Annotated in this window: 32 protein-coding genes and 1 pseudogene; 9 read left to right on the top strand and 24 right to left on the bottom strand. The window is 71.8% G+C overall.

Features of this window, described 5'->3' with window-relative positions; all coding sequences use genetic code 11:
* Positions 1–78: 78 nt before the first annotated feature.
* Positions 79–2577 (bottom strand): aminopeptidase N, encoded by a 2499-nt coding sequence (gene pepN, locus JAO81_RS13780; protein WP_199548118.1) that lies wholly within the window; start codon positions 2575–2577, stop codon positions 79–81.
* Between the two features lie 212 nt (positions 2578–2789).
* Here pepN and JAO81_RS13775 point away from each other — a divergent pair, with 212 nt between their 5' ends.
* Positions 2790–3113: a chorismate mutase gene (locus JAO81_RS13775; RefSeq protein WP_165334321.1), complete on the top strand. Its 324-nt coding sequence runs from the start codon at positions 2790–2792 to the stop codon at positions 3111–3113.
* 21 nt (positions 3114–3134) lie between these two features.
* On the opposite strand, the gene JAO81_RS13770 is transcribed toward JAO81_RS13775, so the two are convergent.
* Entirely contained in the window at positions 3135–4055 is a 921-nt protein-coding gene (locus JAO81_RS13770; protein WP_199548117.1) for an AraC family transcriptional regulator, read from the bottom strand.
* Positions 4056–4187: 132 nt separating this feature from the next.
* Between JAO81_RS13770 and JAO81_RS13765 the strand changes: the two genes are divergently transcribed.
* Positions 4188–5948 (top strand): beta-galactosidase family protein, encoded by a 1761-nt coding sequence (locus tag JAO81_RS13765; RefSeq protein ID WP_199548116.1) that lies wholly within the window; start codon positions 4188–4190, stop codon positions 5946–5948.
* Between the two features lie 58 nt (positions 5949–6006).
* Here JAO81_RS13765 and JAO81_RS13760 read toward each other — a convergent pair whose 3' ends face one another.
* The 3 genes from JAO81_RS13760 to JAO81_RS13750 form a co-directional block, all read right to left on the bottom strand.
* The gene (locus JAO81_RS13760; RefSeq protein ID WP_199548134.1) at positions 6007–9084 is read right to left on the bottom strand and encodes an endo-alpha-N-acetylgalactosaminidase family protein; all 3078 of its coding nucleotides are present in this window, start codon (positions 9082–9084) and stop codon (positions 6007–6009) included.
* Between the two features lie 126 nt (positions 9085–9210).
* Positions 9211–10377 (bottom strand): sensor histidine kinase, encoded by a 1167-nt coding sequence (locus tag JAO81_RS13755; protein ID WP_199548115.1) that lies wholly within the window; start codon positions 10375–10377, stop codon positions 9211–9213.
* A complete protein-coding gene (locus JAO81_RS13750) occupies positions 10374–11033 on the bottom strand; it encodes a response regulator transcription factor (protein WP_199548114.1) in 660 nt (219 codons plus the stop codon). Before JAO81_RS13750 ends, JAO81_RS13755 begins: the two co-directional genes overlap by 4 nt.
* A 434-nt stretch (positions 11034–11467) precedes the next feature.
* Between JAO81_RS13750 and JAO81_RS13745 the strand changes: the two genes are divergently transcribed.
* Together JAO81_RS13745 and JAO81_RS13740 are read left to right on the top strand one after the other, a co-directional pair.
* Entirely contained in the window at positions 11468–12355 is an 888-nt protein-coding gene (locus JAO81_RS13745) for a hypothetical protein (RefSeq protein WP_199548113.1), read from the top strand.
* A 93-nt stretch (positions 12356–12448) separates the two neighbouring features.
* Positions 12449–14005, top strand: a complete 1557-nt coding sequence (locus tag JAO81_RS13740; protein WP_199548112.1) for an ankyrin repeat domain-containing protein — start codon at positions 12449–12451, stop codon at positions 14003–14005.
* Positions 14006–14261: 256 nt separating this feature from the next.
* Here JAO81_RS13740 and JAO81_RS13735 read toward each other — a convergent pair whose 3' ends face one another.
* From JAO81_RS13735 to JAO81_RS13705, 7 genes are all read right to left on the bottom strand, one after another.
* Entirely contained in the window at positions 14262–15425 is a 1164-nt protein-coding gene (locus JAO81_RS13735; RefSeq protein WP_199548111.1) for an FHA domain-containing protein, read from the bottom strand.
* Between the two features lie 152 nt (positions 15426–15577).
* The gene (locus JAO81_RS13730; protein WP_199548110.1) at positions 15578–16915 is read right to left on the bottom strand and encodes a VWA domain-containing protein; all 1338 of its coding nucleotides are present in this window, start codon (positions 16913–16915) and stop codon (positions 15578–15580) included.
* A 124-nt stretch (positions 16916–17039) separates the two neighbouring features.
* On the bottom strand, positions 17040–18347 hold the full coding sequence (locus JAO81_RS13725; protein WP_199548133.1) for a PP2C family serine/threonine-protein phosphatase: 1308 nt from the start codon (positions 18345–18347) through the stop codon (positions 17040–17042).
* 13 nt (positions 18348–18360) lie between these two features.
* Positions 18361–21072, bottom strand: a complete 2712-nt coding sequence (locus tag JAO81_RS13720; RefSeq protein ID WP_199548109.1) for a serine/threonine-protein kinase — start codon at positions 21070–21072, stop codon at positions 18361–18363.
* A gap of 2 nt (positions 21073–21074) precedes the next feature.
* On the bottom strand, positions 21075–22469 hold the full coding sequence (locus JAO81_RS13715) for a hypothetical protein (RefSeq protein ID WP_233415325.1): 1395 nt from the start codon (positions 22467–22469) through the stop codon (positions 21075–21077).
* A 79-nt stretch (positions 22470–22548) separates the two neighbouring features.
* Positions 22549–23640, bottom strand: a complete 1092-nt coding sequence (locus tag JAO81_RS13710) for a glutamate ABC transporter substrate-binding protein (protein ID WP_374194288.1) — start codon at positions 23638–23640, stop codon at positions 22549–22551.
* Positions 23641–23657: 17 nt separating this feature from the next.
* Entirely contained in the window at positions 23658–25112 is a 1455-nt protein-coding gene (locus tag JAO81_RS13705) for a hypothetical protein (protein WP_199548108.1), read from the bottom strand.
* 401 nt (positions 25113–25513) lie between these two features.
* On the opposite strand from JAO81_RS13705, the gene JAO81_RS13700 reads away from it, so the two are divergent.
* On the top strand, positions 25514–29227 hold the full coding sequence (locus JAO81_RS13700) for a S8 family peptidase (protein WP_199548107.1): 3714 nt from the start codon (positions 25514–25516) through the stop codon (positions 29225–29227).
* Between the two features lie 162 nt (positions 29228–29389).
* On the opposite strand, the gene JAO81_RS13695 is transcribed toward JAO81_RS13700, so the two are convergent.
* From JAO81_RS13695 to JAO81_RS13660, 8 genes are all read right to left on the bottom strand, one after another.
* On the bottom strand, positions 29390–30211 hold the full coding sequence (locus JAO81_RS13695; RefSeq protein ID WP_199548106.1) for an NAD(P)H-binding protein: 822 nt from the start codon (positions 30209–30211) through the stop codon (positions 29390–29392).
* Positions 30212–30416: 205 nt separating this feature from the next.
* A complete protein-coding gene (locus JAO81_RS13690; RefSeq protein WP_199548105.1) occupies positions 30417–31442 on the bottom strand; it encodes an N-acetylglucosamine kinase in 1026 nt (341 codons plus the stop codon).
* Entirely contained in the window at positions 31433–32698 is a 1266-nt protein-coding gene (locus JAO81_RS13685; RefSeq protein WP_199548104.1) for a 6-phospho-beta-glucosidase, read from the bottom strand. Before JAO81_RS13685 ends, JAO81_RS13690 begins: the two co-directional genes overlap by 10 nt.
* A 5-nt stretch (positions 32699–32703) precedes the next feature.
* Entirely contained in the window at positions 32704–33609 is a 906-nt protein-coding gene (locus JAO81_RS13680; RefSeq protein WP_199548103.1) for a carbohydrate ABC transporter permease, read from the bottom strand.
* Between the two features lies 1 nt (position 33610).
* Positions 33611–34558, bottom strand: coding sequence for a carbohydrate ABC transporter permease (locus JAO81_RS13675; RefSeq protein WP_199548102.1), 948 nt, complete (start codon positions 34556–34558; stop codon positions 33611–33613).
* Between the two features lie 5 nt (positions 34559–34563).
* Positions 34564–35895 (bottom strand): ABC transporter substrate-binding protein, encoded by a 1332-nt coding sequence (locus tag JAO81_RS13670; RefSeq protein ID WP_199548101.1) that lies wholly within the window; start codon positions 35893–35895, stop codon positions 34564–34566.
* Positions 35896–36015: 120 nt separating this feature from the next.
* Entirely contained in the window at positions 36016–37236 is a 1221-nt protein-coding gene (locus tag JAO81_RS13665; protein ID WP_199548100.1) for an ROK family transcriptional regulator, read from the bottom strand.
* 270 nt (positions 37237–37506) lie between these two features.
* Entirely contained in the window at positions 37507–38568 is a 1062-nt protein-coding gene (locus JAO81_RS13660) for a mechanosensitive ion channel family protein (protein WP_199548099.1), read from the bottom strand.
* A 268-nt stretch (positions 38569–38836) separates the two neighbouring features.
* Here JAO81_RS13660 and JAO81_RS13655 point away from each other — a divergent pair, with 268 nt between their 5' ends.
* Complete coding sequence (locus JAO81_RS13655) at positions 38837–39373, top strand: HNH endonuclease (RefSeq protein ID WP_199548098.1); 537 nt, start codon at positions 38837–38839, stop codon at positions 39371–39373.
* 232 nt (positions 39374–39605) lie between these two features.
* Here JAO81_RS13655 and JAO81_RS13650 read toward each other — a convergent pair whose 3' ends face one another.
* The 4 genes from JAO81_RS13650 to JAO81_RS13635 all read right to left on the bottom strand — a co-directional run bounded on the left by JAO81_RS13650 (position 39606) and on the right by JAO81_RS13635 (position 45427).
* Positions 39606–41045 carry an FtsX-like permease family protein gene (locus JAO81_RS13650; RefSeq protein WP_233415324.1) on the bottom strand — a complete coding sequence of 480 codons (1440 nt, stop codon included), beginning with the start codon at positions 41043–41045 and terminating at the stop codon, positions 39606–39608.
* Positions 41038–41766: an ABC transporter ATP-binding protein gene (locus JAO81_RS13645; RefSeq protein ID WP_199548097.1), complete on the bottom strand. Its 729-nt coding sequence runs from the start codon at positions 41764–41766 to the stop codon at positions 41038–41040. The genes JAO81_RS13650 and JAO81_RS13645 overlap by 8 nt, the downstream gene beginning before the upstream one ends.
* Positions 41763–42311 (bottom strand): PadR family transcriptional regulator, encoded by a 549-nt coding sequence (locus tag JAO81_RS13640; protein WP_165331881.1) that lies wholly within the window; start codon positions 42309–42311, stop codon positions 41763–41765. Before JAO81_RS13640 ends, JAO81_RS13645 begins: the two co-directional genes overlap by 4 nt.
* A gap of 122 nt (positions 42312–42433) precedes the next feature.
* Positions 42434–45427 (bottom strand): beta-N-acetylglucosaminidase domain-containing protein, encoded by a 2994-nt coding sequence (locus JAO81_RS13635; protein WP_199548096.1) that lies wholly within the window; start codon positions 45425–45427, stop codon positions 42434–42436.
* A gap of 424 nt (positions 45428–45851) precedes the next feature.
* Here JAO81_RS13635 and JAO81_RS13630 point away from each other — a divergent pair, with 424 nt between their 5' ends.
* The 3 genes and pseudogenes from JAO81_RS13630 to JAO81_RS13620 all read left to right on the top strand — a co-directional run bounded on the left by JAO81_RS13630 (position 45852) and on the right by JAO81_RS13620 (position 48560).
* Complete coding sequence (locus JAO81_RS13630; protein WP_307813349.1) at positions 45852–46091, top strand: hypothetical protein; 240 nt, start codon at positions 45852–45854, stop codon at positions 46089–46091.
* 48 nt (positions 46092–46139) lie between these two features.
* A pseudogene (gene malQ / locus JAO81_RS13625) lies at positions 46140–48228 on the top strand (4-alpha-glucanotransferase).
* A gap of 98 nt (positions 48229–48326) precedes the next feature.
* Positions 48327–48560, top strand: coding sequence for a hypothetical protein (locus tag JAO81_RS13620; RefSeq protein WP_199548095.1), 234 nt, complete (start codon positions 48327–48329; stop codon positions 48558–48560).
* The last annotated feature ends 89 nt before the right edge of the window (positions 48561–48649 follow it).

The raw sequence follows: 48649 nt of genomic DNA, 5'->3' as shown, positions 1-48649 counted from the left end.
AGAAGGGCGGGTGGAGGGGTGGGGGGGGGTACGGGAGGGGGGCCCCGGTCCGTGCCCGGTCCCCCCTTCGCGTACGGCTCAGACCCCGCGCACCCGCAGCGCCCGGGCCAGATCGTCCATGTGGTCGGCCAGGCGGCGGCGCAGGGGCGGCGGTACGTCGCCGCCCTCGGCGAGGCACCGCTCCCCCAGCTCCAGCGTGGCCGGCTCGACCACGGCGATCGGTACGGCGTGCCGGCCGATGCCGTCGGCGAGGGCCGGGCCCCTGCGCTTGGCGGTGGCGACCGCGTCCGTGAAGAAGCGGGTCACGTACGGGCGGACGAGGTCGTACTGTTCGGGCTGCCAGAAGCCCTGGGCCGTGGCCACGAACAGGTAGTTGGACAGCGCGTCGGCGCCGCCGAACATCGCCTCCCAGGCGGCCTCCTTCGCGACCGGGTCGGGCAGCGCGGCGCGGCAGCGGGCGGCGCCTTCCTGGCCGGTGGCGCTGGGGTCGTGCAGGAGCTCGGCCTCGATCACGTCGTCGTCGATCGCGCCGAGCACCGCGAGCCGGGTGAGCAGCCGCCAGCGCAGCTCCGGGTCGAGTTCCGGACCGCCGGGGACGGTGCCCTCGTCGAACCAGGCGCGGATGACGTCGGCGCGCTGGGCATGGTCGATGAAGTGGCGTACGGCGGTCAGGCGCGCACCCGGCGAGGAACCGTCCTCGGTGAGCCGGATGATGTCCTCGCACAGGTCGGACAGGAGGGTCAGTCCGGCCGGACGGTCCTCGGGGGCGAGGTAGCGGTCGGCGATCTGGCTGCCGGCGAACGCGAGGACGCCCTGCACGATCGCGAGGTCGCGCTCCTTGGGGAGGTGGGCGCGGGCGGCCTCCAGGTAGGCGGCCGGGGCGAGTTCGCCGTCGCGGACCATGTCGCGCAGGGCGTTCCACAGCACCGTGCGGTTGAGCGTCTCGGGGATGCCCGAGAGCTGGCTCAGGGCGGTCCGCCGCGACTGCTCGTCGAGGCGGATCTTCGTGTACGTGAGGTCCTGGTCGTTGAGGACGAGGAGCGCGGGCCTGCGGCCGGGGCGGGTGGTCTCCGTCCGCTCGGCGGCGATGTCGAGCTCGAAGCGTTCGCGCAGCACGAGGGCGCCGTCGTCCTGCAGATCGGGTTCGTAGGCGGCGACCTGGATGCGGTGCGGGCGGCTGCCTTCGCGGGTGACGGTGAGCTGCCAGGAGTTGCCGGTCTCGCTGACCGCCGGGGTCAGCTTGTCGACGCCCGTCGTGCCGAGCCAGACGCGGGCCCACGCGTGGACGTCGCGGTCCGTGACGGAGGCGAGGTTGTCGATGAAGTCGGCGAGAGTGGCGTTGTCGAACTTGTGGCGGGCGAAGTGCGCGTTGATGCCCGCGGAGAAGTCCTTGTCGCCGAGCCAGGCGACGAGTTGGCGCAGCGCGGAGGCGCCCTTCGCGTAGGAGATGCCGTCGAAGTTGGCCTGCGCGGCGCCGGTGTCGGGGACGAGCTCGGGCTTCGGGGCGACGGGATGGGTGCTGCCGCGCTGGTCGGAGTCGTAGCCCCAGGTCTTGCGGGCGATCCCGAAGTCCGTCCAGGTGTCCGGGAAGCGGGTGACCTCGGCGGTGGTCTGGTAGCCCATGTACTCGGCGAAGGACTCGTTCAGCCAGATGTCGTCCCACCAGCGCAGCGTGACCAGGTCGCCGAACCACATGTGGGCCATCTCGTGGGCGATGACCATGATGCGGGTCTGGCGCTCGGTGTCGGTGACGGCGGAGCGGTAGATGAACTCGTCGCGGAATGTGACCAGGCCCGGGTTCTCCATCGCGCCGGCGTTGAACTCGGGCACGAAGGCCTGGTCGTACGAGTCGAACGGGTAGGGCTCGTCGAACTTCTCGTGGTAGCGGTCGAAGAGCGCCTTGGTGGCGTCGAGGATTTCGTCGGCGTCGACGTCCAGGTGGGGCGCGAGCGAGCGGCGGCAGTGGATGCCGAAGGGCAGGCCGCGGTGCTCGGTGCGCACCGAGTGGTACGGGCCTGCGGCGAGCGCGGCGAGGTAGGTGGAGATCCGCGGGGTCTCCGCGACGGTCCAGCGGCCCTGGCCCTCGTCCTTGGCGATGCCGTTGCCGAGGACGGTCCAGCCCTCGGGCACGGTGACGGTGAACGCGAAGACGGCCTTGAGGTCGGGCTGGTCGAAGGCCGCGAAGACCCGCTGGGCGTCGTCCATGCACAGCTGCGTGTAGAGGTACGTCTCGCCGTCGGCGGGGTCGGTGAAGCGGTGCATGCCCTCGCCGGTGCGCGAGTAGCGCATCTCGGCGTCGACGGTCAGCTCGTGCTCGCCCGCGGTGAGGTGCTTCAGGGGCAGCCGGCCGTCGGCGTACGACTCGGGGTCGAGCGGCTGTCCGTCCAGGGCGGCCTCGCGCAGCGCGGCGGCCTTGAGGTCGACGAAGCTGTCACCGGCCTCACGGACGGTGAAACGGATCACGGTACGGGAGTCGAACGTCTCCTCGCCGCGCGTGAGGTCCAGGGTGACCTCGTAACGCTGCACTTCGAGGAGTCGGGCACGGGTCTGCGCTTCGTCGCGCGTCAGTACGGACATGGGGACATGCTGCCTGATGTGCCGATCCGAGCACAGAGGGGGCCGACGGAGGGGTCTCCGGGGCGGGCGGTCGGGCATCGTCGAGGGCGTGCGGGGCGGACCGGCGCGACGGGGACGGCCGGGAAGAACTCCGGGGTGCGGACGGCCGGGAAGATCGCCAGGGTGCGGACGGCCGGGCGGCCCGGTGCCCCTTCGACGTAGGCTCCCGTGCCATGACCACGCGTGACACCTCCCCGATCGACCCCGCCGTACAGGCCGAGCTGGCCCGGCTGCGCGACAGCATCGACAATATCGACGCGGCCGTCGTGCACATGCTCGCCGAGCGCTTCAAGTGCACCCAGCAGGTCGGCCACCTCAAGGCCGCCCACCAGCTCCCGCCGGCCGACCCGGCCCGCGAGTCGCACCAGATCGCCCGCCTGCGCGCGCTCGCCGAGAACGCCAAGCTCGACCCGGCGTTCGCGGAGAAGCTCCTCAACTTCATCATCAGCGAGGTGATCCGCCACCACGAGCAGATCGCGGGCGCCGCGGAGAACTGATCACGGGCCCGCCGCGCAGCGCTACCGCACCCCCGCCTCCTCGGCATCCCCCTCGCACGCGCCCAGCATCGGCGGGTCCGACGGATCCGGGATCTGCTGGGACCAGCCGCCGGGGACCGTGCGGGCCTGCTGTTCGCGGAAGCGGATCGGGGCCAGGCCGGCGCGGCGGGTGAACAGGCGGGAGAAGTAGGCGGGGTCGTCGTAGCCGACACGGCGGGCGACCGCGGCGACCGGGAGTTCGGTCGCGGCGAGGAGTTCCTTGGCGCGGCCCAGGCGTATGGAGAGCAGGTAGTCCTTGGGGCTGCAGCCCGAGCCCCGGCGTACGGCGGTGCGCAGTTCGGTGGGTGTCATGCCCAGGCGCGCCGCGTGCTCGGCGACGGACAGCGGCAGATACGCGTCGCGGGCGAGCGCCTGGAGCACCGGGTCGCCGTCGGGCGCGAGGTCGGCGCGGGAGCGGCGCAGCGCGACCAGGAGTTCATGGACGGCGGCGCCCGTCTCGACCTCGAGCAGCGGATTGCCGACGCGGGCGGCGCGCGCGATCCGGGTGACGACCGCGCGGGCGGGTCCGCTGTCGCCGAGGGGGACGACGGGCCGGTCCGGTTCGATGTAGCCGAGTTCGGTGTACGTGGCGGTCGCCGGGCCCGTGAAGTCGACGAAGGCCTCGTCCCAGCCGGTGTCGGGATCGGCTCCGTACTGGTGGGGCACTCCCGGCAGCAGCCACACAAGCGCGGGCGCGGTGACGGTGTGGCGGCGCCCGTCGGGCAGCTGGTACCAGCCGCCCCCGGAGCAGATGACCATCGCGACATGGTGGTCGAGGGTGCGCGGCCCGACGGGCGGCAGCGCCCCGTACTGGAGCCCCACGCCGAGGCAGACCAGGCCGAGGCGGTGGTGGACGGGACCGGGCGTGAAGTACCGCATCCACGTGTGATACGTGTGGTTCATGGGGGGTTGCCCCTTCTAGGCCGCTTTCGTTCGCGCCTGCAGTGCAAGCACACCCGATCTTTGTCCATGGACCGGCGCCCCGCCAGGGGGCGAATCTGGCGCTGTACCAGCACAAACCAAGGGGCGGGCGGCATGACTACTTCCCAGGCAGCCGAATTCAGGGTCGGCGACGAGCACTTCGAGCTGGACGGCCGGCCGGTCCGGCTCCTGTCCGGTGCGCTGCACTATTTCCGGGTCCACGAGGAGCAGTGGGACCACCGGCTCGGGATGCTGCGGGCCATGGGCCTCAACTGCGTGGAGACGTACGTCCCGTGGAATCTGCACGAGCCGTCCCCCGGCACGTACCACGACGTCGAGGCACTCGGCCGCTTCCTGGACGCGGCGGCCCGCGCCGGCCTGTGGGCGATCGTCCGCCCGGGCCCGTACATCTGCGCCGAGTGGGAGAACGGCGGGCTTCCGCACTGGGTGACCGGCCCGCTCGGCGCCCGGGCACGCACCTGTGACCCCGCGTATCTGCGTCTGGTGGACCGCTGGTTCGAGGCCCTCATGCCGCAGGTCGTGGCCCGTGAGATCCACCGCGGCGGTCCGGTCGTGATGGTGCAGGTCGAGAACGAGTACGGGTCCTACGGGAGCGACGCGACGTATCTGCGCCACGTCACCGACGTGCTGCGCGATCTGGGCGTGGAGGTTCCGCTGTTCACCTCGGACGGCCCCGAGGACCATATGCTCACGGGCGGCTCGGTCCCGGGCGTGCTCGCCACCGTCAACTTCGGCTCCGGCGCCCGCACCGCCTTCGAGACGCTGCGCCGCCATCAGCCGGCCGGGCCGCTGATGTGCATGGAGTACTGGTGCGGCTGGTTCTCGCACTGGGGCGGCAAGGAGGCCGCGCGCACCCCGCAGGACGCGGCGGCGGTGCTGCGGGAGATCCTCGAATGCGGCGCCTCGGTGAACATCTACATGGCGCACGGCGGCACCAACTTCGCCGGCTGGGCGGGCGCGAACCGCAGCGGGCACCTCCACGACGGCGAGCTGCAGCCTGACGTCACCTCGTACGACTACGACGCCCCGATCGACGAGCAGGGCCGGCCGACCGCGAAGTTCTGGGCGTTCCGCGAGATCCTCGCCGAGTACGCACAGGGCCCGCTGCCCGAACTCCCGGTCCAGCCCGCCGAGTTGGGTGCTCCGGTGAGTGCTTCCTTGGACTCGTGGGCGCCGCTCGACGACGTCGTGTCCGCGCTCGGCGGCCCGGAGACGGTCACCGGGGCGCCGCCCGCCTTCGAGGACCTGGACATCGACCGGGGCCTGGTCCGCTACCGCTTCGAGGTGCCGGGTCCGCGCAAGGCGTATCCGCTGAGCGTGCGCGGGCTGCGGGACCGCGCGGTCGTGTACGTCGACGGGAAGCGGGCCGGTGTCCTGACCGAGGCGGCCCCGGTCCTGGAGACCGAGGTCCCGGGCCCCGCGGTGGTCGAGCTGTGGGTGGAGTCACTCGGCCGGGTCAACTACGGCCCGCTGGTGGGCGAATCGAAGGGCATCACGCAGGGAGTGCTGCACGAGCGGCAGTACCTGCACGGCGTACGGGCCCAGGGCCTGCGGCTCGACGCGTTCGACGACGGGATCGGCGCCGTGGCGCTGCGCCCCGCCGGGGAGCCGGGTGCGTGCGGCCTGTACGCCGGCACGTTCGAGGTGGCCGGCCCGGGCGACGCCCGCATCGAACTCCCCGGCTGGACAAGGGGGTTCGTCTGGGTGAACGGGTTCAACCTGGGCCGCTACTGGTCGGCGGGCCCGCAGCATGAGCTGTACGTGCCCGGCCCTGTGCTGCGCGAGGGCGCCAATGAGGTGTGGGTGCTCGAGCTGGAGGGGGCGGCGGACGAGCGGGCCGTACGGCTGAGCTGAGCCGCAAGCGACAAGGGGGGCGAGCCCGTTGCGGGCCCGCCCCCCTTGTCACCCGCCCCTACACCTCCCGCACCTCGAACGAATCCAGCACGAACTCCGCGACCCCGTCGCTCCCGACCTTGCGCAGGCCGACCCAGGCCTCGCCGTCGGACGGGGCGGTGAACTCGTAGGTGAACTCCGTGGGTCCGGTGGCGACCGGGAGGTCGGCGCGGGTCAGTTCACGGGCCGCCGGGGCGTCCACCGCGGTGATCCAGGCGTACTGGCCGGCCTTCTCGTTCTCGTATCGGAACGTCACCCGGTAGCGCTTGCCGGGGGCGAAGCGGACCGTGTGCGGGACGGTCCGGTAGACCAGGCCGTCGTTCTCGCCGCGGGACTTGAGCGACTCGGTGCCGTCGATGACGTCGTCGATCGCCTTGCCGTTCCAGCCGCGCTGGGTGAACGGGGCGTGCCGCTGCGCGATATGGGTGCGCGGGTCGGTGGCGCCGCCCGAGTCGCCCTTCACGAACGGGCCCCAGCCCTGCGGCACATGCTCGAAGTCCTCGAAGGCCAGGGTCCCTTCGCGTGCGGAGCGGGTGCCGCGCACGATCCGTACGTTGTCGAACCGCACCCGCGCCTTGCCGGCCTCCGCCCGCAGCCTCAGGTCGACGGGACCGCCGCCCTCCGGGACCGTGAACCAGGTGAACATCCGCTGGAAGCGGGTGCCGTGCTTGCGGTCGGCGGCCACGTAGTTGCCGGCGGTGGAGGTGCTGGTCCAGTTGGCGGCGGTGACGCCGTCGGCGGTGCGTACCTCCAGCGTGGCCTTACGGGTTTCGCCGGCCTTCTCCCCCACCTCGACCTGTACGGACGCGGCGTATGTGCCGGGCGCGAGGCGCCGGACCCGCTGGCCCACGGCCGCCGCGCCGCCCGCGCCGATCACCAGCTCGTAGTCGCCGAGCGTGCTGAGCTCGACGGATGCGGGTCCGGAGACGGTCCAGCCGCGCAGGGAACCGGAGTTGAAGCCGGGGTCGTGCAGCGGGGTCGCCTGGCCCCAGGCGGGGTCCGACTGTGCACGGACGCGCTCGCGGTAGATCACGTACGGCTGTCCGGCGGCGGCCCGCAGGGTGACCTTGCCGGCGCGGACCGGTACGTCCTCCACGTACACGCGTCCCTGATCCGTGAGCCGGTACACGCTGACCTTGCCGAGGCCCGCCCAGCCGCGCGGCAGCTGCCAGGTGCTGGAGCCGGCCTTCGGCGCGTAGTGGTAGAGCTTCGCCGGGTCGGTGGCCCTGCGCGGCTCCCACGGCAGCAGATAGCGCCCGCCGTCGTACACCACGCGCCCGTCCGTCGTGATGACCCGCTTGCCGCCCTCGTCGCCCACGCGGGTCCCGGTCGGCCCGAAGAAGGTGATCTCGTGCTCGCCCCAGGTCTTGATCGGGTACGCCTGGAGGTACTTGGCGGGCAGCGACTCGGTCCAGATCAGCTCGTAGAACGTCTTCCAGTCGGTCTTGCCGACCCAGCCCTCGAAGTTGCCGGTGCGCGGAATGCCAAGGAGGGTCGGCCACTTGTCGGCGAAGACGTCCTTGTGGTGGTTGCGGACGAAGCGGATCAGCTGGGAGTTGATGCCGCGCGAGGTGTCAGGACCGTAGTCGGTCTCGGTGGCCCAGTGCGCCCACAGCGCGGACCGCTCGAGGCCGTGCCCCCACTCGGTGGTCACGAGCCAGCCCTGGTCGCGCAGCGCGCGCTGGAGGCGGTCGGAGGTCCAGCCGGACTCGCGGAAGACGTCGATGTAGAGCATGTTCAGGGCCGGGTCGGCGTCGGCCCGCAGGTCGGCGAAGCGCTTGATGATGTCCCCGGACACGAGGTCGCGCCGCTGGTCGATCCGGTAGCTCTGGTCCAGCCAGTCCCACTGCTCGTTGGCCTTGTCGACGAGCGTCTCGGAGAAGGCGTCGGCGACGGGGTACGACTCGGTGGCGTTCACGTGCACACCGAAGTCGGAGTGCCACCTCTTGCCCTCTCTGACCAGGGTGTTGAGGTCGTCGAGACCGCCGGCGCGCTTGTTGTAGTTCCCGGCGTAGTCGGGGTGCGCGGAGTCGTGTCCCTCGGACTGGTAGCCCTTGAGCAGCGTGTACTGGCGCAGCCCGTCCGTGGCGAGAGAGATCCGCTTGACCTGGTCGAGGGTCGCGAGGAACGGATTGGTGGCCTGCGAGGCGAAGTTGAACGGGATATGCGGCACCACCCGCAGATGCTGCTGGTCCGCGCCGAGCGGGGTGACCATGACGTCCCGGAACGCGATCGCCGCGTCCTGCCAGTCGACCTTGCCGTCACCGTTGCGGTCCCGGGTGATGATCACGGTGGCGTACGGCAGCGGCTCGGTGGCGTCCACCGGCGCGGTCGCGGCCCGGTGCGTCCACTGCCCGCACGCGAGGCGCGCCTCCGCATACCCGTCCTTGCGTACGGTGCTGCGCCACAGCCGCCCGTTCTCCCACGTGGTCCCGGCGGCCGAATCGGGCTTGTCGTAGACGGTGTTGGTCTCCACCGCCCCGCCGAGCCGGTCGTGCGCGACGACCGCGTACGCGCAGCCGGCGGGCGCCTCGGCGGGTGTGTCCGCGGTGGGCCGCACGAGCGTGTCACCGCTCTTCGCCTTGTCCAGCTGGATCTTCGCGCCGAGCAGCGCGGCGCCCGGCTGGTCACTGCGTACGGCGAGGAAGGCAAGCCCCGGGATCTCGAGCGTGCCCACGCGCAGCGCTTCGGTGTCCCGTACGGCCGTGACCCGCCAGTCCACCTGCCACCCGTCGACCTCGATCCGGAGGTCGATCTCGGTGCCGCCGTCGAAGGCGAGGGTGTACGTGATCCGGTCGGCCCCGGGTGTGGACGTGACCTTCGGGGTGCGCGCGGTCCCGTCGATCCGCACCTCGGTGACGGGGTCGGACTGGCCGTGGAGCACGGCGCCGGTGCCGCGGTCCTCGTACCGCACGATCCGGGGGAAGGCCGTGTCCACGGTGACCGCCAACTCCTCTGAGCTCACCACGGCGTCCCCCTGGGCCGCGGCGGCCGCGAACTGGGGCACCCCGAGCGCCGCCCCCACCCCGGCCACGGCCCCGGCGGCGACGACCGCCCGCCTGCTGGGCCCCTGGGCTACGGACGGCGTGCTCTGCACGGACTGCGCTGTCGACTGCACTGTGCACCCTCCTCGAACCGGACTTGTCCGGTCACCTTGGGGCGCTGGGGGCGGGTGGGCCCATGGACAAATGCGGGGCAGGTGTTGGACTGACCAACCGCTTCCCTACGCGGGCGAGTTGCTCCGGCCGCCGTCGTACGGCACCACCGCCCGCACCTCCCAGCCGCCCTCCGCGCTGGGCCCCGCGCTCAGCTCCCCGCCGAGCGCGGTGACGCGTTCCGTCAGTCCTGCCAGGCCGAAGCCCCCGCCTCTGGCCTGTTCGTTCAGGGGCGCGGGCTTCGTACCGTCGTCGGCGATGCGGACCTCGAGGCCGGCGGGGACCGTGCGGACTCCGATGCGTACCGCCGTGGCGTCGGCCGCGTGCTTGCGGATGTTCGTGAGGCTTTCGCGGACGACGCGGTGGGCCACGGCCGCGAGGTCGGCGGGCAGGTCCTCGTCGAGACCGGGCTCCACGTAGAGGATCGCGGGCGGGCCGGTGCGCGAGAAGCGTTCGGTCAGATCGCGCAGTTCGGCGAGGCCCGCGACCGGCGCGGTCTCGGGGGCGCCTTCGCGCAGCACCTTGACCAGGCGGCGCATCGCGCCCAGTGCCTCCTCGCCCGCCTTCTCGATGCGCTCGAAGGTCTCGGCGGCCTGTGCGGCGGAGACCGCGGTGAAGCGTGCGGCGCCCGCCTGCACGACGATGCCGGTGACGTGGTGGGCGACCAAATCGTGCAGTTCCCGGGCGAGTTCGATGCGCTCGGCGGACCGTACGGCCTGCAGATCGCGGGTGCGCTGCACGGACTGGTCGCGAAGCAGCAGGGAGTACGCGGCGACCACCACGGTCAGGACCGCGAACAGGGTGGTGTAGCGGCCGGGGTGCTCATCCCGTACCGGAGCGGCCATCGCGGCGAGACCGAGCAGCGGGCCGAGGACCGCGGCCATCCTGGTCGGGGCGCGCTGGAGGACCCCGCTGAGCAGGATGAGGAGGGCGATGGCCTCGGCCAGGCCCCAGACCTTCAGCGGGTGGTCCCCCGCGAACAGCGTCAGCGTCACCGCCCAGGACACGGCCGCCGCGGGCCAGGCCCGGAAGAGCAGCGGCACCCCCGTCCACGGCACCGCGCACAGGCAGACGAAGACGCCGGAGAAGGCGACCAGGGCGTGCGGGTAGGTGGGCTGGCGGGCGAGGGCGACGCCTTCGAAGACGACCAGGGCGATGAGCACCGCGGCGAAGAGCACCTTGGCGGCCGCGATCCGCAGCCGGCTGCGTCCGAACCAGGCGAACAGCCCGTTCATTTCTCGCCCGAGGCCAGTCCGCTCTCCCAGGCCCATGCGGCGATCTCCACGCGGTTTCGGGCGTCGAGTTTGGCCTGCACATTGGCCAGGTGGGTCTTGACCGTGGAGAGCGAGACGAACAGGGCGGAGGCGATCTCGGCGTTGGTCATGCCGCGGGCCAGACAGCGCACGACTTCGATCTCGCGTTCGGTGAGGGGTTCGGCGGGCTCGCGGACCTCGCGGCGTGCGGAGACCGGGGCCATCTCGCGCAGCAGCCGCACGGTGATCGCGGGTGAGACCAGGGAGTCGCCGACGGCCGCGGCGCGTACCGCCTCGATGAGCATCGCGGGGCTCGCGTCCTTGAGCAGAAAGCCGCTGGCGCCGCCGTGCAGCGCGGAGTGCACGTATTCGTCGAGGTCGAAGGTGGTGACGATGACGATCCGGGGGCGTGCGCTGCCGCTCGAGGCAAGGCGCCGGGTCACTTCGAGACCGTCGAGCTTGGGCATCCGGATGTCGAGCAGGAGCACATCGGGGTCGTGCCGCCGTACGGCTTCGAGCGCGGCCTCGCCGTCCACGACGTCCTCGACGACCTGGATGTCGGACTGGCTCTCCAGGATCATGCGGAAGCCGGTGCGGACCATCTCCTGGTCGTCCGCGATGACCACCGTGATCGCCATATGCCGCCGCCTGCCCGCGGGCTTCCTGACATGTGCCTCCCGTGGGACCGGCGCCGTGCGCGGTGCGCACGGGGGGGCGGGCCGCCGAAAGGAGGCCGCAGGGCCGGAGCGGCGCTGATCCAGCCCTGCGATGCCACGTACGACGCTACGCCGCCGGGGTCCGCACGGCCTCGGGCACAAGGCCGACTCCGGGCGGACCCAGATCGGCCGGAAGAACTAGGGCGTGTCTTTCGGATCAGGTCGGATCAGCCCGGGGCGTCTGGTGCGTGCTCTCGGCGTGCCGGCCGGAATCCCGCGTACTGGACGTACTTGGGATTTCGGCCGGTGCGGCGAGAGTGCGTGCCAGGCGTCGCGGGCCCGGCCTGATCCGAAAGACACGCCCTAGGGGCGGCGCGACTTACAGTGGGAAGCGACCTACGCGAGGGGGTGCGGGCGTGGCGAACGGCGGACCCGTGGAGCACGGCTACCCGCATCTGGAGACGGTGCGCTCGGCGATCACCGCGCTCTACAAGCGGCTCTCCTACGACACCGTGCACTCCTTCGACACCAGCGTCGCCCCGGCCGACGTGGCCTTCTGCGATATCGACGATCTCCATCTGGGCGCCCAGCGGGTGGCCCGCGTCATGGTGCAGCATCTGCGGCTGCCGGACGCCCGGATGATCGTGTCCTTCCGCGAGATGGAGCATGCGGCCAATGTCGAACTGGCCGCGGGACCCGAGTACTTCATCGAGCTCAACGACCGCTTCCGCACCCACCGCCGCGACATCGGCGCCGCGCTCGCGCACGAGGCGATGCACGTCTACCTGCACCGACTCGGCCTCTCCTTCCCCGGCACCCGCGACAACGAGATCCTCACCGACACCGCGACGACCTATCTCGGCGCGGGCTGGCTGCTGCTCGACGCCTTCCGCGAGGACGGCACCAGTTCGCAGAAGCTCGGCTATCTCACGCCCGAGGAGTTCGGGTACGTGCTGGCCAAGCGGGCGCTCGCGTTCGGTGAGGACCCGGCGATCTGGTTCACCAGCCCGCAGGCGTACACGGCGTATACGAAGGGTCTGCAGCTGGCCCGCCAGGACGAGCGGCAGCCGCCGCTGACGGCGCCCGGCGGGGCGGGGCGCAGGCGCTACGCCAAGGACCGGCGCTACGCCCAGGACCACGGTCCGGGCGGGGCGTGCGGCGGACCGTACGCCTTCGACGCCGGGAGCCCGCTGCGGGTCTCGTTCCCCTGCCCGACCTGCCGGCAGCGGATCAGGGTGCCGGTGCGCGGCCGGGTGCGGGCGCGCTGCACGCTGTGCGGATCGGTCCTGGAATGCGACACGTGAGCCCGGGAAGCCCGCGCACCGGCACGTGATCTTGAGAACAGGGGCGGAAAAACTTTGCGTCCGGCCGCCTTCCCGGGTGAAGGTAGTCGAACCATGCAGAACCCTCACGCCCCGGACCAAACCACCGAATCGGCCCTCTTCTCCGCGGTGTTCGACGGAGACGAGAACGCCGCGGTACGTCTGCTGCGCGCCGGCGCCGATCCCGGCGCGGTCGACGAGGACGGCGAGAGCCTGCTGTATCTGGCGGCGATGAACAACCGGCCCGGCCTCGTACGGCTGCTGCTCGCCGCGGGCGCCGACCCCGCCCGGCTGAGCGCGGGCGCGGATCTGCCGCTGTGCGGTGCGGCCTGCGCGGGGCATCACGAGGTCGTACGGGCGCTGCTCGCCGCGGGCGCCGAGCCGGACCAGGTGGAGGAGGGCGGGTTCACCGCGCTCGCCTGGGCCGGCCAGCTCGGCCCCGCCGACCCCGCCGAGGCCCTGCTCGCGGCCGGCGCGGACCCCGGGCGGCCCGGGCCCGACGGGCTGCCGCCGCTGGTCTCGGCGGTACGGCGCGGCTCGTTCGGGACCGTACGGGCGCTGCTCTTCCATGGCGCGCGGCCCACGCACGAGGCGCTGACCGAGGCGCGGCGGTGGCTGGCCACGGACATCGAGGCCGAGCTGAGGCGTGAGGTGGCCGCCGGTGCCGATCCGGCCGCTGTGGTCGTGCGCCGCATTCCCGAGTACGCGGGGGTCACGGTGAGCGTGGAGGTGCTGCGGCCCGAGGGCGGCGGCCACGGGCGCGAGCAGCAGACGGGGCACGGCGCGATAGCGACCGTCCTGGAGCACGAGCTCGGGGTGCGCGCGCCGTTCGGTGAACTCCTCGACCGCGCTCTGCCGTTCGCGGACCCCGGCAACGAGAACTGGCGCGAGGCCGCGAGCGAACTGGCGTCGCGCGGCGACGAGGTGACCTACCGGACGGCGGCCGCCCTCAGCCGCGACGCGTCCGCGCTGCGGCGGGCGTTCGGGGCGGAGGTGCTCGGCCGGCTCGCGCACACAGCGCCGGCCTTCGCGGGGCGGGTGCTGCCGCTCCTTGTGAGCGCCGCGGAGCGGGTGCGGGCGGACGGGACCGGGGGCGGGATCGGGGGCGGGCCCATGGTGGACGGGACCGGGGGCGGGTCCACGGTGCTCGCGCGCACCCTCGTGCGCGCCCTGAGCGAGCCGGGCGACACGTCCGCCCTGCCCGCCGTGCTCCCCTGCGGGGGCCAGGGGCCCGCGGGGGTCCGGCCCGCCGCGCCGGCCGCGCTGCCCCCGCTCGCCCCCGACCCCGACGAGTCGGCGGTGCGGACTCTGGCCCATCTGGCGAACGACCCCGACCCGGTGGTCCGCAACCGGGCGGCCATCGCGCTGTCCTGGTGCGCCGGCGACTCCATGGAGGTACGCGAGAGCCTGGCCGCGCTCCTGGCGGACCACGATCCCGCGACGGTCGCCGAGGCGGCGCGCGGTCTGGCCCGGCGAGGCGACCCTCGCGCGGTCGACGCGCTCGCACGGCTGCTGACGCACGAGGAGCCGGGCAGCGCCGCGTACGCCACGGCGACGGAGGCGGTCGACGAGGTCGGGGACGAGCGGGCGCGGGCTGTGCTGCGGGGGACGTTCCCCCGGCTGGGGACCTGAAGCGGCCGAGGGCCTGTCGTGTGGATCACGCCTAGGGCGTCTCTTTCGGATCTTGCCGGGGGCGCGGGGTCTGGCACGCGCATCTGCCGCGTTGTCGTCGGTCTCCCCCAAGCTCTCGGCTTCGCTCGAGCAGGGAGGTGCCCCCACCGCTCCGCGTCGACTCCCTCCTCCGCCTTGCAGCTGCACGCACCAGACCCCGCTTCGGTATCCGCACAGGGCGTCGCTCCCGTGGCCGGCAAGATCCAAAAGAGACGCCCTAGCCCCGGCGCAGCGTGATCGTCGTCCAGGCGCCCACGTGGACGCGGTCGCCGTCCTGGAGCGGGACCGGGACGAACGGCTGAATCGGTTCCTCGCCGCCGTTGACCGTCGTGCCGTTGGTCGAGTTCTGGTCGACCACCGCCCAGCCGCCGTCCGGCTGCTGGACCAGGACCGCGTGCTGGTGCGAGACGCCCGGATCCTCCGGCGGGACCGAGAGGTCGATGTCCGGGATCTCGCCCGTGGAGTGGCGGCGGCGGCCGATGGTGATCTGGTTGCCGGTGAGTCTGCGCTCCTGCTCCGGGGAGTACGCGGGCAGGTTGAGGCTCGCCGCCTCGGGACCGCTGCGGTGCATCATCGCCATGAAGTAGTCGCGGTCCGGACCGATCACCGCCATCCAGCCGGCCGGGGCCTGCTGCTGCGGCGCCGGGTAGCCACCGCCGGCCAGCGGGTGCTGGACCGGAGGCGCGGTCTGCTGGGACGGCGGGGGCAGCATCCAGTCGTCGTCGCCCTGGGTGCCCATGGGCGCACCAGGGCCGGGCGGCGGAGGGCCGGGCTGCTGATAGCCCTGCGCGGGCGGCGGAGGCGGCGGGCCGCCCATCGGTCCGTTGGGCGGCGCCCCCTGGCCGTGCGGTCCCTGCGGCCCGTGCGGTCCGTTCGGGCCGGAGCCGGGACCGCCGAACGGGCTGCCCTGACCCGGACCGCCCATGGGCCCGGAGTGGTCCGGGTGCAGGGGCTCGGCCGGACGGTTCATCTGCGAGGGGCGCGAGCTGGTGTACTCCCCGCCGTGCTGCGGCTGCTGCGCCTGGAACCCCGGCGGCAGATTGATGCCGGGCACGGGCTGGCGCGGGGCCGCGGGGGTGTACGAGGTCGCGGTGTTGGTGAGGAAGTTCCAGCGGCATTCCTCGCAGTACGGCTCGTTCGCCTCACGCGGGGTCTGGCACTGGGGGCACAGCTGCGGCGGGGCGGCCGGCTGCGGAGCACCGTAACCACCCTCCTGCGGGTAGCCGTAGCCACCTTGCTGGCCCTGCTGCGGGTAGCCGTAACCGGCTCCCGGGGGCGGGGGGACGGCGCCGTGGGGCGCGCTCGCACCGGTCATGCGGTGGCCGCAGACCTCGCACCAGTCGTCGGAACCCGACTGGTGTCCGTTCGGGCAGGTCGGCATGTCGGCGCTTCCCCCTCTCCTTCTACGGCGCTGGGGCCGCTCAGTCAGTACCTTCCGGTACGTTCGGTACTCGGCGCGTCACTCAGGGCATACCGCGGGGCGTGCCCAAGAGCCTTACCGTCACGGCCCGTTGCCATGCCGTCGCGCTGTGTTCACTTCTTGACGCGAACCGTCTTGGTCGACCGGGTTTCGAGAGTCATCTCGTCGGCGTCCTCGACCTTCGCCTTCAATCGCACAGTACCTGTCGCGGCATCCTCGACGTCGACCACCTTCGCAAGCAGTTTCGCAGTGTCCTCGTTCCCGGAGGCCGCCGCGAGCTGAACTGCCCTGCCCAGCTTGGCTGTTGCACCATCCATGTCGCCGGCCTTGCGCGCCTCGAGACCCTGCTGGATGACCTGGGCCAGCTCGGCCTGCCCGGTGTAGTGGGCCACCTGCGGGTTGATCGACGTGGACGCCGCCATGTCGTCGGTCCATACGGCGCGTACGAGGCCCTGCGACAGCGTCTGGACGCTGCCGTCGGCCCCCGGCACCACCAGGGAGACCCGGGCGGCCAGCATCTCCTGGCCCAGATCGGCGTTCGGCACCTGAACACAGACGTGATAGTCCCGGGACTCGTCGCCCCAGGAGCCGGTCGGGTAGTCGCCGGCCCGCGGACCCGCCTCGGTGCGCCGGCTGGTCAACTCCTCGACGGTCGGCGCGACTTGCTTCACGAACTTGATCTCCGTGCCCACCGGCGTCCACAGCCGGAGCGCCACGTCGGCGACCTCCTTGCCCATGGCCGCCTCCATCATCTGAGTGAAGTCGGCGGCGAGCCCGGCCGGGTCGGCGACGATGTCGGCGGTCCCGAGCAGCGCCGAGGCGATCGCGGTGACCTCCTTGACCTCCCAGTCCGTCCCCACGCCGCGGGCGTCACAGGTGTAGCGGCCCGCGCAGGCGTCGAGTGCGGCCCTCAGGTCCTCGGGCGACTCGTGCTCGTTGCGTCCGTCGGTGAGCAGGATCCCGTGCCGTATGGAGACATCGGCCGAGGCGAGCAGCCGGTCCGCCAGCTTCAGCCACGTGCCGATCGCCGTACCGCCGCCGGCGCTCAGCTTGCGCAGCGCCTGCTTGGCCTGGTCGCGGGTGGTCGCATCGGCCACGGCGAGCTGGCCGCCGCCCGGGTAGACCTCCTTGGCCACATGCGTACCGCCGATGATCGCGAAGTGCACCCCGTCGCGCAGGGTGTCGACCGCCGCGGCCGTGGCGTCGCGGGCATTGCGCATCTTGGTCGGCGGATAGCCCACCGCCCCCGGGCAGCCCCCCATGACCGCCACCGCGGCGCCGGGCGTGCTGCCCGCCGCGTACGCGCGCCCCGCCGTGCCCCCGACGGTCCCGCCGCCGGTCGAGGTCACGGTGACGATCGCGTTGACTTCACGACCGCCCTCGGGCAGGTACTCGTTCTGATAGACGTCCACCGAGAACTGCGGAACGTTCGACTTCGAGAAATTCGCCATGCTGGTGTGCTCCCCCCTCAGCAGCGCCGTGCCGTCCCTGCCCGTCGCGAGCAGGGCTGGGTGGCACTTTGTGCTGATGTAACCGAGTTGTGTGGGTATCGCGCCCCCGGCGTGATGCCCCGTCTCAGGCCGATCCTGCCCCTTGCGGTGCAAGGGAGAACGGCAGTACCGCCACTGTTACGTTGTCGTGGCCCCCGCCGTCCAGAGCGTGACCGACCAGGACCTGCGCGCAGTGCAGCGGACGCTCGGCCGCATCGGCCGGTACGACGGCGGCCATCTCGGCCGCGCCCTCCGCGTAATTCCACAGTCCGTCGGTGCACACCACCACTACACCCGCACGGTCCGGCTTGAAGGAAGCGGTGTGCGGCTCCAGTTCGTACGCGTCGGCGCCGAGCCAGCCGGTGATGGCGTGAGCGCGCTCGTCCGCGTACGCCTCCGCCTCGTTCATCAGACCCGCGGCCACCATCTGCGCGGCCCAGGAGTCGTCCTCGGTGAGCCGGGCCGCGGGGGAGGTGCGGTCCTCGGGCACCCAGTACACGCGGGAGTCCCCGACCCAGCCGACGACGAGCAGCCCGCCGGCGATCACTGAACCGACGATGGTGCAGGCCGGGGCGTTCTGATGGCGGTGCGGGTCGTGCTCGCGGGCGTGTGTGGGGTCCTGCGCAAGGGAGTTGACCGCGTCGTACGCCGCGATGATCGCGTCGTGCATGGCCTGCTGCGGGTGGGTGCCGCGCGGCAGCGAGGCGAGCAGCGACTCGTTGGCGGCCTGCGAGGCGGCGGCCGAGGCCTCGTCGGGCCGGGTCGCCGAGGACACCCCGTCGCAGACGATCGCGACGACCGCGGGCGAACCGTCGGGCAGCGCGGTCGCGGAGACGGCGAACGCGTCCTCGTTGCGGTGATGGCGCAGACCCCGGTCGCTGACCGCCGCGACGGCGTCCAACTCCCGTTCCATGTGGTCGCGTTCGCGCGGCTGTGCGTGGCCGCAGTGCTCGCAGTAGCCGTCCTGGTCGACCGTGCCCGTACGGCAGGCGACGCAGAGCTTGGTACCGGCCGGGGGAGTGGGCGCGACCGTACGCGGGTCGGGTGCCTGCAGCGCGTACTCGTCCTGGCCCGGCCGGTGGTCGAACCGCACCTCGCCGGTCAGGTCGCCGCCCGAGGAGTCGGTGCCGCGCAGCTCACCCGGGTGGGAGGTGTCCGTGCTGACGTCCGGGGCCTCGGGCCACTCGACCGGTCCCGCAGGCTCCTCGGCGGGCGAACCGCCGTGTGCGGACGCCCCGTTGATGGCGATCGTCGGGTGGTCCCCGGCGGTGGCCGGCTCGGGGGCGGCCGACAGATCGAACCCGCACGCGCCGCAGTAGAGGTCGCCGGTCTCCAGCGGCTCCTCGCAGCTCGGGCACGACGACATCTCTGCCCCCTCGGTCAGCTGGCGCATCTGCGACATCAATTCACACCCACGTCCGGGGGCGGAAACGGTTGGCCCGCTCCACCAGTTCGATCCTCTCGTCACCGCGCTGTGCCAGCCGGGCCAGCATCCGGTACGAGCGTTCCAGGCCGAACCTGAGGCCCCGCTCGTCCAGGGTGCTGCCGAGCAGCAGGGATCCCGACGACTGCGCGGTCCCCTGCGGTGGCGCGGCACCGCGGCTACCGGAGAGTACCCAGTCGAGCGCGGTACCCAGGACCTCGGCCGACAACTGCTCGCGGCGTACGGCGTCGAGCCCGAACTGCTGCAGCGCCTCGACCTGTCCCGCGGCCGCGGTCAGATCGTCGAGCAGCGGCTCGTGCACCGCCTGGTCCCGGAGCCGGGCCCGTACGGCCGCGACCCGCGCCGCCGTGTAGTGAATGGATGCCTCCGGTACGGACTCCAGGGTACGCACCGCACCGCGCCGGTCCCCGGCGGCCAGCTGAACCCGGGCGAGCCCGAAGGCCGTGCTCACATAGCTGGGATCCGTGGTCCATACGAGGCGGTAGTACTCGGCCGCGTTGTCGAGCTGGTCGAGGACCTCCGCGCAGACGCCGAGCGCCAGCTTGGGGGCGGGTTCGCCCGGGAACGCGTCGTAGATCGCGTCGAAGGACAGCGCCGCCGTCTCGAAGTCGCCGGTGGTGAGCGACACCACACCGCGGTACCAGACCACGCGCCAGTCGTCGGCGTGCGCCCGTTCCAGGTTCTCCAGGAGCTGGGTGGCGGGTGCCTGTTCGTTCATCTCCAGGAGCGCGCGCAGCTCGCGCAGGCGCAGTTCCAGGGAGGTGGCCGGTGCCGCGTGCAGGGCCGTGATCAGTTCGGCCGGAGCCGCTGCCATCAGGCCCGCGAGGAAGCCCGCGTTGGGGTCGCCCGGGTCGACCCGCGGTACGGGGAGCGCCAGGGCGGTCGCGGCGTGCGCGAGCGGCTTGACGAACGAGTCGCGCGACGCGGGGGCGGGCAGGGTGGAGGGCGGCGGGGCGCCGGGCGCCGAGGCGTACTGGGGCGGTACGGGCACGGGCCCGTTCGGGGACAGGGGCGCGGGCTGCGAGGGGATCGCGGGCATCGCGCCCGGGCCGGGCGCCGCCGCCGAACCGTTGGCGGCCGGTCCCGGGCCTTCCCCGAGCTCCCGGCTCCGCTCGAGCAGGGGAGACCTCACTGCCGAGCCCAGCGCGGGCGTTCCGTTGCGCCGTGCCTTGCGGCCCACCGGCTCGGGCCGCGCCCCCAGCCTGGAGACCTCGCCGTCCCGCTCGCGGAACAACTCGGTGTCCGTGACGCGCACTTCGGACCCGAACAGCGTGGACAGGGCGGGCCGCGGCCGGCCCGTCTGCAGCGCCACGACCTCGCGCAGCACACCCGTCAGCTGCTCGGCCATCTCCTGCGCCGAGGAGAACCGGCGGGCCGGGTCGGGGTCCGTGGCCCGTACGAGGAGCCGGTAGAAGGACTCGTACTTGCGGAAGACCTCGATGTTGTCCGGGTCGGGCAGCGAGTCCACGAAGACGTTCGTATAGCCCTGGAAGTCGAAGGTCAGGACCGCGAGCGTACGCGCCACCGTGTACAGGTCGGAGGCGACCGACGGGCCGACCTCGGCGACCTCGGGTGCCTGGTAGCCGACCGTGCCGTAGATCGCCGACTCGTCGTCGTCCATCCGCCGGACCGCGCCCATGTCGATCAGCTTGAGCTGGTCCTCGGTCTGGATCGCGTTGTCGACCTTGAAGTCGCAGTAGAGCAGATTGCGGCTGTGCAGATGCCCGAGGGCCTCGAGCGCCTCGATGCCGAACGCGCAGGCCTGCTCGACCGGCAGCGGATCGCGCTTGCCCTGGGGTGTGCGCCGCTCGTTGGCGATCTCCTTGAGCGACTTGCCGCCCACGTACTCCATGACGATGTAGCCGTCGAGGGAGCCGGTGCGCTGGTCGAGATGCTCGACGAAGTTGTAGATGCGGACGATGTTGGAGTGCTCGATCTCGGCCAGGAAGCGCCGCTCCGAGATCGCGGCCTCCATCGCGTCCTGGTCGCCGGTGTCGAGCAGGCCCTTGAGGACCACCCAGCGGTCGGAGACCGCGCGGTCGACCGCGAGATAGACCCAGCCGAGTCCGCCGTGCGCGAGACAGCCGACCACCTCGTACTGGCCGTGCACGATGTTGCCCGCCTCCAGCTTCGGCACGAAGGAGTACGGGTGGCCGCACTTGGTGCAGAAGCCCTCCGTACGTCCCGGCCGCTCACCGCGCGCGCGGCCCACCGGGGCGCCGCAGTCGGAGCGGCTGCAGAATCGCTTCCTCTCCGGAACCTCCGGGTTGTCCTGCACCATCGCGCGCGGATCGGGCCGCGGCACCTGCGGGACCGTGACCAGACCGACGCCCAGCCGGCCGCGCCCCGAGGAACCGCCCGTCGCACCGGTCGACCGTACGGAGACGCTGCGGGTCGACGAACTGCCGCGGGACAGGCTGCGCGAGAGCCGGCCCGAGACCGAACGGCGCGACTGCGAAGAACGCGAGGAGCGGGACGACGAACGGCTGGAGGAGCGCGAACTGGACGAGGAGCTGCTGCCCTTGCCGCCCCCGGTGATCCCGGTCGGCGGCGAGGACACCATGCCGTTCGGCGAGACGACAGGGGCGAGCCCGCACATGTCGCAGTACAGCTCGCCGCCGCCCATGTCCTCGTACGAGCCGGTGCAGTTCGGCCGCTGGCACTTGGTATCCACGGTCAGTCCCCCTTACGGTCGTCCGGCTTGGGTGTGTGGGTATCCCGGGGTTCCCGGGGGCTCCTATTCGTCACCCCCGGCGCCCCCGGCGCCCCCGGCGGCTGTCCCTGGTGCGGCACGCGCGGTGCGATCACCTCGGCCGCCGCGTGCTGATAGCGCAGCACCGCCTGCTCGGCCACGCGCAGATCGCAGGGCGCGCTCCACAGCATCCGGCGCGCGGCGTCATAGCGCTCGATGAGCAGCGGGTCCTCGGCGGCTCCGTGCCGGGCCACCTTCGCGCGGTAGGCGTCGAGCCGGCCGCGCAGCTCGGCGCGCACGGCGAGCGGCTGGGTCACTTTCTCCAACGACTCGCGGGCGCGCAGGAGTTCGGTCTCGGCCCTCTGCTCCAGGGATTCGAGCAGTGGCGAGAGCCGGTGCCACTGGGCGCTTCTGCGGTACTCGGCGGCGGTCGCCAGCTGCTCCTGCAGCACGGTGGGCGGTCCGCTGACCGCCGGCACCTCCGATGCGGCGATCTTCGCGAGCACCTCGCCGCGGGCGGCGCGCGCCTCGGCGAGCGTACGGTCGGCGCGCGAGAGCAGATCGCGCAGCTTGCCGAGCCTCAGCTCCGCGTCCTGGCGTACGCCGAGCACCGCGTCGATCTCGCGGCGCACGTCCTCGAGGGCGCGGGCCTCGCGGTCGTAGCGCTCGGTGTCGGGTCTGCCGCCGCCGGGCGCCGATGAGCCGGGCGTGGGCCGCCAGAACGTCAGCGGGTCGGAGATCACCTGGGCGCGCAGCGCCGTCAACTCCCTTGTGATCCGGTCGAGATCGTCGCCCGCCGGGTGCTCGCCCGGGCGTACGCCCACGGCCTTGCCGAGCTCGCGGGTGCGGGCCAGCTCGGCGGCGAGCATGTCGATACGGGCGGGCAGCGCGGACCAGACCGCGTCGGCGGCGACGACCATGTCGAGCGAGGAGGCGTAGAGACCGTTCATCCGCTCCACGAGCGCGCACAGGGTGACCTGCTGGGAGAGCCTGGCCGGCCCGGTCAGCGAAGCGGGCGCCCCGGTGGCCGGGGCGCCCCCTGCGAGGGTGACGGACTCGCCGCGCAGCAGCTCGGTGAGCTCCGCCAGCTCCTCACGGCTCGGCCAGCGCCGGCGGGCGCGCAGCTCGCGGGCGCTGGTGAGCGCGTCGGTGTACGCGTCGAAGTACGCCCACAGACGGGTGATCTCCTGCTCCGCGGCGGCCCAGCGCTCCTTGGTGGTGCCGGTCAGTTCGGCACCTTCGAGGAGTCTGCGCCCCGCGTGGTCCTGCAGCGCGAGCAGTGAGGTCTCGATCGCCTCGTGCTCGGCGCCGAGACGTGCCAGCGCACGGTCCACCTCGTCCCGGTCCATGACGGGACCGGCGGCTCCCGTGACGCCCATCCGTGTGTCGCCTTTCTGCTGTGCCGGTGTGGCCGGCCCGTCTGTGTTCCGTTCCGCCTCTGCCCGGTCACATGCCCTGTCAGTCGCTGTAGTTGGGGGCCGGGGGCTTGGCCTTGGCGTCGGGGTCTCCCAGCGGGACCGCGAGCCACTTGGCGTACGACTTCTTCCAGCCGGCGGGGTCCTTGCGCCACTGGTCGAGTTCGTGGTTGACCCGGCGCACCAGGTCCTCCGCCTTCGGGTCCTTGCTCATCGCGATGCCGTAGTACTCGGTGGCCAGCGGGTCGCCCTTCAGCTCGACCGTCGGATCCTGCGCGGCCTGGCCCGCGGCGAGCGCGCTGTCCGTGACCACGCCGTCCACCTCACCGAGCTGAAGCCTTACCAGGCAGTCGAGTTGGTTGGGGACCACGAGAGGTGTATCGGCACCGTAGTCCTTGTCCTCAAGTGCTCCCTGGGCGGTGGATCCCGCGGCGACGCAGAGCTTCTTGTTCTCGAGCGAGGCGTCGAAGCCGGTGATCTTCGAGTTGTCCGGGGCGAGGACCTGCTGCCCCGTGGCGAAGTACGCGGTGGAGAAGGCCACATCGGCCTTGCGCTTGCAGCTGATGGTCATGGTGCGCACGATCATGTCCACCTGGCCCGACTTGATCATCGGGATGCGCTGGTTGGTGGGGACGGCGCGGAAGACGATGTTGACCTTCTCGTCGCCGCTGTCGTCCGTGTACGTGCCGAAGATGGCCTTCGCGATCGCGGTGGCCAGATCGATGTCGAAGCCTTCCAGGTTCCCGTTGTTGGGGTTGCGGTAGCCCCACAGGTAGCTGTTCTGGTCGATGCCGACGACCAGCTTGTTCTTGGGCTTGTCCGTACGGCCCCGGATCTCCTCGATCTTCGGGCCGTCGTCGATGTCGCGGGCCCTCAGGCTCGCATCCGGCTGGGCTTCGTCACACGCCGGTGCCGCGGGGGCGAGCGCCTGCCGGGCGTCCGCGACACCCTGGCTCCCCGTACCGGAGGGCGCCTCGCTCACGTGGTGCAGCGGCAGCAGCGCGAAGGCCGCGGTCAGTACACACGCGAGCGCCATGGCGGCCACCCCGCCCCAGCCCCGCAGCCGGGAGAGCGGTCCTGCCACGGCCATCGCCCGGATACGGGCCGCATACCTCTGGCGGTCTGTAGCGCTCATGATCTCGTCGCCCCCTCTCACCGGTACTCCGACAGCCTGCGCCCGATACCGAGCACGGCACCCGTCGCTCCGAGCACCGCGAGCACGGCGGCGCCGACCGGCAGTCCGGTCATCGCGCCGCGGCCGTCCTCGGCGGCGCTCCTGAAGTCCTGCTGCTCATGCGCGATGGCCTTGTCGAGTGACTTGTCGGCGAGGTCGAAGCAGTCACCGGTGGCCTTGCTCTGGTCCCCGTTCTCACCGATCACACCGGCCAGCGCGGCATCGTAATTGCCCTGGTTGTCCAGGGTGCGGGCGGCCGTGTGGCGCTTCTTCCACTCGGTCACCGCGAACACGGTCCTGTCCACAGGAGCGTCGCCGGCCTCGTCCTCGGAGAGCTTCCAGGCCGCACCGAGGGTGCCCTTCGTCTTGTCGCCGAGGGCCGCCATCTGCTTTTGGAACTCCACGTCGTAGAAGTCCTCGCCGGCCTTGGGCTTTCCTTCGGGCACCGTCACGGCACCGCGGGAGACCAGGGTCAGGTTCTCGCTGCTGCGCGCCTGCAGGATGGAGATCCGCGCGTCGTTGAGCGCGTTGAGCGAGCGCACCCCGTCGTCGTACGACCCGGACAGACCGCTGTAGGCGAAGGTGTGCCCGACCGCGAGCCACAGGAGCACCACCGTGCCGGCCGCGGTGGCGACCACCATGCCGTGGTTGAACACCCGGTTCGTGCGGCGGTAGTTGCGCCGCTGCGCCCACACCAGACCGCCGATCGCGACCACGCCGAGCGCGATCGCCCCCCAGGGATATGCCTTGGCGTCCGCGTAATCCGCGTTGAGCTGCTTCTTCTCCGCCTCGTAGAGATCCTCGGCGGCGGGCAGCATCTCGTTCTGCATCAGGTCATTGGCATTGCGCAGATACGCGCCGCCCAGCGGCAGGCCCTGGCGGTTGTACGTGCGGGCCGACTCGATGCGTTCGGCGAACTCGGGCAGCAGCTTGTTCAACTTCTCGATGTAGCGGGCGGACTGGCCCGAACCACGGCTGGCCCCCGCCGCCGTGCTCAGCTTCTCCGCCGCCATGTCCAGATCCGCCTGATAGCGCTGGCGCAGCTTCGGCGACTCCTCGTTCGCCGCCAGGAACCCGCTCGCCGCCGCCGTGTTGGCATCGGCGAGCGACCGGTAGATGGCGGCCGCGTCGGAGGACAGCGGCGCACTGCGGTGCAGCACGTCATCCGCGGCCGAGGACCGCTCGGCCATCTGCCAGGCCGTCACCGCGCCGAACGCGATCACCAGGACCGCGATCACGGCCCCGATGATCCGCAGCCGGCCCGGCTCCGTGGTCGACGCGCTGCGCAGCCGGTCGGTCAACTCGGCTCGCGCACTGCGCCGTTCCGGCATCACCGCAGGTCCCGGCGGTGGCGCGCCCTGGGGCGGCACGGCGGGCAGCGTGGGCGCGGCCGGGCTCGGCGGCGCCGCGCTGCCGTTCGGCAGGTATGTCACGCTTGACCTCCCCCTTGGTCATCCGTGGTCTTCCACGCGCAAGTATGGCCGCAGGGACTGGCATCCGCGCCATCGTTTACACGATCTTGTTCGAATCGGTGGAGAGCTGTGCACCAAGTCGGCTGAGAGCTGTGTATCAGGCGCAGCCCGAAGTGGCGCACCGGCCCCCGCCATTAATACGCCGCGAGGATGTGTTCGGTTCCCTCGGGGGCCCTGCGAATGCCCCTGAAGCGCTCCCGTGCGGGAGTTCCTGTCCCGGACGCGAAAGTTCCTGTCCCGGACGGCACAAATGTGCCATGGCAGATAGTCGCCACTCCCGACTCTGGCGCAACTCCCGCCCCAGCCGCACCAATGGACCCCGAGGCCGGATGCGAAGGCCACGGCGCGTGTGAGGGGTCGGGATGGCAAGACGGACACGTTACGCGGGGGCGGTGGCGGCCATAGCCGTCGCGCTGCTCGCGACCGGGCTGCCCCAGGCGGGGGCGGCACCGGGCGGCGAAGGGGCCGCGGTGAACCCGCGGGACTTCCTGCCGCCCGCCACCAAGACGGTGACGCTTCTGAGCGGCGACAAGGTGTCGCTCACGGGGAGCGGTGAGGGGCTCCAGGTCACGGCGGTGAAGCCGGGCGAGGGGCGGGAGCACATCGCGTTCTCACGGGCGCGGATCGAGGGGCACGAGTACGTCATCCCCGTGGACGCGACCGACGCGCTGGCCCAAGGGCGCCTCGACCGGGCGCTGTTCGACGTCACCGCGCTCGCCGCCGACGGGTACGACGACGCCTCGCGTACGACGATTCCGCTGATCGCGACGGAGCGGACCGCGCTGGCGGGCGCGGCCCGCAAGGCCGAGTTCGGCGGGCTCGGTCTGACCGCCCGTACGGTCAAGAAGTCCGAAGCCGCCGCCGTATGGAGGGACTTCGTCAAGGAGGCGGCCGGCAGGAGCCGCGGCGCCGAGGCCGCCAAGCTGTGGCTGGATGCCAAGGTCGAGGCGAGCCTCGACAGGAGCGTGCCGATGACCGGTGCGCCCGAGGCCTGGAAGAGCGGCCTCGACGGCAAGGGCGTGCAGGTCGCCGTGCTCGACTCGGGCGCCGATGCCACGCATCCGGACCTCCGCGAACGGGTCGTCGCCCAGAAGGACTTCACCTGGGACGAGAGCCCCGAGGACTTCAACGGCCACGGCACGCATGTCGCCTCGACCGTAGCGGGCGGCGGCCAGGCCTCCGGCGGCCGCTACAAGGGCGTCGCGCCGGGCGCCGAACTGATCAACGGCAAGGTGCTCGACGGCGGCGGCAGCGGATACATCTCCTGGATCCTCGACGGCATGCAGTGGGCCAAGGACCAGGGCGCCGACATCGTGTCCATGTCCCTCGGTTCCGACGTGCCGAGCGACGGCACCGATCCGCTGTCCCAGGCGGTCGAGCGACTGAGCGCCGACGGCGGACCGCTGTTCGTGATCGCCGCGGGCAACGCGGGCAAGCCCGGCACCATCGGCTCACCGGGCGCCGCGCCGAGCGCCCTGACGGTCGGCTCGATCACCAAGCAGGGCGGGATGTCGGAGTTCTCCTCCCAGGGCCCCTCGCTGATCGACGCCGGCGTGAAGCCCGAGATCACCGCGCCCGGCAGCGAGATCCTGGCCGCGCGCGCCAAGGGCACCCACGAGGACGCCTCCGGCAACGACGGCTACGTCACCCTGAGCGGTACGTCGATGGCCACCCCGCATGTCGCGGGCGCCGCGGCCATCCTCAAGCAGAAGCACCCCGAATGGGACGCGCAGCAGCTGAAGGCGGCGCTCGTCGGCAGCGCGGACGCGGTGCGCGAGGCCTCCGTGTACGAGCAGGGCGCGGGCAGTGTGGACATCCCGGACGCGCTCGACGCGCGCGTCACGGCGTCCCCGGCCGCCGTCTCCGCGAACCTCCAGGGGTCTGACGCGCAGGACGTCACGCGGGAGGTGACGTACCGCAACTCCGGTACGAGGGACGTCCGTCTGAGCGTGGACGTCGACGGCCGGGCACCCGTGAGTCTCGCCGAGCGCCGGGTGACCGTGCCCGCCGGCGGCAGCGCGAAGGTCGCGGTCCGTATCGACGCCGACCGCGCCGGGAGCGGCACGCACAGCGCCTGGATCACCGCGCGCGGCAGCGACGGCAGCCGGGTGCGCACCCCCGTCGGCGTCCAGGCCGAGCCCGACAGCGCGACCCTGACGCTCGCGCCGGGGGGCCTGCGCGACGGTGTGAGCCGTACGTACACCCACGTGGTGTGGCAGAACGAGAAGACCGGCGCCTCCGACATCGTGGGCTTCACCACCGGCAGCGAGCAGGTCACGCTGCCCAAGGGCAGCTATCGGCTGCTCGCGGACGTCTGGGAGTACCGCAACGCCGGCAACGGCGAGACCACCGCCATGTCCACCGTCACGCTCGCCGAGCACGTGAAGCTCGACGGGGACAAGGCGGTCACCGTCGACGTCTCGGACGCGAAGCCGGTGGACCTCGGCGTCGACGACCCCAAGGCGCAGGTGGTGCCGGGCGGTTCCACGCAGGGTCTGGTGTCCGACACCGGCACGGGTCCCACGGGACTGCTCACGCCGATCTTCGACGGCCAGTTCAAGGCGTACACCGTGCAGAGCGCGCGGATGGACGGCCTGACGTACTTCGCGGGCGGCACCTGGGCGGAGCCGCTGCTTCGCGCCACGACCCTCGGTGACAAGCCGCTGAACATCCGCGTCAACCCGTACTTCTACGCCCGTATCGACTGGGACGTCGAGGGCGAGGTCGCGGACGCCGGCACGGGCAAGGACCTCACCGGGCTCGAACTCGCGGACAAGATCGTGCTGTTCACGCCGGAACGCGAGGCGCCCGGCGCCGAACGCACCCGCCGCTACCAGGCGATCATGGCCGAGAAGCCGGCCGCGGTGATCTTCTCCGGTACGTGGATCGACGCCGAGGAGGGCGAGAACCTCCTGGTCACGCAGGAGCCCGGACCGACCCTGCTGCGGGAGCGGCTCGCGGACGGACCGGTGCGGATGGAGATCGTCGGCAAGCGCAACGCCGACGACGTCTACTTCACCTTCCACCACTGGGAGGACGGGGTGCCGGGCGGCGCGCGGTGGACGGACCGCAAGGCGGACCTCGCCTCCGTCGCGCACAGCCAGCGCACCACCGGGTACCCCAACGACCCCAAGGGTGTGTACGGCTGGGTGACGTACGAGGGTGTCGTGCTCGCGCAGCAGCAGACGGTCGTGCGGGCGCCGCACCGGTTCACCGGGCACTACACACCCGGACTGCCCTGGACGACGGCGACCTTCGAGTACGCCAGTGACGAGGCGGGTGCGCTCGGGGCCCAGTACTCCGCGCCGACCGTGTACAAGGCGGGGAGCAAGGGCGCCGACAACTGGCTGTCCGGGCCGTTCGGGCCCGCGCTCGGGGTGACCACCCTCGAAGGCCGTACGCCCGTCGCGCGTGACCGGGACAGGCTGCGGGTGGACGTGCCGATGTTCTCGGACGCGGCCGGACACCGCAGCGAGTCGCCGGCCGTGATCGACTCCGGCAGCACCGAACTGCGGGACTCCGACGGCGACTTGGTCGGCCGCAACGGCTACGGCGGGCGCGGCCTGTTCGACCTGCCGGCCAGGTCGGACCGGTACACGCTGACCGCGACGGCCGAGCGGGACGACCCCTCGTGGTTCCTCGGCACGAAGGTCAGCGACACCTGGACGTTCCGGTCGGGGCGCACGGCCTCGTCGCGGGCGGTGCCGCTGCTCGACGTGCGGTACGACATGTCCGCCATGGACGGGGACAACTCCTTCGCCGCCGAGCGGCCGTTCGGGTTCGGGGTGTCCTTCCCGTACCAGGCGGGGTCGCGCGGGGCGCCGGTCAACCGGGTCACCGTGGAGTACTCCACGGACGACGGCGCGACCTGGTCGCCCGCCGCCGTCTCCCGCGCCCGCGGCGGCGCCTGGGACGTCGAGGTCCCGGGTCTGGCCCCGTCGCGTGTGTCGCTGCGCGTGACGGGCACGGCTTCGGACGGCACGTCCGTCACGGAGACGGTCACGCGGGCGTTCAAGGTGGGCTGCCCCGATGACTGGTGCTCCTACGCGCCGCCGTGGCCGGGCTGGAACGACTAGGGAAGCGGACGGGCGAGGGGTGCCTCCCGGAATCCGGGGGGCACCCCTCGCTTTCATGCCTTCTCAGGAGCGTCGGTTCGCGTCCTCAGGTACGGAACGCGTCCTCAGGCGCGGGAACGCGTCCGCAGGCACGGCTCGCGTCCTCAGTCACCGTTCGCGTCCTCAGGCGCGGAACGCGTCCGCGTGCTCCGCCGCCCACTCGGTGAACGTCCGGGCCGGGCGGCCCGTGACCCGCTGCACGACGTCGGTCACCGTCCGCCCCTCTTCGGGCGTGTCCCCGTACACCATCACCAGGAACTCGATCGTCTCCGCCGGCAGTCCCTGCGCGGCCCACTGCTCCCGCGCCTGCGCCTCGCTCAGCTCCACCAGTTCGATGGCGCGCCCACGGGCCGCCGCGAGGGCCGACACCTTGTCCTGGAGGGTGAGGACCTGCGGCCCGGTGACCACATACGACTGTCCGGCGTGCCCGGGCGAGACCAGCGCCTCGGCCGCCACCGCGCCGATGTCCGCCTCGTGCACCATCGCGCTGAGCCGGTCGACGAACGGTTCGCGGACCTCGTCGGCCGTGCGGATGGCGTCCGCCCACTCCAGGGCGTTGGACATGAACTCGACCGGCATCACCACCGTCCAGTCGATGCCGGACGCCTTGACCGTGTCCTCCAGCGGGGTCGGACCTCCGCCGTGCAGCACGGTGATCCGCCGTACCCCCGCCTTCTCGGCGAGCGCCACGATCTGCGGGCCGGTCTCCAGGGGTGCGAACGTGGCGCCGCCGAAGGTGATCAGGTGCACCCCGGTGACGCCCTCGAAGGCCGGGGCCAGACTGTCCGGGTCGGTGAGATCGCCCCGAACGACCTCGACACCCTCCGGAAAGGACGTCCGCGCCGGGTCACGGGTCAGAGCGCGTACCCGCACACCCTTCGCCAGCAGCTGCTCGACGATCCGACGGCCTACGGAACCGCTTGCGCCTGCGACCAGAAAGGTCATGGTTCGAGCTCCTTCGTTCGGTTGATGAGACCACCGTAGAACCCATTGCGGACACCTTCTGTCCTAGTTCGGGCGGCTGAAGGAGATGAATTCGGACCGGTTCGAGGGACCGCATCGAGGGACCGCTTCGAGGGATCGCATCGAGAGGTATTTCGAGGGTCCGTGTCGGGCCGCTGCGACGCGGCTCGAGCACGGACCCTCTCGCTCAATCCGTCGATACGGATTGGGGCACAGGCGCCGCCGCGGCGGGCCTGGAGCCGGGGCCTTCGTAGAACTGCCGTACCCGGGCCGCCACTTCGGCCGGCGCTCTCAGCTGATCAAGGCCGAGGAGCGCAGCCCCCAACACGGGCCGGGCGGTGACCACATGGGCCTGTGCCAGCGGGGCCGCCGCGGCCAGGCGTTCGCGGATCCCCGTGTCCAGGAGGGGATGCCGGGCCGCCAGCACGCTCCCGCCCAGGACTACGGGCGCCGGTGTCGACAGCAGGTCGAGGCGGCGCAGGGCCACCGTCACCATCGCGAGGACCTCGTCGGCCAGATGGTCCACGATCGACCGGGCCACCGCATCGCCCGCCGCCGCCGTGGCGAAGAGCACCGGCGTCAGCTCATGGCGGCGCGCCATCGGGATCCGGTCCAGATGCAGCGCCTCGATCAGCGCGTACATCGTGGGAAGGCCGAAGTGCCCGGGCAGGGTGCGGGCCAGGTCCGTCGGGTCGCCCCGGCCGTCCTCGGCGCGCGCCGCGAACCACAGGGCCTCCTCCGCGAGGCCCCAACCGCCGCCCCAGTCACCGGAGATACGGCCGATCGCGGGGAAGCGGGCGGTGCGCCCGTCGGGGGTCATGCCGACGCAGTTCATGCCCGCGCCGCAGACCACCGCCACGCCGAGGGGCGTGTCCACGCCGGCCCGCAGGATCGCGAAGGTGTCGTTGCGGACCAGTGCCGCACCACCCCAGCCGCGGGCGGCGACGGCAGCGGTCAACTCCCGTTCCTCGACCGGGAGATCGGCGTTCGCCAGGCAGGCGGACACCAGTGACACCGATGTCACGCCGGCCTCGTCCAGGGCCTTGGTGACCGGCACGGACAGGGCGTCCATCGCGGCCCCTACGCCCACCCGGGGCGGCTGGAACCCTCCGCCGCGGGCGGTCCCGAGGACCGTGCCGTCCTCGCCGACCACCGCGACATCGGTCTTGCTGTTGCCCGCGTCGATGGCGAGCACACTTGCCGTCAGGCCCACGCGAGATGCTCCCGGTTGTGTGCGATCAGGCGGTCCGTGAGGCCTTCGGCCGCGTCGTACTGGCCGATGAGGGGATGGGCGAGGAGCGCCTTGAAGACCCGGTCGCGGCCGCCGTGCAGGGCTGCCTGAAGGGCCAGGTCCTCGTACGCGGTGACATGCGAGATCAGGCCCGAGTACAGCGGGTCGAGCGCGGGCACCGCGAGCGGTGTCGCGCCGTCGCGGCCCACCTGCGCCTGCACCTCGATCACCGCGTCGTCCGGCAGGAAGGGCAGCGTCCCGTTGTTGTACGTGTTGACCACTTGGTGCGGCGATCCGCCGCCGCCGAGCAGCGAGGCCGCGAGGTCCACGGCCGCCTCCGAGTAGTACGCGCCGCCGCGCTTGGCGAGCAGCTCGGGCTTCTCGTCGAGCGCCGGGTCGCCGTACATGGCCAGCAACTGCCGTTCCATCTCCGCGACTTCGGCCGCCCGGGACGGCTTGGTGCCCAGCTCCCGTACGACCTCGTCGTGTGCGTAGAAGTAGCGCAGGTAGTACGAGGGCACGACGCCGAGGCGGTCGAGGACCGAGCGCGGCAGCTTCAGCATGTCCGCGAGCTCGTCGCCGCCCTCGGCCAGGATCTTCGGCAGCACGTTCTCGCCCTCGGGGCCCCCGATGCGTACACCGAACTCCCAGGTGAGGTGGTTCAGCCCCACGTGGTCCAGATGGACTTGGGAGGGTGTGACGCCGAGCGCCGAGGCCCAGCGGCGCTGGAAGCCGATGGCCACATTGCACAGCCCGACCGCCTTGTGCCCGGCCTGCAGCAAGGCGCGGGTCACGATCCCCACCGGGTTGGTGAAGTCGATGATCCAGGCGTCCGGATTGGTGCGGCGGACGCGTTCGGCGATGTCGAGCACCACCGGCACGGTCCGCAGAGCCTTCGCCAGGCCGCCCGCGCCCGTGGTCTCCTGGCCGACGCAGCCGCATTCCAGCGGCCAGGTCTCGTCCTGATTGCGGGCCGCCTGCCCGCCGACGCGCAGCTGGAGCAGCACCGCGTCGGCGCCCTCGACTCCCGCGTCCAGGTCGGAGGTGGTGACGATCCGGCCGGGATGGCCCACCTTGGCGAAGATGCGGCGGGCCAGGCCCCCGACCAGCTCCAGACGCTCGGCCGCCGGATCGACGAGCACGAGCTCCTCGATCGGCAGGACCTCTCTCAACCGGGCGAATCCATCGATGAGTTCGGGGGTGTACGTGGAGCCGCCCCCCACTACTGCGAGCTTCACAGCGCTTAGCCTTTCACTCCGGTCAAGGTGACGCCCTCGACGAATGCCTTCTGGGCGAAGAAGAAGAGGAAGATCACGGGCGCCATGACGAGAACGGTCGCCGCCATGGTGAGGTTCCAGTCCGTCTGGTGCGCGCCCTTGAAGGACTCCAGGCCGTAACTCAGGGTCCACGCGGCCGGGTTCTCCGAGGCGTAGATCTGCGGTCCGAAGTAGTCGTTCCACGAGTAGAAGAAGTGGAAGAGCGCGGCCGCCGAGATGGCCGGCTTGCACATCGGCACCACCACACGGATCAGCGTCCGGAACTCCCCGCAGCCGTCGATCTTCGCGGCCTCCGTGTACTCACGGGGGATCGTGAGCAGGAACTGCCGCAGCAGGAAGATCGTGAAGGCGTTGCCGAAGCCCATCGGGATGATCAGCGGCCACAGGGTCCCGGCCAGATCGAGCTGCTTGGCCCAGAACAGGTACATCGGCACGATGACCACCTGCGGCGGCAGCATCATCGCCGCGATCACGGCCATCATCATCACGTTGCGCCCGCGGAAGCGGAACTTGGCGAGCGCGTACGCGACCGGCAGGCTGCTGCAGATCGCGAGCAGGGTGCCGAGACCCGCGTACAGGAGGGTGTTCTTCCACCAGGTCAGAAAGCCCGGCGTCTCCCAGACCGTGCCGAAGTTGCCCCACTCCCAGGTCTTCGGCCACAGATCGCGGGTGAGCGCCTGGTCGTCGCTCATCACCGCGGTCAGGAAGACGAAGACGAACGGGAGCAGGAAGAACAGGCCGACCGCGAGCGCGAGCGAGTGCACGGCCACCCACTCAAGTGCCGCCTTCCGCTTGGCCGTTCGGCCTGCCGCGGTCTGGATGCGGGGAGCGGGCGCCGGTGCCTTCACGGGGGCGAGGGTCGTGTCGGTCATCTCAGTCCTCCGCCGAAAGGAAGCCGCTGCGCCGGCGCATCAGCAGCGCCGTGAACGCCATGGCGAGCACGAAGAGCACGAGCGCCACCACACAGGCCGCGCCGGTGTCGAAGCGCTGGAAGCCCAGGTTGTAGATCACCTGCGGCACCGTGAGCGTGGACTTGTCGGGATAGCCGGGTTCGAACTGCTGGCCCGAGCCGCCGATCACCCCGCTCGCCACCTTCGCCGCGACCAGCGGCTCCGTGTAGTACTGCATCGTCGCGATCACTCCGCAGACCACCGAGAACAGCACGATCGGCGAGATGTTCGGCAGCGTCACGTAGCGGAAGCGGTGCCAGGCGTTCGCGCCGTCGAGCTCCGCCGCCTCGTACTGCTCCTTCGGTACGTCGAGCAGCGCGGCCATGAAAATGACCATGAGGTCGCCGACGCACCACAGCGCGAGGATGGTCAGCGAGGGCTTCGACCAGGACGGGTCGTTGAACCACTGGGGGCCCTCGATCCCGATCGTGTCGAGCAGCGTGTTCACCGGTCCCGTACCCGGGTTGAGCAGGAAGACGAAGGACATCGTCGCCGCGACGGGCGGGGCCAGGAACGGCAGGAAGAACAGAGTGCGGAAGAAGCCCGCCCCCGTCTTGATCTTCGTGATGAGCAGACCGATGCCCAGACCGAAGACCACCCGCAGCGACACCATCACGACCATCAGCCACAGGGTGTTGCGCAGGGCCGGCCAGAAGAACGGGTTGTCCTGCAGGACGTACGCCCAGTTCTTCAGGCCCACCCAGGTCGGGGCCGTGAACCCGTCGTACTTCATGAAGGAGAAGTAGACGGTGGAGATGAGGGGGTAGAGGAAGAAGACCGTGAGGCCGATCAGCCAGGGCGAGAGGAAGCCGAGGGTACGAAGCGCAGCACGCCTGCGCTTCGTCCTCAGCCCGTACGGGACGGTGCTCATCTTCCTCAGCCGGCCTGCTCGTTGTCCTTGTCGACCTGCTGGTCGTTCTTCCGCAACAGGGCGTCCGCGTCCTTCTCCGTGCCCTTCTCGTACTTCAGCGCGTAGTCCTGCAGCGTCAGCAGGAACGCGCCGCCGTTGACCGACGAGGGGGCGTGCGAGGACTTGGGGTGCTGGGCGATGTCGACGAACGTGCGGTAGACCGGGTCGCTGTTCAGCTTCGGTGACTTGATGGACTCCTGCGTGGAGGGCACGTTGTGGATCGCGTTGGCGAAGGAGACCACCGCGTCGGTGTCCGTGGACAGGTACTTCACCAGCTCCCAGGCGGCGTTCTTCTTCGCGCTGGTGTTGGCGATCCCGAGGATCGTGCCGGACAGATAGCCCTTGCCGTAGTCGGCGACCTGGTCGTCCGGGACGGGGAAGGGCGCCGCGCCGATCTCGAAGTCCAGATCCGCGTCGGCGGCCATCTTGCCGCGCCACTCACCGTCCAGCTGCATGGCGAGCTGGCCGGTGTGGAACGGGTGCTTGGGGCCCCACTCGTCACCGAGCGAGGTGCGGAACTTGTTCAGCTTCGCGGCCCCGCCCAGGTCGTCGACCAGGTTCTTCTGCCACTTCAGCATGGCCTTCACCGCCGGGTCCTTGGCGGTGTTGGACTTGCCCGCGCCGTCCAGGTACTGCACGCCGAACTGCGAACCGTAGTGCTCGACCGTCGTCTCGTATCCGAGGTAGCTGGGCATGAAGCCGAGGCGCTCGAAGCCGTCGCCCTTGGTCTTGGTGAGCTTCTTGACCACCTTGTCGAACTCGGAGAGCGTCTTCGGCGGCTCGGTGATGCCGGCCTCCTTGAACGCGTCCTTGTTGTAGTAGAGGCCGTACGCGTCCCCGAGCAGCGGCACCGCGCAGCGCTTGCCGTTGTGCTCGGTGTACTTGGCCATCTGCGGCAGGAAGGTCTTCGCCGGGTCGATCTTCGCCTTGTCGAGGAAGGGCTTCAGATCGGCAAAGGCGTTGGAGGAGCAGAAGCGGCCGACGTTGTCCGTGGTGAAGGACGAGACGACGTCCGGGGCGTTCGAACCACCGGCCCTGAGCGCCTGGTTGATCTTGTCGTCGGTCAGCCCCTTGACGACCTTGACCTTGATGTTCGGGTGCGCCTTCTCGAAGGCCTTCACGTTCTCCGCGATCGCCTTCACCTCGCTGGGCGCGGTCCAGCCGTGCCAGAAGGTCAGCGTGGTCTTGGCGTCCGGGTCGTCGTTCGCGCCGTTGTCGGACGAGCCGACGCAGGCGGAGGCGAGCAGGGATATCGAGGCCACCGCTGCAGCAGCGGTGATCTTTCGGCTTTTGGGCATGACGGTGTCTCCCAGGGCAGGGCAGGGCTGAGTGCCGGAGGTGTGGATGCTGTGCTGTGGAGCGGGGTGCTGTGGAGCGGGTGCTGTTCAGTGCGGTGTCGTGGAGCGCGGTGCTGTGGGTCAGCGCGAGGTGTCGAAGACCTCGTCGCGGGTGTCGGCGAGCGCGCTCTCCAACGCCCCGCGCAGAACGGGCTGTTGCTGCACCTCGCCGAGCACGAGCTGCGGCCGTGACGCGGCCAGCTCGGCGAGTTCGGCCTGGATCAGCGCACGCAGCGCCTCACCGCCGGCGGTCATCAACCCGCCGGACAGGACGATGAGTTCGGGGTCGAGCACGGCCACGACCGAGGACAGACCGGTGGCGATCCGGTGCGCGGTCTGGTGGAGCAGTTCGGCGTGGCGTGCGTCGGTGGGGTCGGCGGACGCGCGGGTCAGGAGCGCGGCCGCGGCCCGCGCGTGCGGAGTGCGCTCGGAAGCCCCTTCGATACCGAGCGATTTGGCGATACGGGGGACGGCCTGCGCACCGGCCAGCTCCTGGTAACCGCCGCTGCCGGTCTTGGCGACCTGGCGTACCAGCGGCGTACCGGGCACGGGCAGAAAGCCCAGCTCGCCGGCGCCGCCGGTCCAGCCGCGGTGCAGGCGGCCGTTGATGACGAGGGCGGCGCCGATGCCTTCCTCGTTCCACAGGAGCACGAAGTTCTCGTGCTCCCGCGCCGCGCCGAGCCGCTGCTCGGCGACGGCCGCGAGATTCACGTCGTTCTCGTACTCGACGGGCATCGGCAGCGCGGCCGCGAGCTCGTCGAGGAGGTCGGGGGAGTGCCAGCCCGGCAGGTGGTGGGCGTAGCGAAGGCGGCCGGTGTTGGGGTCGAAGGCGCCGGGGGTGCCGATGACGACGCGGTGCAGGTCCGAGCGGGCGAGCCCGGCGGCCTTCGCGGCGCCGTCGAGGGCCTTGAGCAGCTGCTGCCGTACCCCGCCCGGTTCAGAACGGCCCGTGCGGCCGGGGGTGGCCAGCTCGAACTGCCCGACCGTGGCGCCGGTGATGTCGGCGATCCCGGCGAGGATCCGGCCGGGGGTGACATCGAGTCCGGCGACATGGGCGGCGCCCGCGTGCACGGCGTACAGCTGGGCGTTGGGGCCCGGGCGGCCTTCGCTCGTGCCGGTCTGCACGACGAGGCCCGAGGCCTCGAGCCGTGCGAGCAGCTGCGAGGCGGTGGGCTTGGACAGGCCGGTCAGCTTGCCGATCTTCGTACGGGACAGAGGGCCGTGCTCCAGGAGCAGATCGAGCGCGGCACGGTCGTTCATCGCCCGCAGCACGCGCGGAGTCCCCGGTGTGGTCCCGGCCATGGTGCCCCCTCGTACAGCCCTGCTCGTGACGGCAGGGACGGTACCCAGCTGTCTGTTAGGAAGGTTTCCTATCGCTTATGGGGAAGTTAGCAGCGGGGGGCCGGGGGACGTCAAGGGTCGCGGCCGGCGGGGAGACCAACTCGTTACGGGCAACACGAAAGGGGCCGAACCTTCCGGTACGGCCCCTTCGGTTGCTGTGCCGGGGCGACGAACAGGAGCCCCAGAACCCCCAGGCCACTCCCACCTCATGGCCCTCGCCGATGCGGCCGGCTACTTCGCCAAGTTCGGCGGCGGAGCGATCGGTGTCGCCGCGACCGACTGCGGTGACGTGGGCGACGCGTAGGCGGACGGCGCGGCGACCCCCGCGGCCGGGTCCGGACCCGCGTCCTCCGAGGCGACCGGCGGCACCCCGCCCACGATCCTGATCCCCGCCGCGTCGAAGGCCTGCTTGATCCGCCAGCGCAGTTCCCGCTCGACCCCGAGCGCCTTGCCCGGCATGGTCTTCGCGGAGACCCGTACGACCATCGAGTCCAGATACACGGCATCGAGCCCGAGCACCTCGACCGGCCCCCAGAGCCGCTCGTTCCAGGGCTCCTCCTTGGCCAGCTCCTCGCCGACCTCGACGAGCTTGGCGCGCACCTTCTCCAGGTCCTCGTCCGGCCGCACCGACACATCGACCATGGCGGTGGCCCAGCCCTGCGACAGGTTCCCGATCCGCTTGACCTCGCCGTTGCGCACGTACCAGATCTCGCCGTTGTCACCGCGCAGCTTGGTCACGCGCAGGCCGACCTCGATGACCTCGCCGGAGGCCACGCCCGCGTCGATGGAGTCACCGACCCCGTACTGATCCTCGATGATCATGAAGACGCCGGACAGGAAGTCGGTCACGAGGTTGCGCGCACCGAAACCGAGCGCCACACCCGCGACACCCGCCGAGGCGAGCAGGGGCGCCAGATCGATCTCGAACGCGCCGAGGATCATCAGCGCCGCGGTCCCGAGGATCACGAAGGACGCCACCGACCGCAGCACGGAGCCGATCGCCTCGGACCGCTGCCGCCGCCGCTCGGCGTTCACCAGGAGACCGCCGAACGCGGTGCCGTCGAGGGCCGGGGCGGTGCGGTTCATCCGTTCTATGAACTTGGTGATCGCCTTGCGGATGAAATGCCGCAGCACCGTCGCGATCACCAGGATCAGCAGCACCCGCAGCCCGACGGCCAGCCAGGTCGACCAGTTCTCCTCGACCCAGCCGGCGGCGTTCTCCGCCTTCTCCTGGGCGTCCTGGATCGACGGCGGCGCGCTGGGGTCGGCGGCCGCGAGAGCGGACAAGAGCACGGCAGGAACCTCCACGTGTAGCGGTCTGCCCGCCGGACAGCGTCGGCGGTGTGCGCGGGCAGACCAATAACACTAACGGGGCATTGCGCCTGGATCGTTGCCATACGGAGGGGAGAGACGTGCCTCACCTGGGGATGTACTCGGTGTGGTCGAAAACACTCCGAGCCCGTTACCGGGACATGGTGGCGCTTCGACCAGCCATGAGGGGAGACTGGCTACAGATCGTCCCGGCGCGAGCCACGCGCCGCCGGCGTATTAGGAGGCATCGGTGCCGCATGTCCTGGTCCTCAACGCGTCGTACGAGCCGCTCGGCGTCGTACCGCTCCGCCGCGCGCTCATCCTCGTCCTTGAGAACAAGGCCATGTGCCTCGAGGAATCCGGCGCTTTCCTGCACAGTGCCACTCGCACCATCCCAGCCCCCAGCGTCGTCCGGCTGAAGCGCTTCGTCCGGGTCCCCTATCGGGGGCCCGTTCCGCTCACCCGGCGCGCTCTGTTCGCCCGTGACGGCGGACGCTGTGCCTACTGCGGTGGCGTCGCAACCAGCGTCGACCACGTGATCCCCAAAAGCCGCGGCGGCCGCCACGCCTGGGACAACGTGGTGGCGTCATGCCGGCGCTGCAACCACGTCAAAGCGGACCGCCACCTGGTCGAGATCGGCTGGCGGCTGCGCCACAAACCGGCCCCGCCCACCGGTCTTGCCTGGCGCATCATCGGCACCGGGCATAGGGACCCGCGCTGGCTGCCGTACCTGCAGCCATATGGCGCGGACGATGCGATGGCCCGGATCGACGGCATCTCTGCCTGATCTTCGATCCGGGTTTTTGTGTGCCCGCCTCCGTCTACGGGGCGGGCACACACTCCTCTGTGCGTTCTTGCCGTCGTAGACGCAGAGCACCTCGTCCGACGGGTGGAACTCGACCTGCGCCACGGCGGATCCGTTGTTCCTGACGACCAGTTCGAGTTGGTGCAGGCGCTCGCCGTGGGCGCGGAGAAACCCGTGACCGCGACAGTTCTCCGCATCCCCTCGGGCGCGATGATCACTCGAACCGCAGTTCCGCCGGATGCAGCGTGCGCCGCAGCAACGGCAGGGTGCAGGCGGTGGTCAGCAGGCACGCGACGTACACACCGACCGGCACGAGCAGTGACGAGAGCAGCGGCAGCGGCCGTCCCATCAAGCCGCCGTACCCGACGTAGAGGGCCACTCCGCCGACGCCCGCGACCAGCATGGCGGGGGCGAGCGGCAGGGCGGTCTCCAGGAGGACCGCCCGGCGCAGCACCGCCTGCGGAACACCCGCCGCGGACTGCGCGGCGAGGGCACGGCGCCGGGTGATCAGCGATTCCGCAGTGCCCGTGAGCAGGGCGAGCAGCGCGATGACGGTGGCGACGAGCAGGGCGGCGGCGATCAGGTTGATGCCGCTGGAGTAGTAGCCGTCGTCGTTCTGGCTTCCGACCTCGCTCAGGATCATGGCGCGGACACCGACGAGGATCACCCCGGCCACGGTGACCAGGAGCAGGGTGCCGTGGATACGGGCCGAGGCCCAGGGGTCGGCCTTGAGCCGGCCGGCCGCGATCAGCACGTCGGGCCGCTGGGCGCGCTTGAGCAGGGCGCCGCCCATCGACCGGGCGAAGGCGGACGCGGAGGCCACCGCGCCGACGCCCACGAGCACGACGGACACCAGGGCGAGCACCGGGAAGAGCGCGCTCACGAGGTCCGCCTGCAGGCCGACCTGCACCGTCACGTACGCGCCGGCCGTGCACAGCACGAACACCACGTAGAAGCCGCGGCTGCGCTGCCTGCGTGCCCGGCGCACCACCCCGAGCGGTGACGTCACGACGCGGTGCAGCACCAGGATGCTCAGGAGCGTGACGGCCAGCGGGACGGCGAGGGTCACGGCGAGGGCGGCGGGCCAGGCGACGGCCACGTCGCTGGGCCAGTCCAGCACGCGGTCGCCGGACTGGAGCCGTCCGAACAGGGCGTGCACACCGAGGAAGAGCAGCAGCCCCGCCACCGCCCCGGCCAGACAGGTCAGCCCGGCCTCGACGGCCGCGAGCGAACGGACCTGCCGGGGTGTGGCGCCCGCGAGCCGCAGGTTCGCGAACCTGCGGTCGCGATGGACGGCGCCGACCCGCGTGGTCTGGGCGAGGAAGCCGAGCACGGGCACGAGCAGCATGGCGATGGCGAAGGCGAAACCGGGGCGCACACCGGGGTCGTTGAGGACGGGGATGCTGTAGCGGTCGGTCGCGGGCATGGCCTCGGTACCGCCCTGTATATGGGCATCCCAGGTGATCGACGCCACCAGGATCGCGGTGAGCGCGAACACCGTGGCCAACAGCGACGCGAGCCCGGTGAGTCCGATCCGCCACCACTCCCGGCGGTTGGAACCGCGCAGCAGAGTCGTCGCGAGCCGGATGTTGCCCAGCAGCCCCGCTCGCACGGGCTTCGTCAGGAGGTCGCGTACGGGAGTGAGCTCAGTCATTGCCGCGCGCCTCCGCCGTGCCGAAGTGCTCCGCGGCCCACGGCTCGTCGGCCTTCACCACGCCGTCGCGCAGCACCAGTTCACGGTCCGCGTACGCGGCCACCTGGGCGTCATGGGTGATGAGCACGACCGCGCAGCCGCTCTCGCGGGCCGACTGCACCAGCGTGGTCATCACCTGCTCCCCGGTCAGCGTGTCCAGGGCGCCCGTCGGCTCGTCGGCGAAGACCACCTTCGGCCCGGTCACCAACGCCCGTGCCAGGGAGACGCGTTGCGCCTGCCCGCCGCTCATCTCGCCGGGCCGCAGCCGTGCCTGTCCGTACACCCCGAACTTCCCCAGCCAGTCGGCGGCCTGTTGATGCGCGGCAGAGCGACGAACCCCCGCGAGCAGCAGCGGCAGCGCGACGTTGTCGATCGCCGACAGCTCGGGGATCAACTGGCCGAACTGGAACAGGATCCCGAAGTCGGTCCGGCGCAGCTCCGTCCGCTGCGCCTCGGACAGGTTCTCCACCTGCTTCCCGTCATAGCGCACGCTGCCCGAGTCGGGCGTGACGATCCCCGCGAGGCAGTGCAGCAGCGTCGACTTGCCGCTCCCGCTCGCGCCGGTGACGGCGAGGATCTCGCCGGCGCCGAGGGTGAGCGAGGCGCCGCGCAGGGCGTCGGTCCTTCCGTACGCCTTCTCGAGTCCGCGTGCGGTGATCAAGGGCGCTGTCGATGCGGTCATACGTTCCTGATCTCCTCGGTGAGAGCGGCGAGCCGGCCGGCGGTGGTGGTCATCCAGCGCAGATCGGCGTCGAGATGGCTGAGCGCGTAATCGGCGGAGAGCACCGTCGCGAGATCCGCCCCCGGCGCGGTCTTCAGGGCCGTCAGCTCCCGCATCCGCGCCATGTGGGCGGTGCGCTGAGCGCGCAGATACGCGGCCGGGTCGGCGGGTTCGCCGGCCGCCTCGGCGAGGATCGCGACGACGACCTTGGCGAAGATGTCATTGGTGACGAAGGGCGCGGGGGGCGCGATCTCGCCCAGCCAGTGGGCGAGTTCGACGGAGCCCTTGTCGGTCGAGCGGTAGTGCGTGCGCTCCGGACCGCCGTCGGCGTCCGTGCCCTCGACCTCCGCGAGACCGTCCCGTACGAGCCGCTGCAGTGTGGTGTAGACCTGCCCGTACGCCAGCGGACGCGCCTGCGGGAAGCGCTCGTCATGGCGTCGCTTGAGGTCGTAGCCGTGACTCGGGCCCGCGGTGAGCAGGCCGAGCAGGACGTGGCGGGTGCTCATGGCTCCACTATGTACCGGCTATATGTACTCAGTGAATAGCTGGCGAGAATGAGACGGGAAGTGAGAGACGACGTTCCGCTCAAGACCGGGACAAACAAGGGTGATTCGGGGTGAGGCGCCGGCTACTCGGCGGCCGCGTAAGCCTCCACCGACCACAGCGACACCCCGTACTCGGTGGCCCGCTCGTCCATCTGCACCCGCACGAAGCGCACATCCCGCGCATCGAGCCCCACCGCCTCGCGTCCGCCCCGCCCGTCGCGCACGGTCGCGGCCGTACGCCAGACGCGGCCGTCGGAGGAGACCTGGATCCGGTAGCGGGAGGCGTGGGCGTCCTGCCAGGTGAGGACCACCTGGCCGACGCGGGCCGGCGAGGCGAGTTTCATCTGCCACCACTGGCCGTCCTCGACGAGCGATGACCAACGGGTGTGCGGATCACCGTCGTTGGCGTCCGCCGCGGGGAAGTCCGGGGTCTCGTCGCCCGAGGACGTGGCCTTCGCGGTGCGGGCCAGATCCTGGCCGGCCACGCGGGGATGCGCCCGTACGGTCAACGTCCTGGTCTGCGAGCCGAACTTCACCGGAATCTCGTACGTCCCCGAGGGTGTGCCGGCCGGCACCTTGATCTCCACCGGCACGTCCCGCCGGGTGCCTCGCGGCAGCGTCGAGGAGACCGGGGTGCGCACCTCGACGCCGGCCGGGGGCTCCGCCGTGACCCGGCCGCTCACCGCGTCCGGGCGCCGGGAGGTGAGGCGGGCCGCGATGCGCTGGGGAGCGCCGCCGATCTCCACGTCGAGTTCGCCGCGGGAGAGCTCCAGGGCGGCGGACGGGCCGTCGGCGTACCAGGGGACGAGGTGTTCCACCCGGCCCGCCTCGCCCTGCCACAGCACGCGCAGCGAGTCCACCGGCTCGTCCGGCAGCCCGCGCGCCTCCGTCCAGCCGCTCTCCGACACCTCGCCGAGCGATCGCCAGCCCTTGCCGGGGGCATGGGCCTGCAGGGTGCCGCGCGTGCCCGGCACCGTCATGACGGTCACCGCGTCGAGCGGGCGCGGACGGGGGAGTTCCAGGCGGTCCTTGTCCGGGCGCTCCACCGGGGCCTTGGAGTCCTTCGCGTCCTTCGCGTCCGTGCGCGAGGGCGCGCGGTCGGCGCCCGTCCAGGCCGCGGCCTCCTCCTGGGCCCGGTCGAGGAACGCGTCGAGCACACCCTCGCCGACCGTCACCTGCCCGGACTTCAGGGCGGTGCGCCGGGACTCGAGCCGCCGCGCCGAGCGCCAGGCGTCCTCGCCCTGCCCGCGCGCCTGCGCGAGCAGGAGCTCGACGGCCAGTTCGCCCGCCTCGCCGTAGCGCCCCAACTGCTCGGTCCACGGCCCCACTTCGCGCCCGAGATCCGTGTCGCCGAGGCGGCCGGGGGTCTGCCGCATGACGGAGAACGCTGCGGAGAGCCGGCGTGCCGCCTCGTCGAGGCGAGGCTCGTCCGCCGCGGAGCGCGCCTGGAAGAACTCCTCGATCAGCGGCCGCAGATACGCCGACTCCCGGCCGCCGAGCACGGACGAGGCGTCATGGCCGGCCAGGGCGGCCACCGCCTCGCGCTCCTCGGCGTCGGTGCCCGCGAGATCGGCGATCGCCGCACGCCAGGACTCCCCGGGCCGGTACGCCCTCGGGTTCCACGCGTAGTCGGCGGCCGTGAACAGCGGGATACGCGAGGCCGTGGGCTGCTGCATCGCATTGGCGAGCAGCGCCGCCGAACCGGTGGCCACGGCGGGTTCGCGTCCGGTGTACGGGCCGAGGAAGATCCGGTCCTCGGCGTAGTCGTTGACCGGGTAGTTGTCCATGGTCACCAGGTCATGGCCGTTGAACACCCGGCGTGCGCCGGCCAGTTCACGTCCGGTGATGGTCTTCGGCACGACACCGACACCGGTCCAGGCGACCTGCACCCCGTCGTTCAGCTCCTTCGCGAGCCGGTCGCGGTAGTCGGTCGAGCCCTCCTGGTAGTACTCGGTGGGCATCAAGGTCAGCGGCGCAGCCTTCGGATGGCGCCCGGCCAGATGCTTCGCGACCGCGTTCGCCACGCGGGCCTGCGCCTTCGCCGCGGCCTCGGGTCCCGAGCCGAAGGCGTCGGCGTCCTCGTCGCAGTGCCACTCGCTGTACGAGACGTCCTGGAAGTGGAGTTGGAAGGCGCGGGCGCCGAGCGCCCACATCGAGTCGATCTTCTTGAGGAGCGCCTTGAGGTCGCCGTCCGAGGACAGGCACATCGCCTGGCCCGGCGCGACCGCCCACGCGAGCGTCACATGGTTGGCGCGGGCGCGCTCGGCCAGCTTCCTGAACTCCGCGCGCTGCGCCGCCGGATAGGGCTCGCGCCACTTCGCCTGCCGGTACAGGTCGTCGCCGGGCGCGTACACATAGCGGTTCTGCTTGGTGCGGCCCATGAAGTCGAGCTGTTCCAGGCGCTCCTGGGTGGTCCACGGGGTGCCGTAGAAGCCCTCGGTGGTGCCCCGTACCGCCGAAGCCGGCCAGTCCCGTACGCGCACCCCCGCGAACTGCCCGTCCGCCGCGAGCTGCCGCAGGGTCTGCACGGCGGGGAAGAGGCCCCCCCCGCCGCCCCCCGCGGGTGCCACCGTGTCCCGGCCGTCGACCCGGCCGCCCCCGATGCGATAGCCGCCGGACGGCAGATCGCCGCGCTCGGCCACCTTCAGGGCCCGCAGCGCGGCGTCCGTTCCGGAGCGGGGCGAGCGCGGGGGCAGAGCTGCCGGGCCGGTACGGCCCTGCTCCTGGCCGGCGCGTACCAGCAGCCCCGGCCCTGACACCTCGGCCGCGTCGCGCACCTCGGTGATCTGCCGCGCGCCGGCGTCCCGCAGCAGGGTGCGCAGCGCTTCGACCGCATACGGATCGGCCGCTTCGTCCGCGAGCAGGAACACCCGCTCGCCCACGGGCACGGGAGCCCCGGCGGACCGCAGCGACTGGGGACGAGGCCATACGGAGGGGAGCGCCGCGTCGTTCTCGCGCTCGGGAGCGGTCAGGCCCGGCTCGGGCGGCTCGGCATACGCTCCCGGCGCACCGCCGAGCAGACCGCCGATGACCGCGGCGGCGAGCGCGGCCGCACGCTTACGACCCCGGACCAGCACGGCTTCTCCCGCCCTTCTCCTTGGTTCCCACACGACTCCGACAGCCGCTGCGCACGGCCCTCGACGCGGGGATTCCGGATGGTGTCGAGCCCACCACCGCAGTGGTGACAGTGTCAATGCGAGTGGCCGTTGTGCCGGTTATATACCACCCGGGCGAGATCCTGGGCGGGACGTCGGCGAAGCTGCGAACCGGGGTTCCAGGGGCTCCTGTTCGTCGACCCTCGCGCCGGGATTTTCCGTTCTGTCGCAGTCGGCGCCCGTGGTCTGGTCAACTCGCCGCCGATCCGCAGAATGTGAGCAGCGCCACGTTCGGCGCATGGCACCGAAAACGCTGGGTAGGGCTGTCCGTCTGCCGATCACACCGGCCGGGTACGACCCGAGCGGTGGATCGACGGGGACCGTCCCCCACACGAGGAGGCTCTGGGTGAGCGCTCAGCTGTTGTTCGACGCCCTGTCCAAACACGCGGAACTGCCGGAACTGCCGGACCTGTCGCGGGTCTCCGGCCCGGACTCCGTGCTCTACGGCTCGTTCTCCGTGGAAGCACCCCTCACCAGCGAACCACCCCTGGCCGACGAAGCGCCGCTGACCAGCGAGCCCCCGCTCGCCGACGAGGCGCCGCTGACCAGCGAACCCACCGCGTTCGGCACCGCCTCCTTCCTCTGAACCCCCGCACCTCTTCGTATCCGGCCGCATACGACCCAAGGGGCGCCGATGTCCCTGGCCCAGCTCGCAGTGCTGTACGGCATCGACTCCTTCTACGAGCCCGCGCCCGGTGAGCGCCGGCCGGTGTCCCCGGCGGCGTTGCGGGCGGCGCTCGCGGCGTTCGGTGTGGACACCTCCACCGACGAGGCGATCGACGGTGCGGTCTTCGAGGTCCACCAGCGGCGGCGCAAGCGCGCCCTGCCGGACACCGTCGTCGCCGGTTCGGAGGCCTTCGGATCGCTGCCGCACGGCACGCGGATGGTGCTCACCTCCGAGGAGGGCGGCGACCCCCTCGAGTGGTCCTGGTCCGGCGAGCTGCCCCAACTCCCGTACGGCGTCCACCGGTTGTACGCGAGGACCCCCGACGGCCGCCGTGCCTCGGCCAGTCACCTGATCGTCGCCCCCGACCGCGCCCCCGCACCGCAGGGGCGCAGTCACGGCCTGCTCGTCCAGCTCTACTCCCTGCTCTCGCAGCGCTCCTGGGGGATGGGCGACCTCGGCGATCTCGCCGAACTCGCCGCCTGGTCCGGCCGCGACCTGGGCGTGGACTTCCTCCAGGTCAACCCTCTGCACGCCGCAGTCCCCGGCGCGCCCGGCGGCTCCACGGACCCCTCCCCGTACCGGCCCTCCTCGCGGCGCTTCCCCGACCCCGTCCATCTGCGGATCGAGGACATACCGGAGTACGCCTATCTCGCACCCGAGGGCCGCGAACGGGCCGCGGCTCTGGCCCGACAGGCCGCGGAGTTACGGGAGTCGGTGCTCGGCAAGGGTGCGCTGATCGACCGGGACGCCGTGTGGAAGCTCAAGTCCCAGGCCCTGGAGCTGATCCGGGCCGTACCGCTCGGGCCGGGACGGCGCGCCGCGTACTGCGCGTTCCTGGCCGAGGGCGGTGCCGACCTGGAGCGGCACGCCACCTGGTACGCCCTCGCCGAACGCCACGGACCCGACTGGCGCGCCTGGCCCGAAGGGCTCCGCGATCCCGGGTCGGCCGCCACCGCACGGGCCGCGCACGAGCTGATGGACCGCATCGACTTCCACAGCCGCCTGATCTGGCTCACCGACACCCAGCTCGCCGCCGCCGCCGCTGCCGCGCGCGACGCGGGCATGGCGCTCGGTCTCATCCACGACCTCGCCGTCGGCGTGCACCCCGACGGCGCGGACACCTGGGCCCACGGGGACCTGTACGCGGCCGGCACCTCGGTCGGCGCCCCGCCGGACGCCTTCAACTCCCGCGGCCAGGACTGGGGTCTGCCGCCCTGGCGCCCGGACCGGCTCGCGGAGTGCGGCTACGCGCCGTTCCGTGCGCTCCTGCGCGGGCTGTTCGCGCACGCGGGCGCCCTCCGTATCGACCACGTCATGGGCCTGTTCCGGATCTGGTGGATCCCCGAGGGCCACCCGCCCACCGACGGCGCGTACGTCCGCTACGACGCCGAGGCGCTGCTCGCGCTGCTCGTCCTCGAAGCGCACCGGGCGGGCGCCGTCGTCATCGGCGAGGACCTCGGCACGGTCGAGCGCGGCGTACGGGAGGAGCTGGCCGCGCGCGGCATCCTCGGCACCTCGGTCCTCTGGTTCGAGCGCGACTGGGAGCACGGCAGCCGCCCCCTGCCGCCCGAGCGCTGGCGCGCGGACTGCCTGGCCACGGTCACCACCCACGATCTGCCGTCCACGGCGGCCAAGCTCACGGGCGACCACGTCCGCCTGCGCCACCGCCTCGGCCTGCTCTCCCCCCGCCCCCCGGCCCCCCCGCCCGGCCCTGCCCCCCGGGCCGCCCGCCGCCGAGCCCGCGGCCGAGGCCGCGGACGTCCGCGAGTGGCTGGCGCTTGCCGCCGGGCTCGGACTGCCGGCCGAAGGCCCTGAGGAGACCGATGTCCAGGCCCTCTACCGGCTGCTCCGCCGCACGCCCGCCCGCCTGACCGGCATCTGGCTGCCGGACGCGGTGGGGGACCGCCGGCCGCAGAACGTGCCCGGCACCTGGGCGGAGTACCCGAACTGGCGTACCCCGGTCACCGGGGCGGACGGGCGGGTGGTCACCCTGGAGGAGCTGGCGGCCTCGGCGCGGCTGCACGCGTTCATGGCGGCGGTGCGGGCCGAGTCGTGACCCTGATGGACGCACCGGAAGCGCGGGTGGGTACCCGGACGCGCGCGGGTGGGCACCCCGGGCGCGCGCGCCCCGAAGCCATTCGCTAGGTTGGCACCGTGGACAAGAAGAACGCCCTGCGCGCCGGCGCCGTAGCAGCCGGTACGACGCTGATGATGATGCTGATGTCGTCCCCCGCGCTCGCGCTGACCCGCGACGACGGTGACGACCCGGGTTCCGGTCTCTCCGTGGTGGAGACCCTCGGCCTGTTCGTCGTGGCCCCGGTCGCCCTGTTCCTGGTCATCGCCGGCCTGGTCATGGTGACGGACAAGTCCCGCAAGCAGCAGGGCTGACCCGAAACCTTCGGGAGCGCTTCCCCGGCCCCCCCCCCCCCCGGGCCCGGGGGGGCCGTGGTGGGGCCGCGCCCCCCCGCCCCCCCCCC

The organism is Streptomyces sp. N35, from assembly GCF_016464295.1.
Taxonomy (GTDB): Bacteria; Actinomycetota; Actinomycetes; order Streptomycetales; family Streptomycetaceae; genus Streptomyces.
The sequence above is the reverse complement of the archived record's forward strand: the minus strand, read 5'-3'. Positions and strand labels throughout refer to the sequence as shown.

What these genes read in the sequence shown, in the direction of transcription:
- JAO81_RS13645 (WP_199548097.1), bottom strand. Translation starts at nt 41,766, where the DNA reads ATGACCGCATCGACAGCGCCCTTGATCACCGCACGCGGACTCGAGAAG.
- JAO81_RS13680 (WP_199548103.1), bottom strand. Translation starts at nt 33,609, where the DNA reads ATGACCGACACGACCCTCGCCCCCGTGAAGGCACCGGCGCCCGCTCCC.
- JAO81_RS13735 (WP_199548111.1), bottom strand. Translation starts at nt 15,425, where the DNA reads ATGCCGACCTGCCCGAACGGACACCAGTCGGGTTCCGACGACTGGTGC.
- JAO81_RS13765 (WP_199548116.1), top strand. Translation starts at nt 4,188, where the DNA reads ATGACTACTTCCCAGGCAGCCGAATTCAGGGTCGGCGACGAGCACTTC.
- pepN (WP_199548118.1), bottom strand. Translation starts at nt 2,577, where the DNA reads ATGTCCGTACTGACGCGCGACGAAGCGCAGACCCGTGCCCGACTCCTC.
- JAO81_RS13665 (WP_199548100.1), bottom strand. Translation starts at nt 37,236, where the DNA reads ATGGCCGGGACCACACCGGGGACTCCGCGCGTGCTGCGGGCGATGAAC.
- JAO81_RS13695 (WP_199548106.1), bottom strand. Translation starts at nt 30,211, where the DNA reads ATGACCTTTCTGGTCGCAGGCGCAAGCGGTTCCGTAGGCCGTCGGATC.
- JAO81_RS13670 (WP_199548101.1), bottom strand. Translation starts at nt 35,895, where the DNA reads ATGCCCAAAAGCCGAAAGATCACCGCTGCTGCAGCGGTGGCCTCGATA.
- JAO81_RS13770 (WP_199548117.1), bottom strand. Translation starts at nt 4,055, where the DNA reads ATGAACCACACGTATCACACGTGGATGCGGTACTTCACGCCCGGTCCC.
- JAO81_RS13775 (WP_165334321.1), top strand. Translation starts at nt 2,790, where the DNA reads ATGACCACGCGTGACACCTCCCCGATCGACCCCGCCGTACAGGCCGAG.
- JAO81_RS13710 (WP_374194288.1), bottom strand. Translation starts at nt 23,640, where the DNA reads ATGAGCGCTACAGACCGCCAGAGGTATGCGGCCCGTATCCGGGCGATG.
- JAO81_RS13730 (WP_199548110.1), bottom strand. Translation starts at nt 16,915, where the DNA reads ATGGCGAATTTCTCGAAGTCGAACGTTCCGCAGTTCTCGGTGGACGTC.
- JAO81_RS13715 (WP_233415325.1), bottom strand. Translation starts at nt 22,469, where the DNA reads ATGGGCGTCACGGGAGCCGCCGGTCCCGTCATGGACCGGGACGAGGTG.
- JAO81_RS13750 (WP_199548114.1), bottom strand. Translation starts at nt 11,033, where the DNA reads ATGGCGATCACGGTGGTCATCGCGGACGACCAGGAGATGGTCCGCACC.
- JAO81_RS13740 (WP_199548112.1), top strand. Translation starts at nt 12,449, where the DNA reads ATGCAGAACCCTCACGCCCCGGACCAAACCACCGAATCGGCCCTCTTC.
- JAO81_RS13675 (WP_199548102.1), bottom strand. Translation starts at nt 34,558, where the DNA reads ATGAGCACCGTCCCGTACGGGCTGAGGACGAAGCGCAGGCGTGCTGCG.
- JAO81_RS13725 (WP_199548133.1), bottom strand. Translation starts at nt 18,347, where the DNA reads ATGCGCCAGCTGACCGAGGGGGCAGAGATGTCGTCGTGCCCGAGCTGC.
- JAO81_RS13640 (WP_165331881.1), bottom strand. Translation starts at nt 42,311, where the DNA reads ATGAGCACCCGCCACGTCCTGCTCGGCCTGCTCACCGCGGGCCCGAGT.
- JAO81_RS13755 (WP_199548115.1), bottom strand. Translation starts at nt 10,377, where the DNA reads ATGAACGGGCTGTTCGCCTGGTTCGGACGCAGCCGGCTGCGGATCGCG.
- JAO81_RS13700 (WP_199548107.1), top strand. Translation starts at nt 25,514, where the DNA reads ATGGCAAGACGGACACGTTACGCGGGGGCGGTGGCGGCCATAGCCGTC.
- JAO81_RS13650 (WP_233415324.1), bottom strand. Translation starts at nt 41,045, where the DNA reads ATGACTGAGCTCACTCCCGTACGCGACCTCCTGACGAAGCCCGTGCGA.